Here is a 55,750-nt window from a genome sequence, read left to right as displayed (position 1 = left end):
CCCACCGCCACCGCCGCCCGCGCCAGCACCGGTACCATCTCGCGCTGGCCACCGCTGCTGGTGCCTTGGCCGCCGGGCAATTGCACCGAATGGGTAGCGTCGAACACCACGGGTGCGCCGGTGTCGCGCATGATGGCCAGCGAGCGCATGTCGCTCACCAGATTGTTGTAGCCAAAGCTCACACCACGCTCGCAGGCCATGAAGTTGTCTTCGGACAGGCCTTTTTCACGGGCTGCCGCGCGGGCCTTGTCGATCACATTCTTCATGTCGCCGGGCGCCAGAAACTGCCCTTTTTTGATATTCACCGGCTTGCCGGATTGGGCCACGGCCCGAATGAAGTCGGTCTGGCGGCACAAGAAAGCAGGGGTTTGCAGCACGTCCACTACCGCAGCCACTTGCGCAATCTGGTCTTCCGAGTGGATGTCGGTCAGTACTGGCAAACCCAATTCGCGTTTGACTTTGGCCAGAATCTCCAGCCCTTTGTCGATGCCGGGGCCGCGAAAGGTGCCGCCGCTGGAGCGGTTGGCCTTGTCAAAGCTGCTTTTGAAAATGAAGGGGATGCCCAAGCTGGCTGTGATTTCCTTCAAGGTGCCGGCGGTGTCCATCTGCAATTGCTCGGACTCGATGACGCAGGGCCCGGCGATCAGAAAAAACGGCTGCGTCAGACCCACCTCAAAACCGCACAGCTTCATCAGGCCACCGCTTTCAAGGTGCTTGAGTTGCTTTGGTGCTCCAGCGCCGCCCGAATGAAGGCGTTGAACAGCGGGTGCCCATCCCACGGGGTGGACTTGAATTCTGGGTGAAACTGCACGCCCATGAACCAAGGGTGCACGTCTTGCGGCAATTCAACGATTTCTGTCAGATGCTCGCGCTGCGTCAGGGCCGAGATCACCAAGCCGGCTTGGCGCAGCCTGTCGAGATAATTGACATTGGCCTCGTAGCGATGACGATGGCGCTCAGTCACCACGTCGCCGTAAATCTTGTGCGCCAGCGTGCCTTTGACCACATCGGAGCTTTGCGCGCCCAGGCGCATGGTGCCGCCCAAGTCGGAGTCATGGTTGCGGGTTTTGATGCTGCCGTCCGCGTCTTTCCACTCGGTGATCAGGGCAATCACCGGGTGCGGCGTTGCGGGGTCGAATTCGGTGCTGTTGGCATTGTCCAGGCCGGCCGCATGGCGGGCGAACTCAATGGTGGCCACCTGCATGCCCAGGCAAATGCCCAGGTACGGCACCTTGTGCTCGCGGGCGAAACGGGCCGCGCAAATCTTGCCTTCCACGCCGCGAATGCCAAAGCCGCCCGGCACCAGAATGGCATCGAATTTGGCCAGCCTTGCCACGTTGTCGGGCGTGATGGTTTCCGAGTCGATGTAGTCGATTTTGATGCGCACATGGTTTTTCATGCCGGCATGGCGCAGTGCCTCGTTGAGCGACTTGTAGCTGTCGCTCAAATCCACATACTTGCCCACCATGACGATGTTGACATCACCTTGCGGATGCGCAGTCTCATGGACCAGCTCATCCCAGCGCTTGAGCTTGGCCGGCGGCGTGTTCAGCCGCAACTTGTCGCAGATCAGGCCGTCCAGGCCTTGTTCATGCAACATGCGCGGCACCTTGTAGATGGTATCAACATCCCACATCGAGATGACACCCCAGATGGGCACGTTGGAAAACAGCGAGATTTTCTGCCGTTCTTCCTCGGGGATTGGCCGGTCGGCGCGGCACAGCAGGGCGTCGGCCTGGATGCCGATTTCTCGTAATTGCTTGGCGGTGTGCTGGGTCGGCTTGGTTTTGAGCTCGCCTGCAGCGGCAATCCACGGCACGTAGCTTAAATGCACAAATGCGGTGTTGTTTGGCCCCAGTTGCAGGCTGAGCTGGCGCACGGCTTCCAGAAAGGGCAGAGACTCGATGTCGCCCACCGTGCCGCCAATTTCCACGATGGCCACATCGACCGCCTCGGGGGTACCAAAACCGGCGCCGCGCTTGATGAAATCCTGGATTTCATTGGTCACGTGCGGGATGACCTGTACCGTTTTGCCCAGATAGTCGCCGTGGCGCTCTTTTTCGAGCACGCTTTTGTAAATCTGACCCGTGGTGAAATTGTTGGTCTTCTTCATGCGGGTTTCAATGAAGCGCTCGTAGTGACCCAGATCCAGATCGGTTTCGGCGCCATCGTCAGTCACAAACACTTCGCCGTGCTGGAACGGCGACATGGTGCCGGGATCCACATTCAGGTAGGGGTCGAGCTTGATCAGGGTGACTTTGAGGCCGCGCGATTCCAGGATCGCAGCCAAAGAAGCGGAGGCGATTCCCTTGCCAAGGGAAGACACTACACCGCCGGTGACGAAGACAAATTTGGTCATGTCAGAGTGAGCTTTGCGCTCAGGGAGCTGGTAAAGCGAGATTATAGTGGCCGCGCCATGGCAAACTTCGCGGTCTGTTACATTGCTGCGCATGAAAGATTTAGCTGGAAAACACATTGTTTTGGGCCTCAGTGGCGGCGTTGCCTGTTACAAGTCGGCCGAGTTGTGCCGCTTGCTGATCAAGGCGGGCGCCTCGGTGCAAGTGGTGATGACGCAAGCCGCGGAGCAATTCATGACCCCCGTCACCATGCAGGCCTTGAGCCAGCGCCCGGTGTATGGCTCACAGTGGGACAGGCGTGCGTCCAACAACATGGCGCACATCAACCTCACCCGCGAGGCCGATGCCTGTTTGATTGCCCCTGCCAGCGCGGATCTCATGGCCAAGTTGGCGCAGGGTCAGGCCGATGATTTGCTCAGTCTGATGTGCCTGGCGCGGCCTGCCGACCGGGTTCCCCTGTTGCTTGCGCCGGCCATGAACCGGGAAATGTGGCAACACCCCGCCACCCAGCGCAATGTGGCGCAGGTACAAGCTGATGGCGCTGGGGTGCTGGGAGTGGGCCATGGCGACCAGGCCTGTGGCGAAACAGGTGACGGCCGCATGCTGGAGCCGCTTGAGTTGCTCGACGAACTGATCGCTTTCTTTCAACCCAAAGTGTTAACTGGTCAGCATGTGCTGGTGACTGCAGGCCCTACTTATGAAGCCATCGACCCGGTGCGTGGCATCACCAACCTGTCGAGCGGCAAAATGGGTTTTGCCGTTGCTCGCGCCGCGCGGGAAGCGGGTGCTACGGTGACGCTGGTGGCCGGTCCGGTGAGCCTGCCAACGCCGCGCGGTGTCAACAGGATCAATGTGAAATCTGCCCTGGACATGCTGGCGGCCGTGACAGCGCATGAGCCTCAAACTACCGTTTTCATCGCGACATCGGCAGTGGCCGACTGGCGGCCAGCACAAGCTTCCGCGTCAAAAATCAAGAAGGACGGCAGTGGCCAGCCCCCGGAGTTGCAGTTTGTCGAGAACCCCGACATTCTGGCCATGCTGGCGCAGTCCGAGCGGGGTGAAAGTCGGGCGCTGTACTGCGTCGGTTTTGCCGCCGAAAGCCACGATTTGACGGCCAACGCGCAGGCCAAGCGGCAGCGCAAGGGCGTGCCGCTGCTGGTGGGCAATATCGGCCCGGACACTTTTGGCCAAGACGACAACGCCTTGCTGCTGGTCGATGAAGCTGGCACGAGAGAATTGTCACGCGATTCCAAGCTCTCGCTGGCGCGCAAATTGATTGCTGAAATCGCCAACAGAATAGGTACTGGAGAGTCGTCATGATGAGCATCGATGTGAAGGTGATCGACCCGCGCATGGCGGACCTGCTGCCCGCCTATGCCACGCCCGGGAGCGCGGGTCTGGATTTGCGCGCCTGCCTGGACGCGCCCCTGACGCTGGCCGCCAATGCCTGGCAGTTGGTGCCAACCGGCATAGCGATTTATTTGCAGGATACCGGCTTTGCCGCCATGATCCTGCCGCGCTCCGGCCTGGGGCACAAGCACGGCATTGTGCTGGGAAATCTCGTGGGTCTGATCGACAGCGACTACCAGGGCCAGCTGATGGTGAGCGCCTGGAATCGCAGCGATGTGGCTTTCACCATCGAGCCGATGGAGCGCATTGCGCAGTTGGTTATCGTGCCGGTGGTGCAGGCGCAGTTCAACGTGGTGACCGAGTTTGTTGCCAGCCAACGCGGCGAAAGCGGCTACGGCTCGACCGGCAAAGCCTGAGCCATGACGACACCTGTTACTGCAGCAAATCGCTGCCCGGCGCCATGCTGTGCTTGGGGGTGATCTTGAAGAAGCCGGTGCCTGCGCTGCCGCAGCCAATTTCTTCTTCGGTGGCTTCTCGCACGCCGCGCACCTGCAGCGTCAGGCGCAAAGCGATGCCCGCCAACGGATGGTTGCCGTCCAGCACCACATGCTCGGGGTAAATGTCGGTCACGGTGTAGAGTACGTCATGCGGCATGTCGGGGTTGCAGCCGGCGGGCAGGGCGGTGCCCTCGAAGGTCATGCCTTCTTCGAGTTCAGGTGGAAAGAGCTCGCGCGGCTCCAGAAAGATCAGTTGCTCGTTGAACTCGCCAAAGCCCTGCTCGGGTTCGATGTGCAGGTTCAGGGTGGCGCCGACCTCATGGCCTTGCAGCGCGGCCTCAATCACTTCGAACAAGTCGCTGCCCCCCACCAAAAACTCCACCGGTTCTTCGAGCACGTCCAATTCCTCACCCAAAGAGTCATTGAGTGTCCAAGATAAAGCGACGACGCATTGTTGTGTGATTTCCATACGAGAATTGTCGCAGACAAAAACCTGAACGGAGAACCCCATGGATGTCACCCAAGCGCTGCCTTTATTAGGCGGCATCAGTCCCCAAGTGTTCATGAAACGCTACTGGCAAAAGAAACCATTGATGGTCAGGCAGGCCGTGCCTGGCTTCAAACCCCTGCTGGATCGCACGCAACTGTTCGAGTTGGCCGCCAATGAAGACGCCCAGACCCGCATGGTGATTCAGGAACCTGGCAGCAAGCCGGGATGGCGCTTCAAACACGGGCCGTTCCAGCGGCGCGCCTTGCCGCCCTTGAAGCAGTCAGGCTGGACGATTCTGGTGCAAGGTGTTGATTTGCACCACGACCGCGTGCATGACTTGATGAACCAGTTCCGTTTTGTGCCCGATGCCCGGCTGGATGACCTGATGATCAGTTTTGCCACCGATGGCGGTGGCGTGGGGCCGCACTTCGACAGCTATGACGTGTTCTTGTTGCAGGCACAGGGTCAGCGGCGCTGGCGCATTGGTCGCCAGAAGGACATGAGTCTGCAGCCCGATGTGCCGTTGAAGATTCTGGCCAACTTTGCCCCCGAAGTCGAATACCTGCTGGAACCGGGTGACCTGCTGTATTTGCCGCCGCGTTATGCGCACGACGGCATTGCGGTGGGCGAATGCATGACCTATTCCGTGGGTTTTCGCATACCCAACCGCGCCGAGCTGGCGCGTGAACTATTGCAGCGCCTAGCCGAAGAAGCCGAGGAGGAGGTGGGCGTGAGTTTGTACCGTGACCCGGATCAGCCTGCTGTCGATCAACCTGCAGAGATCCCGGCCAGGATGCTGGAATTTGCCCAGGATGCGCTGCAAGATGCTCTGCAGGACAGCCGGGCCCTGGCGCGGGGTCTTGGCGAATATATGACCGAACCCAAACCCAATGTCTGGTTTGAAGCGCGGGCGGTGTCTTTCAAAGAGGGGCAAGCCCTGCAAACCTGCGGCATCCGCCTGGACCGGCGCACCCGCATGATGTTCGATGCGCATCATATTTTCATCAACGGCGAGAGCTTCAGCGCCTCGGGTCGGGACGCCACCCTGATGCGCGCTTTGGCCAACGACCGCATCTTGTCGGGCCGTGAGGTAACCAAACTCAGCGCGCAAGCCTTCGCGCTGCTGACGTCATGGTGCGACGCCGGATGGCTTCAGGCGCAAGCATGAGGCACTTCATCTAACTGATAGATTGTTGCAAACATAATTCGAGTTATCAGTCAAGCGTAAAAACCAGTAGTTCGAAACTATAATTCGCACCCAAGTCGCGTCAACTCCAGGTTGATCGGCTAGGTTTTGTGGGGTACCACAATTCAATTTCCGGAAATTGTCTTTTTTTATCAGGTAATACACATGAATAAATCTCTCGTTCTGATCGCCGTGATCGCTGCCGCCGCCGCTCTGTCTGCTTGTGGCAAAAAAGAAGAAGCGCCAGCACCTGCACCGGCTCCCGTCGCTGCACCTGCACCCGCACCGGCAGTTGAGGCTGCACCTGCTGCCTCTGCTGCTGCACCTGCTGCCGCCGCTTCTGAAGAAGTCAAGAAATAATTGCATTGCAATTTTTCTTCAAAAGCCACCTTCGGGTGGCTTTTTTATTGGTGAAAAAACTGGGTCAGTTGTTGAATTACAGAACAAGCTGCAAGCCAACCGTCAACAGACACCATCAACAAGCCGTCATAATTAAGCCTGCTTTCAACAACAACATTCGAGGTGACAACCCATGCTGACTGCCCTGGTCATTGTGTTTGTGCTGGCCTATGCGGCCATTGCACTTGAACATCCCATCAAAATCAACAAATCTGCCTCTGCCCTCATCGGAGCTGGTCTGCTCTGGACCATCTACGCCATGTCCATGAGCGACCACCACTTGGTGAGTGAGCAACTGGGCGAATCACTCATGAGCACGGCGCAAATCGTGTTTTTCCTGATGGGTGCCATGACCATTGTGGAAGTGGTCGATGCGCATAACGGCTTTGAGGTGATCACCTCGCGCATCAAGACCAAGAAATTGTCCACGCTGATGTGGATGGTCGGTTTTGTCACGTTTTTTCTGAGCGCCATTCTGGATAACCTGACCACCACCATCGTGATGATTTCCCTGATGAAAAAGCTGCTGGGCAAGCGTGAAGACCGCCTGTTTTTTGCCGGCATCATCGTCATCGCCGCCAACGCCGGCGGCGCCTGGTCTCCCATTGGCGACGTGACGACCACCATGCTCTGGATCGGCGGTCAAATCACTTCCTTGGCCATCATCGAGGGCGTCTTTTTGCCGTCGCTGATCAATCTGGTGGTGCCGCTCGCGGTCACCAGCTACGTCATGGGCGCCAAGCCTGTGGTGGGCGTGGCAGATGGCACGACGAAAAAACACACGGAGACCACCGCCTTTGAGCAGAACTTCATGTTTGCCATGGGCCTGGGCATTCTGGTGGCGGTGCCGGTGTTCAAGACCCTCACCCATTTGCCTCCTTTCATGGGCATTTTGTTTGGCTTGGGCCTGTTGTGGCTGGTGGGTGACCTGATCCACCGTAACAAGGAAGACGACGAGCGCGCACCTTTGACGCTGGTCCACGCGCTCGCCAAGATCGACATGGGCTCGATCGTGTTTTTCATCGGCATTTTGCTGGCTGTGGCCACCCTGGAGCACACCCACATCCTGACCTCGCTGGCGCAATGGCTGGACAGTTCTGTGGGCCGTCTGGATGTGATTGTCATGATCATCGGTTTGGCCAGCGCGGTGGTGGACAACGTGCCGCTGGTGGCGGCTTCGATGGGCATGTACAGCCTCGATGTTCATCCCACGGACAGCTTTCTGTGGGAGTTCATGGCGTATTGTGCCGGTACCGGCGGCTCGATCCTGATCATCGGCTCGGCGGCTGGCGTGGCCGCCATGGGCCTGGAAAAAATTGACTTCTTCTGGTACATGCGTCGTATCAGCGGTTTGGCTCTGATCGGCTATTTTGCGGGCGCCTTCGTTTACATTGCCGAGCGCAATATCTTTGGTTAACGGCATTTTGAGAACCCTATGAAACCTTCCATTTTGGTCGCCCGCGCGGTGTTTCCTGAAGTTCTGAGTCAGTTGGCCCAGCATTTTGAAGTGACATCGAATCAGGACGATGTGTTGTGGACTCCTGCGCAACTGATTCAGCAACTGCAAGGCAAGCAAGGTGCCTTTACCACGGGCAGCGAACGCATCAGTCAGGCGGTGCTGGCTGCTTGTCCGGATCTGAAGATTTGCGCCAACATGGCTGTTGGCTTCAACAACTTTGAGTTGGACGCGATGACCGCCGCGGGTGTGCTGGCCACCAACACGCCCGACGTACTGACCGAAACCACAGCCGATTTTGGCTTTGCGCTGATGATGGCTACCGCCAGGCGCATGGCTGAAAGTGAGCATTTTTTGCGCGCGGGGCTTTGGAATCGCTGGCGTTACGACATGTTTGCCGGCTCTGAAGTGCATGGCAGCACACTGGGCATTCTGGGCATGGGCCGCATCGGCCAGGCCATTGCCAAACGCGGTGCGCATGGTTTCGGCATGAAAGTGATCTATCACAACCGTTCCCGCCTGGACGCTCCGACCGAGGCCGCTTGCGGCGCGGCTTATGTCAGCAAGTCCGAACTGCTGCAACAGGCCGATCACCTGATCCTGGTGTTGCCGTACTCTCCGGAGGCACACCACACCATCGGTGCAGCGGAGCTGGCGCAAATGAAACCCACCGCCACGCTGGTCAACATCGCGCGCGGCGGCATTGTGGACGATGCCGCTTTGGCGGCCGCCTTGAATCATGGCATCATTGCCGCGGCGGGCCTGGATGTGTTCGAGGGCGAGCCCAAGGTGCATCCGGATTTGTTGACCGTGCCCAATGTGGTGCTGACCCCGCATATCGCCAGCGCCACCATGTCCACCCGCCTGGCCATGGCGCAACTGGCGGCCAACAATCTGATCGGCTATTTGGTGCATGGCAAGCCCTTGACTCCCTTGAATCCGCAGGCCGTCAAAGCTTGACGCGCCCGACGCAAGATCAGTTGCAACAAAGAGCATTCACGACGTGAACGATATCCTTGGCTGGATCCTGCTGGCTGTGGGCGTGTTGAACGCGGCCTTGTTGGTCTTTGTGCTGCTGCGTCGCTCCGATGCCGACACATTGGCTGCCCGCCAGCTAATGCAGCAGGTCAAGGACAGTTCGGAGCGACTGGAGCGTGAGCTGCGCCGCGAGATTCTTGACGTATCGCGCGACAGTCGCCAGGAGCTTGCGCTCACGCTGAGCACCTTTCAGCAAACGCTGGTGCAGCAGGGCGCAGAAGCCACGCGCACACAAAACACGCAAATCGACGCCTTCGGCCAGCAGCTCGCCTTGCTGCAAAAAACCTTGCACGACACGCTTGCGAGCCAGCTCTCGGGTTTGAGCGAATCCAACGCCAGGCGCATGAACGAGATCCGTGAGACGCTCGAGAAGCAGCTGGCGCAGCTGCAGACCAGCAACGCCGCCAAGCTCGACGAAATGCGTGCCACGGTCGATGAAAAGTTGCAAAGCACGCTGCAGGCGCGCCTGGGCGAGAGCTTCAAGCAAGTGGCAGACCGTCTGGAGCAGGTCCATAAGGGCCTGGGTGAAATGCAGACGCTGGCGCAGGGCGTGGGCGACCTCAAGCACCTGCTCAGCAACGTCAAGACCCGAGGTATTTTTGGCGAGGCACAGCTTGCGTCGCTGCTGGAGCAGGTGTTTGTGCCGGACCAATATGCGGCGCAAGTCGCCACCCGCCCGGGCAGCAAAAACGTGGTGGACTTCGCCATCAAGCTGCCAGGCCGGTCCGACACGGGCGTGCCTTTGTGGCTGCCGATCGATGCCAAGTTTCCCAATGAAGACTACGAGCGTCTGCTCGACGCGCAGGGCAGGGCGGACGCTCTGGCGGCCGAGACTGCAGCGCGCGCCCTGGAACAGCGCATTCGTCTCGAGGCCAAGTCGATTGCCGACAAATACCTGGAGCCGCCTTACACGACCGACTTCGCCATCCTGTTTTTGCCCACTGAAGGCCTTTACGCCGAGGTGTTGCGCCGCCCGGGTCTGATGGAGTCTCTGCAGCGCGACTGCCGCATTACGTTGACCGGTCCCACCACATTGCTGGCCATGCTGAGCTCGCTGCAAATGGGCTTCAGGACCCTGGCGCTGGAGAAACGCTCCAGCGAAGTCTGGCAGGTGCTGGGCGCCGTCAAGACCGAATTCGGCAAGTTTGGCGACGTGCTGGCCAGGGTCAAGACCCAGACCGAGACTGTGCTCAAAACCATTGACGGCGCGCAAACCCGCAGCCGCGCTATGGGACGCGCGCTGAAAAATGTCGAGGCCTTGTCTGAGTCGCATAGCGCCGCGCTGATCGTGCACGACATTGACTTCGACAGCGCCGACGGACCGGCCAACCTGTGAACGCCGCTGCTGCACCACTGGGCTCGGTGACGCTGGCCCGGCTGATTGCCGGGCACATCAGCCTGCACGCCTGCATGGCGGGCATGCGCATGGCGGCCCCTTTGATGGCCTTGCGCGCGGGGCACAGTGCGCTGGCCGTGGGACTGTTGTTGTCCCTGTTTGCGCTGACCCAGGTGTTTCTGGCCTTGCCCGCAGGGCGGTATGCCGACCGCAACGGGTTCAGGCGACCCATCGGTTTCAGCGTCGTGTTGGCCAGCACGGGCGCGGCGCTGGCGGTGGTGTTCCCGATCTTTCCTGTGCTGTGCCTGAGCGCGCTCATGACAGGCGGCGCCGTGGGTGTGGCAGCCATCAGCTTGCAGCGCCATGTCGGGCGCTCGGCGCAAAATAACACCGAGCTCAAGCGCATGTTCAGCTGGCTTTCGATCGGCCCGGCGCTGTCCAACTTTATCGGTCCGCTGTCGGCTGGCTTGCTGATTGACCTGGGCGGCTTCAGGCTGGCATTTTTTGTGCTCGCCTGCCTGCCGCTGATGACCTGGCTGTGGGTGCGCCACACCGTGAAGCTGCCACCAGTGCTGCTCCCGCCCGGTGAAGAAAAGGGCAGGGCCTGGGATCTGTTGCGCGAGCCGATGATGCGCCGGCTGATGCTGGTGAACTGGCTACTGTCGTCGTGCTGGGACGTGCACACCTTCGTGGTGCCGGTGCTGGGGCACGAGCGCGGCTTGAGCGCTTCGGCCATTGGTGCCATTCTGGGCGGATTTGCCTTGGCCGCCACGGCCGTCAGGGTTGCCTTGCCGCTGCTGGCGACCCATTTGCATGAATGGGTGGTGGTGACCACGGCCATGCTGTCCACCGCCGTGTTGTTTGCCATTTATCCGTTCATGCATGACGCGCTGACGATGGCGCTGTGCTCGGCGCTGTTGGGTATCTCGCTGGGCTCGGTGCAGCCGATGATCATGAGCACGCTGCACCAGATCACGCCTGAGTCGCGTCATGGCGAGGCGCTGGGCTTTCGGATGATGGCCATCAACGGCTCCAGCGTGGTGATGCCCCTGCTGTTCGGCAGCGCGGGCGCGGTGCTGGGCGTGTCACTGGTGTTCTGGACGGTGGGTGCCGGCGTGGCGCTGGGGGCACGCTCAGCCTGGCGCTTGCGCCCACCCGCTCACAAGGCGTAGAAGCGCTGGATCACAGCCCAGGCGGCCTCGGGCTCGTCCACGTACTCGAACAGTTTGAGGTCTTCAGCGGCGATCACACCTTCTTCCACCATCGCGTCGATGTTGATCAGGCGCTTCCAGTAGGCGCTTCCATACAACACGATGGGCACGGGCTTGGCCTTGCGGGTCTGCACCAGGGTGATGACTTCAAACAACTCATCCAGCGTGCCAAACCCGCCCGGAAAGGCCACCAGCGCCTTGGCCCGCATCATAAAGTGCATCTTGCGCAGCGCAAAGTAGTGAAACTTGAAATTCAGCAGCGGTGTGACATAGGGGTTGGCGCTTTGCTCATGAGGCAGGGCAATGTTCAGGCCGACGCTCAAAGCGCCCATTTCATGCGCACCACGGTTGGCAGCCTCCATGATGCCGGGGCCGCCGCCGGTGGCAATGAACAGGCGCTCCTCGGGACGACGGTGCATGCTGTCACTTGCCACGAGCCGGGCAAACAAGCGCGCCTGGTCGTAATAACGGGCGTTGCGCACCTGGCGCTGCGCCAGTGCCAGCGCGTTCGCATCGCCGCTGAGTTGCGCTTCGTAGAGGCTGTTTTTGGCGTCTTCAGGCGCCTGGAAACGGGCACTGCCAAACACCACCACCGTGCTCTCTATGCCCTGTTCGACCTGATCCAGGTCAGGCTTGAGCATTTCCAGCTGGAAGCGGATGCCGCGGGTTTCGCGCCGCAGCAGGAACTCGGGGTCGGCAAAAGCCAGACGGTAGGCATCGGCTTCCAGCGGGTTGCCTTGTTCGGAGTGATTTTGCAACTCGGCCCAGGCGTCTGCCAGGCGGCGCTCGGTCAGGCGCTGGGGAATCTTGTCGGTGTTGTTCATGAAGGCGATTGTGGGGGGAAAAAAGAGCCTGTCAGGATCGGGGCAAGCATGACATTTCTCAACGAGGGGAGCCAGGGCTAACCTACGATGCCTGCCAGGAGGGAAATTGCATGACGACGATTTTCGATCCGTTGCATTTCAGTGCCGTGTCGATGGACGTGTTGACCTGCGCACAGGGTACAGCGCAGGCCATTGCCGCCCGGCAACAATCCCGCCTGGTCAGCTTGCTGGGCTCGGCGATGCGGGACTCGCGCTTTTATCGCGAGCACCTGCATGGCACAAAACCGGACACCGCCGCGCTGGGTGTCCTGCCGCCAGTGTCCCGGCAGGCATTGATGGATCGTTTTGACGACTGGGTGACTGACCCGCAGCTCAAACTGAGTGAGCTTCGCGCCTTCACGGCAGATTCACAGCGCATCGGGCAAGCTTACCTGGGCCAGTACTTGGTGTGGGAAAGTTCTGGCACCAGCCATCAGCCGGGCATCTTTGTCCAGAACGCGCAGACGATGGCGGTTTATGACGCACTGGAGGCGTTGCGGCGCAACGCGCCACGACCGTTGCAGCGCTGGTTCGATCCGTTGGCGCTGGCCGAGCGCATCGCCTATGTGGGCGCCACCAGCGGCCACTTCGCCAGTGCCGTGAGCATGCAAAGATTACGCGAGTTGCACCCCTGGCTGGCACCATCCATGCGGAGCTTTTCGATCCTTCAATCGACCCGCTTGCTGGTGAATGAGCTTAATGCGTTTGCACCGACGGTGATCGCCACCTATCCAACGGTTGCCGCGGTGCTGGCGGATGAGGCAGATCGTGGCGCGCTGCACTTTGCGCCGAGCGAGCTCTGGACGGGCGGCGAAACCCTGAGTCCAGCGGTACGCCGACGACTGGAATTGGGATTTGGCTGCGCGGTGCGCAACAGCTACGGTGCCTCGGAGTTCATGTCGATCGCCTGGGAATGCGCGCAGCAGCGCATGCATGTGAATGCGGACTGGGTGATCCTGGAGCCCGTCGATGCGCAGGGGCGGCCCATGCCTGTGTCCGAGTGGTCTTACACGACCTTGTTGACCAACCTGGCCAATCACGTGCAGCCCTTGATTCGCTACGATCTCGGTGACCAGGTGCGCCTGTGCCACAAGCCTTGTGACTGCGGTTCAGCCTTGCCCGTCATCGAGGTGCTCGGTCGCAGGGACGATGCGATGGTGATGGCGGGGCGGCGCGGCCAGCCGGTCACACTGCTTCCGCTGGCGCTGACCACGGTACTGGAGGACGAGGCCGGCGTTTTTGACTTTCACCTATGCCAGCGTAACGAGCGCACCTTGCTGCTGCGGCTTGCCCTGGAGGGGCCCGAAGGAGAAGCGGCGATGGCGCGCTGTCGCGCTGTGCTGAAAAATTTTGCCGATGCCCAGGAGCTCATGCCGATCAGGGTGCTCGGCGAACTGGGACAAGCCATGCCCCGAGGACGCAGCGGCAAGGGCAAACGCATCGTGGCGTGCCGCGCTGCCAGAACGCGCTAAGCCCGGGCCAGCGATGCCTGGAGTTCGGCCAAGGCCGCAGCGATGGTGCCGGCCATGCCGACGACATTGCTCGGGTGGGCAACGCAGTCGGTGCTCCAGATCTCATTGACGCCTGCGTCCTGCATCAGCTTCAGCGCATCCCCGGAAAACAGGGCATGAGTGACGGCCACATCGACCGAGGCGGCTCCAGCCGCCAGCAGTTGTTGCGCCGCGCGGGCGACGGTATGGCCGGTGCTGGCCACATCGTCGAGCAGCACCACCTGGCGCCCCATCACGGCGATGGCAGGAAGTTCCACCTCCACCGAGCGGTCGCCGTGGCGAAGCTTGCGACATACCGCATGGTCGAAACCATGGCGAGCCGCGGCCACGGCGATCCACTGCGCCGACTCCTCGTCGGGACCGATGAGCAAAGCCCGGGGTCGGTGCGCAGCAATCCAGTCGGACAACAATGGCGCTGCGCTCAGCGCGATGGCGTGGGCGGCAGGCACGGCTTGCTGCAGGGTGGCCACCCGGTGCAGGTGCGGATCGACGGTGATCACCGCATCGAACAGGCCTGCCAGAAAGCTGCCGACGATGCGCTGGCTGATGGCCTCGCCGGGAAGAAAGGCGACGTCCTGGCGCATGTAGGCCAGATACGGCGCCACCAGCGTCAAGTGGCTGGCGCCCAGGCTGCGCGCGGTTTGCGCCAGCAGCAGCAACTCCAGCAACTTTTCATTCGGATCGTTCAGGCTGCGCAGCATGACCACCTGCGCCGGCAGCGCAGCGGGCAGACGCAGCTTGATTTCGCCATCGGGAAAACGGTGCCGCTCAATCGGGACAGCGGTCATCTGCGCCGCCTGCGCCAAGCGCCTGGCGCTGGGCAACTCGTCCTCAAAGCACAACAGCACGCGCAAGGGGCTTGAAGACATCAAAATTCCACGAAGACATGCGGCACGTTGCTGGCGTTGCCCAAGGTGTAACCGGTTGATTTGGCGCACGCCTGGCGCGCGAAGCCGAGGTCGCTTTGAAAGCTGGCATGAACCCGGTACAACAGGTCACCCGCAGCCACCGTTTCCCCGAGTTTGCGAAACAGATCAATGCCCGCGCCGCTAACCTTGGGCGCGCCGGCCAGGCGCGCGATGCGCGCCAGCCGCAAATTGTCGATGTCGGTGACCACGCCCGCCTTGGCGGCGCGGACCTCGAAGATCAAAAGACCCAGCGACGGGTGGTTGTGGTCGAACGACTTGCTGCCCTGGGCGGCAATGATGGCGTTCATTTTGGCGAGCGCCCGGCCCGAGTCCAGAATATCGCGGGCAATGGCAAAGCCGTCGCCACCGCGCACGTCGGGATGGCATTCAAGCAGGCGGCCGGCCAGCCGCAAGGCTTTCTGGCGCAAGTCGTTGGGCGCCTGCGGGTCGTTCTCGAGCACCTGCATCACGTCGCGGGCTTCCAGCACGGGGCCGATGCCGCGGCCAATTGGCTGGCGCCCGTCGGTGATGACCACGTCGAGCGACAGCTGCATCCGGCTGGCGACATATTCGAACAGTCTGCGCAGACGCTGCGCGTCGGGCATGGAACGCACTTTGGCGGTCGGGCCGATCGGGATGTCAAGCACCAGATGGGTCGATCCGGCGGCGATCTTTTTGGAAAGGATCGAGGCCACCATTTGCCCTGGCGAGTCGATGGCCAGCGGCCGCTCCACGGAAATCAGCACATCGTCGGCGGGCGACAGGTTGGCCGTGCCGCCCCATGCCAGGCAGGCGCGGTGCTCGCGCACGATGTCTGCCAGCTGTTTGAGTGGCAGGGCCACATTGGCCAGCACTTCCATGGTGTCGGCCGTACCTGCCGGCGAGGTGATGGCGCGCGACGATGTTTTGGGGCATAGCAGGCCGTGCGCGGCAACGATCGGCACCACCAACATTGAGGTGCGGTTGCCCGGAATGCCGCCAATGCAGTGCTTGTCAACCACCAGGGGTTCTTGCCAGTCGAGTTTACGGCCGCTGGCGACCATCGCCTCGGTCAAAAAATACACCTCTTCGCGGTCCAGTTCGTCCCGGTTGGTGGCGACCACAAAGGCGGTCAGCTCAATTTTGGAGTAATGAAGCTCGGCAATGTCGGCCACGATGCTGCGAAAATCTTCACGGCCGAGGCGCTCACCCGCAAGCTTGCGGAACAGCGCGCCCACTGAGGCAGGAGGTTCGGCCTGTGACACTGAAACGACGTGGCCTTCAGCGACTGAGAGCTGCAAAAAGGCGTCTTCGGACAGGCCCAGTTCGTTGCAGTCCACGATGGCCGCGTCGTCGACCACGTTCAGGGTCGCCAGAATGTGCTGCCCATTGGCCCGAATTTCTACCTTGGACAGGGCCTGAAATCCTTCGGCACGGTAAAGCGCGCAGTCGCGGTGCAGGTAGGCCACATTTTCACGGTAGGTGTCGATGGCGACCCGGCGCAGCGCGAGTTTGGAGGCCACCAAATCCTGGGTTGCCTGGGAATCAAGAATGAGTTGTTCTTCAGGGGCTGGGTTCATGGCCGAAGCCTACACCGATTTCCCAGCAGGGACCAGCGCTTACACGCGCTTGCGGTATTCGCCGGTGCGGGTGTCGATTTCGACATTGTCGCCTTGTGCCACAAAAATCGGCACGCCGATCTCAAACCCGGTGGCCAGTTTGGCAGGCTTGAGCACCTTGCCCGAGGTATCGCCCTTGACGGCTGGCTCGGTCCAGGTGATCTCACGAACCACGCTGGTGGGCAGTTCGACCGAAATCGCCTTGCCGTCGTAAAACACCACTTCGAGCGGCATGCCGTCCTGGAGGTAGTTGAGCGAGTCGCCCATGTTTTCAGCTTCAACTTCGTACTGGTTGAATTCCTCGTCCATGCAGATGTACATGGGATCGGCAAAGTAGGAGTAGGTGCAGTCTTTTTTGTCGAGAATGACCTGATCTAGCTTGTCGTCGGCCTTGTAGACCAATTCGGTGTTGAAGTTGGCGATCAGGCTTTTGAGCTTCATGCGCACGGTGGCAGAGTTGCGGCCGCCGCGGCTGTATTCGGTTTTCAGGACGACCATCGGGTCTTTGCCGTTCATGATGACATTGCCGGCGCGTATTTCTTGAGCGATTTTCATAAAAGCGTAACGAAAGATTGAAAGTAGGCCGCGCATCTGGCGGCGAGGGCGACCAAGACTTGTAAGAACTCAAGTCGATGCCGCAAAGTTCGTTATTTTAGTGGATTTTTGCGCTAAAGCCGAGCAGCTGGGTGGTCAAATCCCCTTGCTGCAGCAGGCGTGCTTTGGCCCGGGTGGCGCAACCCTGCCAGTCGGCCGGTGCAAATGGCGCGTCACTTGGCGTGGCTGCGGACAGGCTCAAGCCATTCCACTGCTGGTGAAACGCGCGCAGCGAGTCGGGCGCCTGCAGCCAGTCCAGAAAAGCCGCCAGCTTGTGCGCGTGGATGGCGTCGTGTTGCGGGTAAATCTGCCAGATAAAAGGTCTTCCAGCCCACAGGGCGCGCACCAGAGAATCTTCGCCGCGGACAAAATTCACATCGCTGGCCCACAGCAGATGGTCATAGTCCACCTGGCTGAGTTGGGGCAGGTAGAAAAATGACAGCAAACCCTGACTGTTCCACCTGGGTTGTTGTGTGGTTTTACTCAAAACCTCTGCGCGAACTGCCGTGTTGGCACGGCCATGGGTGACCAGAATACGGGTCGGCTGGGCGCCATTCGCCAAAGTGTCAAGCAGATCGCCCAGACCGGCGGGTTCATAACAAAACAGCGACACCAGGCGCTCGCCCTGCCAGGGCACGCCTTGCCGGGCCAGCCAGGCTTGGCGGTCAAATTCGGCTTGTCGTGCCATCAGGTCAGGCTCGCGCAACAGGCCACCGGTGTCTGCCGTAAAGCCCGGGTAGTAAAAATGCTTGGTCAGGCCGCGACCGGGTCCGCTCATGACCGGCGAGGGCAGGCCATGGCAACGCGCCGCATAGGCTTCGGCGCTCAGGTATTCCTGGTTGATCCAGGCGCATGACTGGCCGCTATTGCTGATTTTTTTTGCGTAGGCAACAATGAATTCAGAATCGATGTCGCAGCCAAAGGTTTCGATCAGCACGTCGCCAGGGGTGATGTCGGTCATGTCGATGGGCGCCGTCCAGACGCGGACCTCGACCCCCGGCGCACCCTGCGGCGCCATCCAGGCGAGCGCGGAGATATCGTCCGCCCAGAGTCTTACCGCCTGGCCACGCTCAGTCAAATTGCAGGCCAGGCGCCAGGCCACACCCAGGTCGCCAAAGTTGTCGATGACCCGGCAAAAAATGTCCCAGTGCAGTTGGGGGGCGGGAGAATCTTGATTCATGGCCGAATTGTCCACAATACGCACCTATGCCCGAAAACGTCCCGAACTCCCCCTTGGCAGTCGTCACTGATGCCGCACCCCTGCCGGCCCACCCAGAGCAGTTGCTCAGCGACGTGGCCAGCCTGCCGGCCCTGCCCGGCGTGTATCGCTATTTCGACGCGCAAGGCAATGTGCTCTATGTGGGCAAGGCCATCAACCTGAAAAAACGGGTATCAAGCTATTTCCAGAAGAACCATGGCGGCACCCGCATCGGCCACATGGTCAGCAAGATTGTGCGGCTGGAAACAACCGTGGTGCGCTCCGAGGCCGAGGCGCTGCTGCTGGAAAACAACCTGATCAAGACGCTCAACCCCAGGTACAACATCCTGTTCCGGGACGACAAGAGTTACCCGTATCTCAAAATCACGGCGATTGGCAAGTGCGGCAGCGAGCAGTTTCCGCGGGTGGCGTATTACCGTGGTGCGGTCGAGAAAAAGCACCATTATTTTGGCCCTTACCCGAGTGCCTGGGCGGTCAAGGAAGCCATCCTGCTGATGCAGAAGGTGTTCCGACTGCGCACTTGCGAGGACTCGGTGTTCAGCAACCGCACCCGGCCCTGCCTGTTGTACCAGATCAAGCGTTGCTCGGGACCGTGCGTGGGGCATATTTCGCCCGAGGCTTACGCGCAGGACCTTGCTGATGCTGAGCGTTTTTTGAACGGCGATGCTCGGGAGGTGATGGCTGAACTTGAATCCCGCATGATGGCGCACGCCGACAAACTGGAGTTCGAACAGGCCGCCGAGCTGCGCAACCAGGTGGCGGCGCTTTCCAATGTGCTGCATCAGCAGTCGGTGGACAACGTGTCAGACCGCGACGTGGACATTTTGGCAGTCAAAGTGCAGGGCGGTCGCGCCTGCGTCAACCTGGCGATGGTGCGGGGCGGGCGGCATCTTGGCGATCGGCCCTCTTTTCCGGTGCATGTCGAAGACGCGGCCGAACTCGATGACCCGGACGCAAGCGACGCCGTGGCTGCCGCGCGGAGTGTGGAAATGCAGGTGCTCGACGCCTTCATTGCCCAGCATTACCTCAATGTGCCCGCCCCGCCATCGCTGGTGGTGAGCGTGCCGGTGGACAAGGGCTTGTTGCAGGCGCTGTCGGAGCAAACTGGCGTCAAGATCAGCGCGGTGCACAACCCGCGAGAACAGCGCCGGGTCTGGCTGGAAATGGCGCAAACCAATGCCGCCCTGCAGCTGGCCAGGCTGTTGGCCGAAGAAGGCTCGCAGCAGGCCCGCACCCGGTCGCTGGTGGAGGCGCTCGACCTTGCCGTTGACAAACTGGAAGAACTGCGCATCGAGTGTTTTGACATCTCGCACACGGCCGGTGAATCGACCCAGGCCTCATGCGTGGTGTTTCATCACCACAAGATGCAAAGCGCCGAATACCGCCGTTTCAAGATCAACGACATCACCCCGGGCGACGACTACGCGGCCATGCGCCAAGTGCTGCTGAGGCGCTACGGCAAGCTGGCCGAAACGCTTCAAGAGGCCAAACGTACAGGCGAGTTACCTGCAGGTACCGGCCACCTGCCCGACCTGGTGCTGGTCGATGGCGGCAAGGGCCAGGTGTCGATGGCGCGTGAGGTGTTTGAGCAGCTGGGCCTGGACCTGTCGCTGATCGTGGGCGTGGAAAAGGGCGAGGGCCGGCGCATTGGCCTGGAAGAACTGGTGTTTGCCGATGGCCGCGACAAGGTCTATCTGGGCAAGGACTCTGCGGCGCTGATGCTGGTGGCGCAGATCAGGGACGAGGCGCACCGCTTTGCCATCACCGGCATGCGCGCGGCGCGCGCCAAGGTGCGCATGGACGGCGGCCAGCTTGAAGAAATCCCCGGCATCGGCCCGAAACGGCGCGCGCGCTTGTTGCAGCGCTTTGGTGGCGTGCGCGGCGTGGCGCTGGCGTCCGAGGCCGACATTGCGCAGGTGGAAGGCATCTCTCACGAACTGGCAGCAGATATTTACCGCGCCCTGCATTGACGCGTCAGCTATTTGTGTTGTAACGCATGCCACAATTGATGCATGTTCTGGACCATCCCCACCCTCATGACCTGGGCGCGCATTGTGGCGATCCCGCTGATCTTGGGCGTGTTTTATCTGCCACTGGAACCTGGCACGCGCAACCTGATCGCCACCATCATGTTCGTGGTGTTTGCTGCCACCGACTGGCTCGACGGTTATCTGGCGCGCAAACTCAATCAGGTGTCGGCCTTTGGCGCCTTTCTGGACCCGGTGGCCGACAAATTTCTGGTCTGTGCCTGTGTGCTGGTGCTGGTGCATCTGCGCCGCGCCGATGTCTTTGTGGCGCTGATCATCATCGGCCGTGAAATCGCCATTTCTGCGCTGCGCGAATGGATGGCCCAAATTGGCGCCGCCAAGAGCGTGGCCGTGCACTTGATCGGCAAGCTCAAGACCACGGCGCAAATGGTGGCCATTCCATTCCTGCTGTTCGACGGCCTGTTGTTCGGCTTGATCGATACCCATGTCTGGGGCGTCTGGCTGATCTGGATCGCCGCGATCATGACGGTCTGGTCGATGGTCTATTACCTGCAAAAAGCACTGCCTGAGATCAGGTCGCGCGTGAAGTGACGGTGCCCATCGAGCGGCCCCTGATCCGGGCCATGCCGGCGGTGTTCGTGCTGATCTGGAGCACCGGTTTCATCGTGGCGCGCTATGGCATGCCCCATGCGCCTCCGTTCAAATTCCTGATCATTCGCTATGCTTTTTCCATCTTGTGCTTTCTGCTCTGGATCGCAATGGCGCGGGTCAAGTGGCCAACACGGCGCATGCAGTGGCTGCATCTGGCTGTCACAGGCGTTTTCATGCATGCGTTTTATCTGGGCGGTGTGTGGGCGGCGGTCAAGCTCGGCATGGGTTCGGGCTTGTCATCCCTGATTGTGGGCCTGCAACCCGTGCTTACCGCGCTCTGGCTGGCAGCCACCGGCTATCGCGTCGTGCCGCGTCAATGGCTTGGCCTGGTGCTGGGTTTCATCGGCTTGGTGCTGGTGGTGTCGCGCAAGTTTGGCGTCGGAGGTGAAGCCAATTGGGTCAATCTGTCGCTGGCCGTGGGCGCTTTGCTCAGCATCACCATTGGCACGCTGTACCAGAAACGCTTTGTCACGTCGTGCGATGTGCGCAGCGCCAACACGGTCCAACTGGGCGCCGCCTTGTTGGTGACCTTGCCGCTGGCGGCGCTGGAGTTGGAAGTCATCCGCTGGAACGCTGAGCTGGTCGGCGCCATCGCCTGGTCGGTGCTGGCCCTGACGCTGGGCGGCAGTTCCTTGCTGTACTTGCTGATCCAGAAAGGCGCGGCCGCCTCGGTGACCAGCCTGATGTACCTGGTGCCGCCGGTAACAGCTTTCATCGCCTGGATCCTGTTTGCCGAACCGATCACGCTGACCACGGTGTTGGGCACGCTGCTGACTGCCCTGGGGGTGGCGCTGGTGGTGCGTCAGCCCCGATCGGCCTGATTTTTACCTTTAAGAGGAGACTGATGTGGACAAGAAAAGAATTGCCGTGATCGCCGGGGACGGTATTGGCAAGGAAGTGATGCCCGAGGGCATTCGCGTGCTCGAAGCCGTAGCCGACAAGTTCAACATCGCTTTGCAGTTTGACCACTTCGATTTTTCCAGCTGGGACTATTTCGAGGCGCATGGCCAGATGCTGCCCGACAACTGGAAAGAGCAGATTGGCAGCCACGATGCCATTTACTTTGGCGCGGTGGGCTGGCCCGAGAAGATTCCGGATCACGTGTCGCTGTGGGGTTCACTGCTGCAGTTTCGCCGTGAGTTTGACCAGTACGTCAACCTGCGCCCGGCGCGGCTGATGCCCGGCATTATCGCTCCGGTGGTGCGGCGCGACGGTAGCGCACGCCAGCCCGGCGAAATCGACATGATGATCGTGCGTGAGAATACCGAAGGCGAATACTCCAGCATCGGTGGGCGCATGTTCGCCGGCACCGGGCGCGAGATCGTGGTGCAGGAAACCGTGATGTCGCGCGTCGGTGTCGATCGAGTGCTGAAATTTGCGTTCGAGTTGGCGCAATCGCGGCCCAAGAAACACCTTACCAGCGCCACCAAGTCGAACGGCATTGCGATCACCATGCCGTATTGGGATGAGCGCGTGATTGAAATGTCGAAGCACTACCCGGACGTGAAAGTGGACAAGTTCCACATCGACATCCTCAGCGCACACTTTGTCCAGCGGCCGGATTTTTTTGACGTGGTGGTGGGCAGCAACCTGTTTGGCGACATCCTGAGTGACCTGGGTCCAGCCTGCACCGGCACCATCGCCATCGCACCCAGTGCCAACCTCAACCCCAAGCGCCAATTTCCGTCGCTGTTCGAACCGGTGCACGGCTCGGCGCCCGACATTGCCGGCAAAGGCATTGCCAACCCGATAGGCCAGATCTGGAGCGGTGCCCTGATGCTCGACTTTTTGGGTTTCAAGGATGCGCATGACGCGGTGCTGAAGTCCATCGAGTCGGTGCTGGCTCCTGGTAGCGATGCGCCACTGACGCCTGATCTGGGCGGCAGCGCCAGCACATACGATTTGGGCAGGGCGATTGCGCGTCAAATCGGGCTTTGAAAAATTTGCCCGGCGTGATCCGGCTTGTTGGGCAATCCCGTCTAGAATCACTTTTCGGCCGGGTGAAAAGTGCCAGCGCACAAGGCATTGCTCCCGCCAAAACGATCAACGAGGCATTTGATTTAAATACAACTCCCGCGAGAGGTAAATTGTGAACAAGACCGAATTAATTGATTTCATTTCCCAGGATGCAGACATTCCAAAAGCAGTTGCTGCACGTGCCCTGGAATCCACCATCGAAGCCGTCAAAATCACGCTGAGCAGAGGTGATTCGGTCTCCCTGGTGGGTTTTGGTACTTTTGCCGTGGGCAAGCGCGCGGCACGCACCGGTCGTAATCCGCGCACTGGCGCGTCGATTAAAATCAAGGCAGCCAAGGTTCCCAAGTTCCGTCCGGGCAAGGCATTGAAGGATGCTTTGAACTGAAACCGTTATCGGTGGGGTGATTAGCTCAGTTGGTAGAGCGGCGCCTTTACACGGCGTAGGTCGGCGGTTCGAGCCCGTCATCACCCACCACACGCAGCAAGGCGAACACCGTGTTCGCCTTTTTTGTTGCCACACAGGAGAGTTAGCGCATGTTCGATATTTTCCGGAAGCACACCAAGATCATGATGATGGTGATGTTCCTGCTGATCATCCCGTCTTTTGTACTGTTTGGGATCGATGGTTACAACCGTATGAGCGAGCCTGACGAGGCTGTGGCGCGCGTCGGCGGCAACGACATCACCAAAACCCAGTGGGATTCGGCCCACAGGATAGAAGCAGACCGCGTTCGCGCCTCCATGCCCAATGTCGATGCCAAATTGCTTGACTCCCCTGAGGCGCGTTATGCCACGCTGGAGCGGATGGTGCATGACCGCGTGGTGGCGTTGGCAGCAGACCAGGCCCGACTCTCCACCAGCGATGGCCGGCTGGCCCGGTATCTGCAGGAAGACCCCACCATTGCCTCATTGCGCCAGCCGGACGGCAAGATCAACATGGACCGCTATCGGCAACTCGCAGCCAACCAGGGTTTCACGCCCGAGGGGTTCGAGAAGAATGTCCGTCTTGATCTGGCCCGACAACAGGTCGAATTGGCGGTGCGCGGCTCCGGCTTTGTCTTGCCCGTGGTTGCTGATGTGGCCTTGAACGCCTTTTATGAAAAGCGCGAAGTTCAGGTGGTCAATTTTTCAGCCAAAGACTATGCCGCCAAGGTCACTCCGACCGAAGCTGAACTGGATGCGTTCTATCAAAAGAACCAGGCGCTTTTCCAGGCGCCTGAGCAAGCCCAGGTTGAATACGTCGTGCTCGACCTGGACGCCGTCAAGACGAGCATCCAGATTCCGGAAGCTGATTTGAAGTCTTACTATGAGCAGAATGCCTCACGATTGAGTGGTGTGGAGGAGCGCCGTGCCAGCCACATCCTGATCAATGCGCCCAAGGATGCCGCCGCTGAAGACCGCCAAAAAGCCAGGCTGAAGGCCGAAGAACTGCTGAAAGCCGCGCGCGCCAACCCCGCCGCGTTTGCCGATCTGGCCAGGAAAAATTCGCAGGATCAAGGCTCCGCCGCCAAAGGGGGCGATCTGGACTTTTTTGCACGCGGTGCCATGGTCAAACCGTTTGAAGAAGCTGTCTTTGCCATGCAAAAAGGGGCGATCAGCGACCTGGTCGAGTCTGACTTCGGTTTTCACATCATTTTGCTTACCGACATCAAGCTGCCCAAACAGCGTTCTTTTGACGAAGTGCGACCCAGTCTTGAAGCCGACCTGAAAAATCAACAGGCACAGCGCAAGTATGCCGAAGTGGCGGAGCTCTTTACCAACACGGTCTATGAACAGTCCGACAGCCTGAAACCGGTTGCTGAAAAACTCAAGCTGGAAATCAAGACGGCCGACAAACTCACGCGTCAGCCCATCCCGGTCGCCACGGGCGTGCTTGCCAGCGAGAAGTTTTTGTCCGCTCTTTTTACGCCCGAAGCGATTGCCAACAAGCGCAATACCGAGGCGATTGAAACGGCTGCCAATCAATTGGTGGCGGGCCGTGTCGTGATGCATCAACCGGCACGGACACTGCCGTTGGCTGAAGTTCAGGAACAGGTTCGCGCGCAGGTGATCGCCGCCCGTGCCGCCGAACTTGCGAAAAAGGAGGGGGCTGAAACGATGGCGCTCTGGAAGAAGGATGGTGCGCCCGCCAGCCTGCCCGAAGCGCAGGTGGTCTCACGTGATCAAGCGCTCAATTTGCCGGCCCCGGTACTGACCGCTGCGTTGCGTGCGGATTCAGCCAAGTTGCCTGCCTGGGTGGGTGTCGATCTGGGCGCCCAGGGTTATGCCGTGGTTCGCATCAACCGCATGGTTGTGCGCGATGAAGCGGCGCAGGCAGCAGTGCGCCAAAGCCGGAACCAATATGCACAATGGTGGATTGGCGCTGAATCGCAAGCCTATTACGCGGTGTTGAAAGAGAAACTGAAAGCCGAAATTCTGGTGCCCAGTCCGGATTCCAAGAAGTAACGGATCAGGCCGGACTTGGCCGCCAACTCGGCCGATTTTTGAAGCCGGCTTGACGTTTCATCGGTTATAATTTTTGCCACGGTGGCTGTAGCTCAGTTGGTAGAGTCCAGGATTGTGATTCCTGTTGTCGTGGGTTCGAGCCCCATCAGCCACCCCATTAATATAAGAAAACCGCACTATCGAAATGGTAGTGCGTTTTTTTTGTCCATTTCAATGAAAGTCCCGACTGGGTGCGGCAAGCCGTCCCAGTAAAGGCGTCAAATCCACCAAGCGCTGTGCGATCAGGTTGCCCACCTCGCCTTTGCGTTGCCATGTGCCGTACACGCCCAGCAATTTGGCGTTCATCAATGCCTGGCGTTGCCGCTCGCGCACACTTTTCCAGACGATGACCTGCACACTGCCGTGTTCGTCCTCCAGGGACACAAAAACCACGCCCTTGGCGGTTCCCGGTTGCTGCCGCAGCGTCACGATGCCGCAGGCCCGCACCAGGCGACCATTGGGCAGATCACGCAAGGCTTTCGATGACTGGAAGCGCATGGCGCTCAGGCGCTCCCGCAGCAGCGCCATGGGGTGCCGCCTGAGCGTGAGTCCGAGGGCGGCGTAGTCAAACACAATTTCTTCGCCCTCGGGTGCCTCGGGCAACTCAAGCAGGTCTTCTTCTATGGGCGCATCGCGCAGCAGCAGGGGCGGTGCATGTAAGGCCGCAGCGTCCCAGACCTGTTGCCGGCGGTGCCCGGACAGGCTGGTCAGGGCATCGGCTGCGGCCAGCAGTTTCATTTCAAACTGTGCCAGGTTGGCACGGCGGGACAGGTCTTCTGCGCTGTCAAAAGCTTGTTGCGCACGCGCGGTAACAATGCGCTCGACGGATGTGCGCTTGAGCCCGGAAATCAGACCCAGCCCCAGGCGCACGGCTGGTGCATGGGACAAGTCTTCCAGCGTGGCGTCCAGGTCGCTGAACATCACATCCACCGCCCGCACTTCCACACCATGGCGTTTTGCGTCCTGCACCAGCTGGCTGGGCGAGTAAAAACCCAGCGGCTGGGAATTGAGCATGGCGGCCAGAAAAGCGGCGGGCTCCGTGTGCTTCAGCCAGCAACTGGCATACACCAGCAAGGCAAACGAGGCAGCATGGGACTCCGGGAAGCCGTATTCGCTGAAGCCCTTGATCTGCTCAAAAATCTGCACCGCAAATTCCTTTTGGTAGCCGCGCGCTGTCATGCCGTCGACGATGCGGTCGTAGTATTTCTCCAGCCCGCCCTTGCGTTTCCAGGCCGCCATGGCGCGGCGCAAACCGTCTGCCTCGCCCGGGGTGAAGCCGGCCGCCAGAATGCTGACCTGCATCACCTGTTCCTGAAAAACCGGAACGCCCAGCGTCCTGCCCAAAGCCTGTTCCAGTGCCGCGCTGGGGTAAGCCACCGCCTCCTTGCCCTGGCGGCGGTTCAGGTACGGGTGCACCATGCCACCCTGGATCGGGCCGGGCCGCACCAGCGCCACCTCGATCACCAGGTCGTAAAAGCACCTTGGCTGCAAGCGCGGCAGCATGCTCATTTGCGCGCGCGACTCGATCTGGAAAACGCCCACCGTGTCGGCCCGGCACATCATGGCGTAGGTGTCCGGGTCTTCGGCCGGAATGTCCTGCATCTGGAACTCAAAGCCGCGCCGCAGGCTGACGAGTTCCAGCGCTTTGCGAATCGCCGTCAGCATGCCTAAGCCCAGCACATCGACCTTGAGCAAACCCATGGCGTCCAGGTCGTCCTTGTCCCACTCGATCACCGTGCGGTCTTCCATGGCGGCGGCTTCGATGGGCACCAGGCGCGACAAAGGCCCCCGGGTCAGCACAAAGCCGCCCGGGTGCTGTGATAGATGCCTTGGGAAACCCATCAGTTGGCGTGTCAGGTCCATCAACTGGCGCACCGCCAGGTCGTCCAGTGACAGGCCCAGCTCTTGCAGCCGGTCGGTATGCAACTCCCGGCCATCCCAATGGCGGTGCGATTTGGCCAGCTTTTCCAGCACCTCCAGCGCAAAGCCCAGGGCTTTGCCAACATCCCGGATGGCCGACTTGGGCCGGTACGAAATCACCACTGCCGTCAGGGCGGCGCGCTCGCGACCGTACTTCTGGTACAGGTACTGGATCACTTCTTCACGGCGCTCGTGCTCGAAGTCGATGTCGATGTCGGGCGGCTCATTACGCTCCTTGCTGATGAAGCGCTCAAACAAAACGCTCATGCGCGCAGGGTCCACTTCGGTCACGCCCAGGCAATAACACACGGCACTGTTGGCGGCCGAGCCGCGTCCCTGGCAGAGGATGTGGCGCGAGCGCGCGAAAGAAACAATTTCATACACCGTCAGAAAATAAGGTTCGTAGTGCAGCTCGCAAATCAGCGCCAGTTCATGCTCGATCTGATGCTGTACTTTGGCTGTCATGCCGCCGGGCCAGCGCCGGCCAGCGCCCTGGTAGGTGACCTTGCGCAAATACGACTCTGGTGTTTCGCCGGCCGGCACCACCTCTTGGGGGTACTGGTATTTCAGCTCGTCCAGTGAAAAGTCGCAGCGGGCGACCAGATTGAGCGTCTCGACTATGAGTGTTTCCGGGAAAATATGGGCCAACCGCAACCGGCTGCGCAGGTGCTGTTCCGCGTTGGCTTGCAGGTCCAGCCCGCACGCGGTCAGGGGCTTGCCGACCCGGATGGCCGTCACGACGTCCTGCAGGGGCTTGCGCGAACGCACATGCATGTGCACATCGCCCACGGCCACCAGGGCAATGGCCGTGGTGGCGCTCAGTTGCCTGAGTTTGTAGAGCCAGATTTCGTCGTCCAGGCTGAGCAATTGCGTGACACCCAGCCAGCACCGGCCGGTGAAATGTGTCAACAGCCATTGGCCAAGTGTCAGTAACTGCGCCGGGGTGTTGCAGCGCTCGGGGCAGACGAGCACCAGACAATCGGCCAGCGCAGGCCCGTTGATGTCTTCCAGCCTAAGGCGGTAGCTGCCCTTTTTTTCAGCGCTGCGCCGCAGGCGTGTGATGAACTCGCACAAGTTGCCATAACCGTTGAGGTTGCAGGCCAGCACGACCAGATTGAAAGGTGTTTCACCGCTGACCTGAAATTGTGAACCCACCAGCAGCTTGAGGCCGCAGGCCTTGGCCGCCACATGGGCGCGCACCACACCGGCCATGCTGCATTCGTCGGTGATGGCCAGGGCGGCGTAACCAAGCGCGTGGGCGCGAGTCACCAGTTCCTCGGGCTGACTGGCCCCCTTCAGGAATGAAAAATTGGACAGGCAGCGCAGCTCGGCGTAATCCAGTAACTGGGGTGAAGGGGGCAGGGCGGCCATGGCGCGGTTTCAGGCAAAGATGCCATGCAGATACCAGGACGCCGCTTCGTTGCGGGGCAGGCGTTGCTGAAAAATCCACAGCGCGCCTGCATGCTGGCTCAGGGCCACCCAGTAGTCACGCGCCACCTGGAGGCTCAACTGGCCGCCGTCGGCATCCATGACGCGGTGCCACCAGCCGCCCTCAATCCGCTCCGGTCCCAGCAGCAGTTGCAACGGCCCCTGGTACAGCGGGCAATCGTCCCGCACATCGAGCTTGAGCGGGTCTTTGAGAATCCAGGTCGGTTGTGGCCCCGGCAGCTGGCGCACTTGGGTGGTGGGTTTGTTGGCGTTCAGCGGCTGCCACTGGGCCATCCAGGCCATGCGGGTGTCCTCGACCAGCACGGGCTGCAGCACACGTTTTTTCCCCAGCCGGGCTTCGATGCGCTCCAGTACCAGACCCAGCGCTTCGCCGCTGGCGTGGTTATCAGGCAACAGGGAACGGCTGGTTTCAATGAAAGGGCTGACCTCGGTGGCACTCAGGATCAAGTCACCTGCCGGAGCCAACAGTTGCACCTTGGCCAGGTTCTCACTCAGCAGCCGGCACAGATGGTCGACGTTTTGGGTCGGCTGCGCCGTGCGCACCGTGATGCTGCCACCTTCATCAGAGTCCCGGGCGCGCATGGCGTCGTGACGCCAGTGCAGCGTGAAAGCGGTCACGCCGCACTGACGGGCCGACAACCAGCCGCCCATTTGCAGCAGCAAACGCCGCGCGCCGAACATCAGGGCTGGGGCCGTGTCCACGCGTCCAGGGAATTCCAGTTTGGCCGCAAAAGTCTCTGGCAGCTTCACCCAGGGGTAACCCTCGGGGCGCAGTCCATAGGCCTGGTCAAGCGCCAGCAGCAACTGGCTGTCAAAACGTCGGCTGATGCCGCCGCGGGGCAGTTGGCGCACATCGGCCAGCGTTTGGCAGCCCAGGCGCGCCAGGGTTGCTTGATGGGCGTTGACTGCATCCATGGATTCAATGGGCAAGGGGTTGAGCACCTGGCTTAACGGCGCTGCAAAACCGTCACGGATACCCATTCGCGCGCAAGCCAGGGCCGCCAGGCTGGTCGGTGCCCAGGCCAGTGCCCTGACACCCAGCTCGGCGGCACCGGCTTCCACCAGCTGGTGCAGCGGGTTTTCGCCACCAAACAAGCGCATGCTCTGCCCCACCTCCAGCCAGACCGTATGCTCTTTCTGTGCCACCCGCGGGGTGAACTGAAGCGCCCAAACGGCCACGCCTTGGGGGTCAATGCGCGGCGAGCTGTCGCAGGCGGCGTCGGTCAACAGCGCAGCCCAGTGCATGGACATTGGAGGCCTCCGTTTTGGCAAGCAACTGGCTGGGGCGCATCAGGCGGGGTGTCAACATGCTGGCCAGCGTACCAAGCACAGCGGGCAGCACGATGGGGCCGTCCAGCAAGGCACCCTTGCGCTTCAGAATGTGAACGTGCAGCGTCCAGTCGGGCCAGAGGGTGGTCAAAACCCGCAGCGGGGCGGGTGACGCGTCTAGCTGGGCCGCTTCTGGCCGGAACAGAAAAACCGGACAGTCACAGGCTTGGGCGTGCACCTGCAAGCGGCGCAATTGCTCGGCACGGGCCCGGGGCAGCCAGGCCAGGATGGCACCACCCCGTGGATTGGCCTTGACCAGTTGTTCGGTGCACCAGAGCCGCTCGGCTGACGTGTCGGCAGCAATCCAGACAATGCTTTTCTCGGTGATGCCGAGTTTGACCAGACCCGGCATATGCGGGCGTTTGGGCGGCCCCACCAGCAAAATGTGGCCACCGCCTGCGGCCAGTCCCGCCAGTGCAGGAGCCAGCAAGCGCCATTCACACAGCGAGGGCTGGGGCTGCAGGAGCTCGGTCAGGGCATTGCAGGGCCAGCCTCCGCAGGGCAACTGGGCATCCAGTGCCGCGAAGCCGCTTGACACCACAGACTGGCCGGCCTGCACCGCCTCAGAACCACGCCAGACGGCTTGGGCGAGGCTGACCGGGAGTTGCCCGATGTTAAACGGATGCCCAAACGGGCGTGGCAGCGCATCTCCCGGCGCGGGTGTGGCGTTGACGATCCATTGCAGGGCGGCGGACATGGCGTTTGGGCTGTGTTTGAATACTGTGCAAAAACACAGTATAGCCAAATCACCGATTTGTAGGAACTGCGCCCTCGCCGCGATTGCCCCCGGAGTTCAATAACGCACCCGGCAACCAAATGCCATCGCGACGGGGCACAGTTCCCACAGGGCCAAATGACCGCGCATTAAGCCTGCCTCAGCGGCAATGTCCAGCCATTGCAGGTGCAGCGGGGTTTCTACTCGGTGGCTGGCGCTGCGGGAAACTCCAGCAGCTTGAGATGACCTTTGCCCCGCACCAGCAGGTGCTTGAGGGCCAGACGGTAGGTGTCCAGGTTGAAGGCCAGCGGCTCGGTGCGGCTGTGCAATGCCTCGTGCAGGTCCGCATCCGAGTGCACCGTGGCCAGATGACACCATTGGTCAAACAGGTGGATGTCGGTGCGCCCGGTGTACGCATTATGTTCACGCAAGCCCACTTTGCCGGCAAAAGGCCAGACCTGCAGCTTGTTGCCAGCCAGCGCCATTTGCAGGCGAAGGTGGTGGCGCTCGGGCGCTTCCTCGCCGCAACACACACCCTTGCACTGACCGATCTGATGGGCAAAACAGCGGCCCTTGCCCGACTCCAGCCCAAGCGCCTGCAGGCACAGCCCCTGCGCTTGGGCGAGTTCGCGCAGCTGGCTTTGGGCCTGGCTTTTGGATCGGTAGGGGCCGTACAGCGCGCCAAATTGTTCTGGCGCCAGTTCACTGCCTCGCACCAGCGTCAGCAGCGGCCGGCTGTTGGGGTTGGGATCAAGCCGCCAGGCGCACAGGTCGCCTTCTCGGCGCAACTGGCGGTTGTGCACGGGCTGGCGTGCCTTGACCAGCCGTGCTTCGAGCAGCAGGGCGCCGAGTTCGCCCGCGGTCTCGACCCATTCAATGCGCCTGATTTCCTGCGCCATGCGCATCTCGCGTGCGTTGCGGCTGGCCGCCTGAAAGTGCGACATCACCCGGCTGCGCAGCTTGACGCTTTTGCCGATGTACAGCGGCAGCGCGCTGTCGCCAAAAAAAAGGTAAACCCCGGGCGTGTCGGGAATGTCCGCGACCTTGGTATCGAGCTGCGGTGGCAGCGCCGCGCTGCCCTGCAACAAACTTTGCGCCTGGCCTGCCACATGCTCGACACCCAACTCGGCCTGCGCCAGGCCAAGCCAGCTTTGCATCACCTCGACATCACCCATGGCGCGGTGCCGTGCGCTGCTGGTCAGGCCGTGGCGCTGCATGATGGCATCCAGGCCGTGGCCCTTGAACTGCGGGTACAACAGGCGTGACAGGCGCACCGTGCACAGGGTTTTGACGCGCAGCGCCACGTCCAAACGACTCAATTCGTTGAGCAAAAAGCCGTGATCGAACCGCACGTTGTGGGCCACCAGCACGGCACCGTCCAACATGGCCAGCAATTCAGGGGCGACCTCGGAAAAACGCGGGGCATTGGCTACCATGGTGTTGCTGATGCCGGTGAGTCGCTCAATGAAGCCCGACACAAACACGCCCGGATTCACCAGGCTGCTCCAGCGCGCCACCTCCACCCCGTGCTCCACCCGCACGGCGGCAATTTCAGTGATGCGGTCATGCACCGGGTTGCCACCGGTGGTTTCCAGGTCAAGCAGCACGTAGCAGGGCAGCATCGCGCGAGGCCTCAGCGGCGCTTAAATAATGTCAAACACATGAATGGAATAGCGGCCCTGGCGGCGGTCGGCAAAAAAACGCTTCAGGGTTTCACCCACCGTCCTGAAGGCGATCTCGTCCCAGGGGATTTCATGCTCGGCAAACAGACGTGCCTCAAGGGTTTCAAAACCCGGATCGAACTGGTCGCTGAGCAGCTGGGCGCGGTAAAACAGGTGCACCTGGCCAACCCGCGGGATGTTCACCATCGAGAAAAACTCGCCCATCTCAAACCGCGCGCCAGACTCTTCCAGGGTCTCGCGTGCCGCACCTTCGCTTACGGTCTCATTGAGCTCCATGAAGCCCGCCGGCAGCGTCCACTTGCCCCAGCGCGGCTCGATGTTGCGCTTGCACAGCAGCACCTTGTCGCCCAGGATCGGAATGGTGCCGACCACGTTAAGCGGATTTTCGTAGTGGACGGTCTGGCAGGTCGGGCACACCGCGCGCTGTTTGGTGTCGCCATCGTCCGGCAGCCGATACACCACGGCCGTGCCGCAGCTTTTGCAATGCTTGATCGGGGGGCGGTGCATGAACTTAAATCACCTTCAATTCAATGCTTGTGAGACCGCTGATGCTGCCCTTGAGCGTATCGCCCGGCAGCACAGCGCCCACGCCCGCGGGAGTGCCGGTGTAAATCAGGTCACCGGGCTGCAACTCCCAGGCGGTGGAGAGCTGGGCGATGGTCTCTGCAATGTTCCAGATCAGGTGCCTCAGCGTGCTGCTTTGGCGCTGCGCGTCGTTCACCTGCAGGCTGATGGCGGCGTGCGTGATGTCGCCCGCCGCACTTTTGGTGGTGATGGGGCCAATCGGGGCCGAGTGGTCAAAGCCCTTGCCGATGCACCACGGGCGGCCCAGAGCCTTCATCTCGTTTTGCAGGTCGCGCCGGGTCATGTCCAGGCCCACGGCGTAACCAAAAATATGGCTCTCAGCCTGTTCCAACGCTATGTTTTTGCCGCCGGTGCCAATCGCCACCACCAGTTCAATTTCGTAGTGCAGGTTTTTGGTCAAGCCGGGGTAGGGCAGCGGGGTGACGCTGCCAGGCGCCGCCACCAGCACAGCGTCGGCCGGCTTCATGAAGAAAAATGGCGGCTCACGCCCGCTGTGGCCCATTTCCTGGGCGTGTTCAATGTAATTGCGGCCAACGCAGTAGATGCGGTGCACCGGAAACTGCGCGCTGGTGCCGACCACGGGCACGGTCACGCTGGGTGCGGGGGAAAAGACAGTGTTCATGGCGGCCCTTAAAGATGCATCAAGCCGACTTGGCGACCAATTCGAAGTGTTCCACCACCGGTGGGCTGGCAAAAAATGGCCCCACAATGGCGCGCCACTCGGCAAACGCCGGGGAGCCCCTGAAACCCACCGTGTGGTCTTCCAGCGTGGTCCAGAAAATTTGCAGAACGTAGCGCTGCGGGTTTTCAATGCCGCGGTTCACCTTGAAACCCTCGAATCCTTGTGCATGGGCAATGACGGTTTTCAGGCCGCGTTGCACGGCCTCTTCAAAGGCGGCGTTCTGGCCGGGCTGGATCGAAAAGTCGGCGAGCTCAAGAATCATAAAAATCTCCGGTGGGGGTCGGTTAATTCAGTAACTTGCGAGTCTAGCGTTTTCAATCCCGCCGCCAGGCCGGACCCAATGAAGCATGAGGTATGCTGGGGATATGAACCACACTACTTTTATTCCTGGCAAAGATGCTGCCCTTGAATCCACCATCAGCACCCTGCAAGGCAAGCTGCAAGCCCTGGGTTTTCACATTGAAGAACGCAGCTGGCTCAACCCGGTTGACGGCATCTGGTCGGTCCACATCCGCGACCGCGACTGCACGCTGCTGTTCGCCAACGGCAAGGGCGCCAGCCGCCTGGCCTGCCTGGCCAGCGCCCTGGGCGAGTTTGTTGAGCGCCTGTCAACCCATTATTTCTGGACCCATTTTTACCTCGGCCCCGATGTCACCGGGCGTGACCATGTGCATTTCCCGCAGGAGCGCTGGTTTGATGTGCCTGAAGATGAGTCCTGGCCTGCCGAATTGCTCACGCCCGAATTACACGCGCTGTACAACCCGCAAAGCAACATCGACGCCAGCAGCCTGGTCGATTTCAACTCGGGCGCATCCGAGCGCGGCGTCTGCGCCCTGCCTTACGTGCGCCAGAGCGACGGCAAAACCGTTTATTTCCCGGTCAACCTGATCGGCAACCTGTACGTCAGCAACGGCATGTCGGCCGGCAACACCCAGATGGAAGCGCGCACCCAGGCGCTGTCCGAGATTTTTGAGCGCGCCATCAAGGCCCGCATCATCAGCCAGGGCCTGTGCCTGCCCGACGTGCCCGAGGCCGTGATTGCCCGCTACCCGCGCATTGCGCGTGGCATTGATGCGATGCGCGAAGCCGGTTTTGGTATTTTGGTCAAGGACGCTTCGCTGGGCGGCCAGTACCCGGTAATGAACGTCACGCTGCTGAACCCGCTCGACCAGGGCTGCTTTGCCAGTTTTGGCGCGCACCCGCGTTTTGAAGTGGCGCTGGAGCGCGCGCTCACCGAGCTGCTGCAGGGCCGGGCGCTCGATGCGCTCTCAAACTTTCCGGCCCCCGGCTTTGACCTGGAAGAAGCCGCCAGTTCCACCAACATCGAGATCCATTTTGTCGATTCCAGCGGCGTTATCCACTGGAAATTTCTGGGCGATGTGCCTGACTATGAATTTGTCGACTGGAATTTCAGCAGCACCACGGCCGAGGACTACGCCTGGAGCCTGGCGCGCCTGCACCACGACGGCCACGAGGTTTACCTGGCCGACTTCGAGCAACTCGGCGTTTACGCCTGCCGCATTATGGTGCCGGGCCTGTCCGAGATCTATCCCATCGACGACCTGGAATTCGAGAACAACAGCATCGCCAACCAGTTCCGCGAAGCTGTGCTGAACCTGCCCGACCTTGACGACGAGGAATGCGCCGACCTGCTGGAAACATTGAACGAATCCAACCTGGCCGACCACCGCCCGGTGGCGGGCCTGATTGGCCTGGCCGCCGATGCCGGCTCGTTTTGGAGCGACCTGCGCCTGGGCGAACTCAAAACCCTGCTGGCGCTGGCCGTGGGCGACGAGGCCGCCACGCTGGAAGGCTGCGAATGGATTTTGAACTTCGACCAGGTCAACCCGCAGCGCAAACGGGTGTACGCCTGCATCCAGAACCTGATCAACCTGGCCGACATCGGGGACAGTGGCCCTTACCTGGACACCCTGGCGCTGCTCTATGGCGCCGGGCCGCTGGCGCAAGCCCACGCGCTCATCATGCAGGAAGACCGTTTCATGGGCCTGGGCGCCCCCGGCTTGGCCCTGGATGGCTGCGAGATGCACCACAAGCTGCTGGCCGCCTACGACAAGATCCACGCAGCGGTTTGATGATGTCGTTGTCGGAACTGCGCTCAGTGGGAGCGGCGCCCTGTGGGAGCGGCGCCCGCGCCGCGATTGCCCCCAACAACCTTCGGCCTGAGGGCGGGCCTCCTACAGATGAGCACCTGGCTCACACCTGACTGGCCGGCGCCAGCTGGCGTCCACGCTATTTGTACCACTCGCATGGGCGGGGTGTCCCTTGCCCCCTATGACAGCCTGAATCTGGGTGACCATGTGGGCGATGACCCTGCCCACGTGGCCGCCAACCGGGCAATTTTTGAGCATGCCATCGGCGCGCACCCGGTTTTTTTGAACCAGGTTCACGGCACCCAGGTCGTGACACTGGATGCCTCTACCCCGGACCGTACCATGGCTGACGCCTGCCTGACCGACCAGCCGGGCCTGGCCTGCACGGTGATGGTGGCCGACTGCCTGCCGGTGCTGTTCACCAACACGCGAGGCCAGGCTGTGGCCGCCGCTCATGCCGGCTGGCGTGGCCTGGCGGGGCAGGGCGGCGTGGGGATTCTCGAAGCCACCCATCAGCGCTTTTTTGACTTGGCGCAGGGCGATCAAGCCCGGCAAGCTGCTGAAACCATGGTTTGGCTAGGGCCGTGCATTGGCCCGCAGGCATTTGAGGTGGGTGATGAGGTGCGCGCGGCTTTCACCGCAAGCGATCCACGAGCGGGTGATTTTTTCAAACCCTTGCTCCAGGGGAAATGGCTGGCTGACCTGGCCGGTCTGGCGCGTCTGCGGCTGCGCGCCATGGGTATCAGCCAGATTTACGGCAATGACAGCAGCCCAGCCTGGTGCACCATGGGCAATGCCTCACGCTTCTTTTCTTACCGGCGTGACCGCGTCACCGGCCGCATTGCTGTCTGCATCTGGCGTGAGGGCTGAGGCCTTCTGTGCATACTGTAGTTCGGCGCTTTCCTTTGCCTTGATGGCACGCCTGCGGGCCGATGTTCCCATCACATACAACACCACCCCCAGCGGCAGCAGACCGTACAGGACAAAAGTGATGATGCCGCCCAGCAGCGTGCCAGTGCTGTGGGTGACTTCGGCCACAGCCATGAGAATGGCCACATAAAGCCAGGCTATTGCAACGATGTACATGAAGGCGAAGTAATTTTTGAAGACAATTGGAAGATGTCAGGTTTTCGAAGGGCTTGGCCAACGATACTAGCGGATTCGACAATTGACCAACTCAGATAGGGATACGCATGAAGGAAGACGTTCAGGAACTTTGGCTCCAATCAGCCAAAAACTTTCAACAAACCATGGCCGAGAGCATGACCAAGGCTTTTGAGTCGTTTCAGAACATGGATTTGGGCGAAGCCAGTGCCAAGATGATGACCCCCGTTGTCAAGCACCCCAAAATCAAGTTTTCGCCGGAAAAACTTCAGGCGCTGCAACACCAGTACATGAGAGAAGCCGGCGATTTATGGGCCGACAGCGTTCAGGGCAAACTGACCGTCACTGACCGACGCTTTGCCGACGCCGCCTGGGCAGAAAATCCGATGGCCATTTTCACCGCCGCCTCCTACCTGCTCAATGCCAAAACCCTGACTCAATTGGCCGATGCGGTAGAGACCGATGCTAAAACCCGCGCCCGCATTCACTTTGCCGTGGAGCAGATCAACGCGGCCACCGCCCCCAGCAACTTCATGGCCCTGAACGCCGAGGCGCAACAAAAAGCCATTGAAAGCCAGGGCCAAAGCATCGCCAAAGGCATTCAAAACCTGCTGCACGACATCCAGCAGGGCCATGTGTCGATGACCGACGAGAGCATTTTTGAAGTCGGCAAGAACGTTGCCACCACCGAAGGTGCTGTGGTGTTCGAGAACGAGTTGATTCAACTCATCGAATACAAGCCCCTGACCGACAAAGTCTATGAAAAGCCATTTTTGCTGGTGCCTCCCAGCATCAACAAGTTTTATATCCTTGATTTGCAACCCGAGAACTCGCTGATCCGCTATGCCGTGGCGCAGGGCCACCGCACGTTTGTGGTGAGCTGGCGCAACCCCGATGCCTCTTTGGCCAAGGCCACGTGGGACGACTACATCGAAAATGCGGTCATCAAGGCCATTAAGGTCACACAGGACATCACGGGTGCCAAAAGCATCAATGCACTGGGCTTCTGCGTGGGTGGCACCATGCTCGGCTGTGGCCTGGCGGTGCTGGCAGCACGTGGCGAAAAGCCGGTGGCCAGTGCCACCTTCCTGACCTCCATGCTCGACTTTGCCGACACCGGTGTGCTCGACGTGTTCATCGACGAAGGATTTGTCAAATACCGCGAGCAGGAAATGGGTAAGGGCGGCCTGATGAAGGGAAAGGATTTGGCCAGCACCTTCAGCTTTTTGCGTCCCAACGAACTGGTCTGGAACTACGTGGTGGGCAACTACCTCAAGGGTGAAAGCCCGCCTCCCTTCGACCTGCTTTACTGGAACAGCGATTCCACCAATCTGCCGGGCCCGTTTTACGCCTGGTACCTGCGCAACACCTACCTTGAAAACAATCTCACCAAGCCGGGCGTGGCCACGGTCTGCGGTGAAAAGATCGACCTGAACCTGGTTGACCTGCCGGTTTACATCTACGGCTCGCGCGAAGACCACATCGTGCCGATCGGAGGTGCCTATGCCTCTACCCAATACCTGCCAGGAAAAAAACGCTTTGTCATGGGGGCCTCCGGCCACATTGCCGGTGTCATCAACCCGCCAGCCAAAGGCAAGCGCAGTCACTGGATCCGTGAAGACGGCAAGCTGCCCAAGACGGCTGACGAATGGCTGACGGGCGCCACCGAACACAAGGGCAGTTGGTGGACCGACTGGTCCAACTGGCTGGCTGCCCAGGCCGGCAAAGAGATTACCGCGCCCAAGACTTATGGCAAGGGCAAGTACAAGGCCATCGAGCCCGCGCCCGGCCGCTACGTGCAAGCCAAGGCCTGATTCTTTTCTTTTTTAACCTATTCATAGAGGAAAACCCATGGAAGATATCGTCATCGTCGCAGCAGCCCGTACCGCCGTTGGTAAATTTGGTGGTTCGCTGGCCAAAGTTGCGGCCCCCGATCTGGGCGCCATCGTCATCAAGGCCCTGCTTGAGCAAACCGGTGTCAAAGCCGACCAGATTGGTGAAGTCATCATGGGCCAGGTGCTGGCCGCAGGTGCAGGCCAGAACCCGGCTCGCCAGACCTTGATCAAGGCCGGTATTGCCCAGGAAACCCCGGCCCTTACCATCAACGCCGTCTGCGGCTCCGGCCTGAAGGCCGTCATGCTGGCCGCCCAATCCATCGCCTTTGGCGACAGCGAGATCGTCATCGCCGGTGGCCAGGAAAACATGAGCGCTTCGCCCCACGTTTTGATGGGCAGCCGTGACGGCCAGCGCATGGGCGACTGGAAAATGGTTGACACCATGATCAACGACGGCCTGTGGGACGTCTACAACAAATACCACATGGGCATCACCGCCGAAAACGTCGCCAAAGCGCAAGGCGTGACCCGCGAAATGCAGGACACCCTGGCCTTGGCCAGCCAGCAAAAAGCCGCAGCTGCCCAGGCCGCCGGCAAATTCAAGGACGAGATCGTCCCCGTCGTCATCCCTCAGAAAAAGGGCGACCCGCTGGTGTTTGACGCCGACGAATTCATCAACAAGAAAACCAATGCCGAAAGCCTGGCAGGTCTGCGCCCGGCCTTTGACAAAGCCGGCAGCGTGACCGCTGGCAATGCCTCCGGCATCAACGACGGCGCTGCCGCCGTCATGGTCATGAAAGCCAGCAAAGCGGCTGCCCTGGGCCTCAAGCCCATGGCCACCATCAAGAGCTTCGGCACCACCGGCCTGGACCCCGCCATCATGGGCATGGGCCCGGTCTCGGCATCGCGCAAGGCGCTGGCCCGTGCCGGCTGGAGCGTGGCCGACATCGACCTGTTCGAACTGAACGAGGCTTTTGCCGCCCAGGCCTGCGCTGTCAACCAGGAACTTGCTGTGGACACCGCGAAGGTCAACGTCAATGGCGGCGCCATTGCCCTGGGTCACCCGATTGGCGCGTCCGGCTGCCGGATCTTGGTCACTCTGCTGCACGAAATGCAGCGCCGTGATGCCAAGAAGGGGTTGGCTGCGCTGTGTATTGGCGGCGGCATGGGGGTTTCCCTCTGCCTGGAACGCTAATTGTTTGATCTAATTCAGCCAGGTTGTCAATTTCACAAAGAGGAGTAGTTTCATGAATCAAAAAGTAGCCTACGTCACCGGCGGCATGGGTGGTATCGGTACCGCCATCTGCCAGCGACTGAGCAAAGAAGGTTTCACGGTCATTGCCGGTTGCGGCCCTACCCGCGACTACGGCAAGTGGCTGGCCGAGCAGGCTGCGCTGGGTTTCACTTTCTATGCGTCCGCCGGCAATGTGGGTGACTGGGATTCCACCGTGGAAGCATTTTCCAAAGCCAAGGCCGAGCATGGCAACATCGACGTGCTGATCAACAACGCCGGCATTACCCGTGACCGCATGTTCGTCAAAATGTCGCGTGAAGACTGGGACGCAGTGATCGAAACCAACCTTAACTCCATGTTCAACGTGACCAAACAAGTGGTCGGCGACATGGTTGAAAAAGGCTGGGGCCGCATCATCAACATCTCCAGTGTGAACGGCGTCAAGGGCCAGGCGGGTCAAACCAACTATTCGGCTGCCAAGGCAGGCATGCACGGTTTCAGCATGGCCCTGGCGCAAGAACTGGCGACCAAAGGCGTGACGGTCAACACCGTGAGCCCGGGCTACATCGGCACCGACATGGTCAAGGCGATCCGCCAGGAAGTGCTCGACAAGATCATTGCCACAGTGCCGGTCAAGCGCCTGGGCGAGCCCTCTGAGATCGCTTCCATCATCGCCTGGCTGGCGTCTGACGAAGGCGGCTACGCTACCGGCGCCGAGTTCTCGGTCAATGGCGGCTTGCACATGGGCTGAGGCAGGTGGGTTGTAACACCGGGCTGCGGTATTTTTCGGCTGGTTTCAGGCCCACGCAGGCTTGCGAGGGCTGAATATTGTCCCGTACACTAAAGCCTATGACGCGCTACAACACCCCTTTTGAAATCCACGTGCATGGCCAGGTGAGCCTGCGTGGTGATGTGACGTTTGAGCATCTGCAAGATGCGCTCAAGCCGCTCTGGAAATACGCCGGTGGCCGTTCCCTGGCCGATGTGGCGGGCAGTTTTTACGAGGACGAGCCCGGCATTCAATTCGATGCCAAGGATCATTTGCTGCAAATGTGCTGGACCGTCGAGGGTGATGACGACTTTCGCCAGGTGCTGGACGAAATGTGCATGAACCTCAATGAAGTGGCCCTGACCGGTGCCGCCATCGAGGTGACCTTTTACGACACCGATTTTGAAGACGAGGACGAAGACGCCGATCCTGAGGCCGAGTCGCGTGACGACTTCATCATGCTGTTTGTCGGTCCCGATCCGGCCGCCATCATGCAGGTGCAGCGCGATTTGCTGGTGCAGGACGTGATCAGCCTGATGGAGCGCCATTTTGATGGCGCGGAACTCGGTGGCGTGGTGGCGGCGGTCGATCAGCTGTTCAGCCAGCGCTTTAACGACCTGGTCAATTCACTGCAACTGGGCAAGCCCCCGCGCGGCACCGGTGGCGGCACCAGCGGCATGGGCCATGGAGGACGCAAGCCGCGGCATTTGCATTAGTTTTTGAAGTCATTCTCGGCGAGGGCGCTGCTCCCACAAAATTCAGGAGGCTAGGCCTTTGCGGGAGGTCCGCCCTCGGCCCGATGGTGTTTGAATCAGGTCACGCTGTATTTTCGCAATTCCTGCTTGGCAATCGCATTGCGGTGCACCTCATCGGGCCCATCGGCAAAGCGCAGCGTGCGTGCGCAGGTGTAGGCGTAGGCCAGTGGAAAGTCGTCGCACATGCCGGCACCGCCAAAGGCCTGCATGGCCCAGTCGATCACCTCGCAGGCCATCCTGGGGGCCACCACCTTGATCATGGCGATCTCGTTCTTGGCCAGCTTGTTGCCGCCCACATCCATCATCCAGGCCGCTTTGAGGGTCAGCAGACGCGCCATGTCGATCTTGCAGCGGGCATCGGCAATACGCTCCTGCGTCACCGTTTGCGCAGCCAGCGGCTTGCCGAAGGCAATGCGCTGGCTGCTGCGCCGACACATCAGTTCCAGCGCCCGTTCTGCCAGCCCGATGAGCCGCATGCAGTGGTGAATGCGCCCCGGCCCGAGCCGCCCCTGGGCGATCTCGAAGCCGCGGCCTTCACCCAGCAGGATGTGGTTCGCCGGAACCCGCACGTTCTTGAAGGAAATCTCCATGTGGCCATGGGGCGCGTCGTCGTAGCCCATGACGTTGAGTGGGCGCAGCACCTGCACGCCGGGCGTGTTCGCCGGCACCAGGATCATGCTTTGCTGGGCGTGGCGCTCGGCCAGGGGATCGGTCTTGCCCATCACGATGTAGATTGCGCAGCGCGGGTCGCCGGCGCCGCTGATCCACCACTTGCGGCCATTGATCACATAGTCATCGCCGTCGCGCACCATGCTGGTCTCAATGTTGGTGGCATCGCTGGAGGCGACATCGGGCTCGGTCATGGCAAAAGCCGAGCGGATGGTGCCGTCCAGCAGGGGCTTGAGCCAACGCATTTTGTGTTCTGTTGAACCATAGCGGGCGATGGTCTCCATGTTGCCGGTATCGGGTGCCGAGCAGTTGAAGACTTCACTCGCCCAGGGCACGCGGCCCATGATTTCGGCTAGCGGCGCGTATTCCTGGTTGGTCAGGCCCGCGCCGTCAAAGCCGGCCGCCTGGGCGCTGTCCACCGGCAAAAACAGGTTCCACAGACCCTGTTCACGGGCCTTGAGCTTGAGATTTTCAATGGTTTGCAAGGGCGTCCAGCGCTTGCCCAAAGCGGTGTTGGCTTCAACTTCGGCATGGTGCGCGCCCTCCGCGGGGTAAATGTGGTTGGCCATGAACTGCAGCAGCTTGGCCTGCAGCGCTTTGGTTTTGGGCGAATAGTCAAAGTCCATAGGGTGCTTTCAGGGGAGTCTTCACGGCGAGGGCGCCGCTCCTACAGGGGGCGGCGCAGCATTTGCAGGAGGTCCGCCCTCGGGCCAATTGTTTTGGCTGGGCGGTGTTTTTCATCACAATTGGTCCGTCGATCGTTGGGCGAACTGCCAGGCCAGCTCAGCCAAGGGGCGGGCACCCGCGGCGGCACTGACGGCCTGCGCGCTGGCTGCCGTGCCATCCTCTACCCGTTTGCCGATGCCCTGCAAAATGGCCGCCATGCGAAACAGGTTGTAGGCCAGGTAAAAGTTCCAGTCCTGCGCCAGTCGATCGGGCGTCGTCAGTTGCGTCTGCTCGCAATACTGGCGGATGTAATCGCGCTCGAACGGAATGCCGAGGCGCGCCAGGTCCAGCCCGCCAATGCCGCGGAACGCCCCGGGCGTGATGTGCCAGGCCATGCAGTGGTAGCTGAAGTCCGCCAGCGGATGCCCGAGCGTGGAGAGCTCCCAGTCCAGCACGGCGATGATGCGCGGCTCGGTGGGATGAAACATCAGGTTGTCGAGCCGGTAGTCGCCATGCACGATGCTAACCATGGCAGGGTCACGTGCCATCGCCGGAATGTGATCGGGCAGCCACGCCATGAGGCGGTCCATCTGCGCAATGGGCTGCGTGATGGAGGCCACATACTGCCGGCTCCAGCGGCCAATCTGGCGCTCGAAGTAATTGCCGGGTTTGCCGAAGCTTGCCAAGCCGCGTTGCGCGTAGTCCACGCGGTGCAGCGCCGCCAGCACGCGGTTCATTTCGCAGTATATTGCCGCACGTTCTACTGGTGCCATGCCGGGCAGGGATTGGTCCCAAAAGATGCGCCCTTCCATGAACGCCATGATGTAGAAAGCGCGGCCGATGACCGATTCGTCTTCACACAGGCACAACATCCGCGGCACCGGGACTTCAGTGCCTGCCAAACCCGACATCACGGCAAACTCGCGCTCGATGGCGTGCGCCGAAGGCAGCAGCCTGGCCGCAGGCCCTGGCTTGCTGCGCATGACATAGCTTTGTGACGGCGTGATGAGCTTGAAGGTGGGGTTGGACTGACCGCCCTCGAAGGCTTCGAGCGTCAACGGACCCGCGAAGCCGGGTAAATGGGCTAGCAGCCAGGCCGTCAGCGCGGCGGTATCGAAGGGCGGGGTGTAAATCACGTCGGACATTGTCATTGTGAACAAGGTGAAACCATCCAGAGAAAGCTTGTCAGGGGCTGGATGCTGCGATGCGCATCAAGGCTTCGCGGTCGCGCACCACCAAGCCACCGGGTTCGATGCGAATGGCTTCCTCGCGCTCCATGGTTTTGAGTTCCTGGTTCACGCGCTGGCGCGAAGCGCCCAGCAGTTGGGCCAGCTCCTCCTGCGCCAGCTGCAAGCCGATGCGCATTTCTGCGCCATTGCTCAGCGAGGGCACACCGTAGCTGCGCACCAGGTGCAGCAACTGTTTGGCCAGACGTGCCCGCAAGGGCAGGGTGTTGAGGTCTTCCACCAGACCATACAGTTGGCGGATGCGTCGGGCATGCAGACGCAACAAGGCTTCGTAAAGTTCGGCATGTTGCGACAGGATTTTGTTGAAATCGGCGCGTGCCACGCACAGCAGGGTGCTGTCGCCGTGGGCATAGACATCGTGGGTGCGGCGGTCGCCGTCGAACATCGCCACATCGCCAAACCAGATGCCAGGCTCGACATAGGTCAGCGTGATTTGTCTGCCTGAAATAGTGGTTGAACTGACGCGCACCGCCCCTTTGGCGCAAGCGATCCACTCTTGGGCCAGCTCGCCGCGGGCAGTGATCAGCTCGCCATCCTGGTAGCGTCGAACGTAGGCACATCGGAAAATATCGTGTCGAAGAGAGGGTGAAAGGCCAGAAAACCAGCGCCCGGTGTTGATGGCTGAGCGCTCTTCGATGGTAAGGATGGGTTCGTTCATGGGCTGTCGTATGGGTGACTTGAAGCGGCTCAGGAGTCACCTCGGCGACTCATCAGGCGTTTGAAACTAGCGCCGAACCTGCAAGGCCCCGGGGTTGACGATGTTGGTGGGGCGGCCCTTGATGAAGTTGATGACGTTGTCAAAGGCCGCGCTGAAATACATCTCGTAGCTGTCCAGTTCCACATAACCGATGTGCGGCGTGCAAATGCAGTTCTCCAGACGTAGCAGGGCGTGGCCTTGCAGAATCGGCTCGCTTTCATACACGTCAACCGCACCCAGGCCCGGGCGACCCCGGTTGAGCGCGCTGATGAGCGCATCGTGCTCGATCAGCTCGGCCCGGGAAGTGTTGACCAGCAAGGCGCTTGGCCTCATGCGCGACAGGTCTTCCAGGCGCACGATGCCTTGTGTTTCTTCGTTCAGGCGAAGATGCAGCGACAGCACGTCTGATTGCTCAAAAAATTCTTCGCAGCTCAATGCCGCCTCATAACCCTGCTGCACCGCCAGTTCCCGGCTGGCCTCGCGGCCCCACACCAACACGCGCATGCCAAAAGCCTTGCCGTAGCCGGCCACCAGTTGGCCGACGCGGCCATAGCCCCAAATGCCCAGGGTTCGGCCTTTCAGGATGGTGCCAAGGCAGAAGTTGGCCGGCATGGCGCTGGACTTCAGTCCGGACTGTTGCCAGGCGCCGTGCTTGAGGTTGCCGATGTACTGGGGCAGCCGTCGCGTTGCGGCCATGATCAGCGCCCAGGTCAACTCTGCCGGTGCCACTGGCGAGCCGGTGCCCTCGGCCACTGCAATGCCGCGCTCGGTGCAGGCGGTGACATCAAGGTGGCTGCCAACACGCCCGGTTTGGGCAATCAGCTTGAGTTTGGGCAGTTTCTCGATCAATGCGCGGGGCATATGGGTGCGCTCGCGGTTGAGCACGATCACATCGGCGTCTTTGAGTCGCACTGACAGTTGTCCCAGGCCCTTGACGGTGTTGGTATAGACCTTGGCTTGGTAAGACTCCAGCTTGGCCGAACAGGCCAGCTTGCGCACCGCGTCTTGGTAATCATCCAATATCACAATATTCATGCCATGGATTGTGCCTTGGCGTGTGGCACTGGCGCGAAAAGTCGTCCAAAAATAGGGACGAGGCGAACGATTCAGTGGGTGTGTTCGAACGCCGCCAAGCGATCCAGTTCAGCGCAGACATCGGCCATGCGCCCGGAAATCACCAGTCTTCCTGCATGGGCGGAGGTTTGGCCGGCCTCCACCACACGCAGCACGCGCAAGGGACGCAATGCGCCTGCACTGCCTCGGGTGCAGGCTCTGAGGTTGGGCGACTTGAAGTGAACCACGTTCGGGAAATGGAGGGGTGGGGAGTGCGCAATGATCATGGTGTGTGGCTCTGGCTGGGTGGATGGGCAAGAAAAATCAGGAACCGGGTCGGTTTACATCAGCATGGTGTTGCGGATCAGGCCGACCGCCAGGCCCTCGATTTCAAAGGCTTCGCCGGGCTCCACCACAATGGTCTGGTAGTCCGGGTTCTCGGGGTGAAGCTCGATCAGGTTGTCGTGGCGCATGAAGCGCTTGACGGTGACCTCGTCGCCGAGCCGGGCCACCACGATCTGGCCATTTTTCGCTTCACGGGTGCTTTGCACCGCCAGCAGGTCGCCGTCCATGATGCCGGCATCGCGCATCGACATACCGCGCACCTTGAGCAGGTAGTCGGGCTTGCGCTGAAACAGGCTGTCTTCCACGTAATAGGTTTTGTCGATGTGTTCTTGCGCCAAAATGGGGGAGCCTGCGGCGACGCGCCCGATCAGCGGCAATGCCAACTGGGCAAAATCTGCCACCGACTGCGCCAGTGTTTTGCTGCGAGAGGCGTTGATGGCTTGCAAGGTGTCGCTTTTCAGGCGAATGCCGCGCGAGGTGCCGCTGACCAGTTCAATCGCGCCTTTGCGTGCCAGCGCCTGCAAATGCTCTTCGGCGGCGTTGGCCGATTTGAAGCCGAGTTCGGTGGCAATTTCTGCGCGCGTGGGCGGTGCCCCGGTGCGGGCCACGGCGCGCTGGATAAGATCGAGGATCTGTTGCTGGCGATCAGTCAGTTTGGGTCTGATGAGCATGACGACTCCTGGGGTGATGTTGAAACAAAATACTGGTTTCTTATCCAGTAACTGTATTTTTAACCAGTTTACGAAAGACTGCAAGTGGTGAATCAAAAAAAACCAAAAAATATTGTGGTGCTCGGCACCGGCGGCACCATTGCCGGCACGGCGGCCAGGGCGTCTGACAACCTTGGTTACAGCGCTGCCCAGGTGGGGGTAGCCGACTTGCTGGCTGGCGTGCCGGGCATGTCGGAGGTGCTTGAAGGCCATGCCCTGGTCTGCGAGCAGGTGGCGCAAATCGACAGCAAGGACATGAGTTTTGCCATCTGGTCGGCGCTGGCGCTGCGCGTGCAGCAGCACCTGGCGCAAGACGATGTTGCCGGTGTGGTGATCACGCACGGCACCGACACGCTCGAGGAAACCGCTTTTTTGCTGCATGCCGTGCTGCCTGCCGCACTACAGTTGCACAAGCCCGTGGTGCTGACCTGCGCCATGCGGCCAGCTTCAGCCCTCAGCCCCGACGGCCCGCAGAATTTGCTCGATGCGGTCGCGCTGGCGCGCGCCGACGGTGCCTGCGGTGTGATGGCGGTGTGCGCCGGCGTGGTGCATGCCGCGCTGGCGGTGCAGAAAGTGCATGTTTACCGCCCCGATGCCTTCAGTTCTGGCGACGCCGGGCCGCTGGGTTATATCGAAGAAGGGCGTTTGCGCCTGGTCAATAACTGGCCACTCGCGCTGACGCATCAGGCGCCTGGGGCGCTTGAAAGAATTACGCAAGTCAAAACATGGCCCCGGGTCGAGATTGTCATGAACTACGCTGGTGGCAGCGCCGCCGTGGTGGAGGCCCTGCTGCAGCCCGTGCCATCGGCACCACCGCTGCAAGGGTTGATCGTGGCGGGCACTGGCAATGGCACGCTGCACTTCGAGCTGGCCGCCGCATTGCAGCGGGCCGGGCAGGCCGGGGTGCGGGTGCTGCGCGCTTCGCGTTGTGGTGAGGGGCGTGTGTTGCCGGTGGCCGGCCACGCTTTTGCCGACAGCAACGGGCTGTCCCCCGTCAAGGCACGCGTGGCCTTGATGCTGGCACTGATGATTGAGGGTCAGACCACTCGCGCAGCGATGTGTTCTGACCCCAACTGATTAGGGCTAGCTTTCCAGCGCCGCAAAGGCGCGCTCGGTGATGTCTTCGACACTGCCGGTGCCGTTGATGGCGCGGTACTTGGGCGCAGCGGCGGGTTCTGCCCTGGCCCATTCCGAGTAGTATTCCACCAGAGGGCGGGTCTGGGCGTTGTAAACAGTCAACCGTTTCTTGACGGTTTCTTCCTGGTCGTCAGCGCGCTGCACCAGTGGCTCGCCCGTCACGTCATCGACCCCGGTAACTTTGGGCGGGTTGAATTTGACGTGGTAGGTGCGCCCGGAGGCCGGGTGCGAGCGGCGGCCGCCCATGCGTTCGATGATGGCCTCAAAAGGCACGTCAATTTCAAGGATGTAGTCCAGCTTGACGCCCGCAGCCTTCATGGCATCAGCTTGCGGGATGGTGCGCGGAAAGCCGTCGAACAAAAAACCGTTGCTGCAATCAGGCTGAGTAATGCGCTCCTTGACCAGGTCGATGATCAGGTCGTCGCTAACCAAGCCGCCCGCATCCATCACCCTTTTGGCTTGTTTGCCCAGCGCTGTGCCGGCCTTAACTGCGGCGCGCAGCATGTCGCCGGTGGAAATTTGCGGAATGCCATATTTTTGGCAAATAAACGTGGCCTGTGTGCCTTTACCAGCGCCGGGTGCGCCCAACAAAATGAGTTTCATGCTTGTTCTCGGGTACTTATTGTGTGAAATCGGAGCAGTCAGGTATGAGAATAGCACGCGATAGCCGGGTAATGGCTTACACGATGTTCCTGCCAAAACGCATCAGATTGCCAGCAAGCGCCGCACCCGTTCCAGGTCTTCGGCGGTGTCCACGCCAGGGCCGGGCGCATGCTGGGTGATGTGCACGGCTATACGATGCCCGTGCCACAAGGCGCGTAATTGCTCAAGCGATTCAACGCGCTCCAGCGGCGCTTGTGCCAGCTTGGGAAACAGGCGCAAAAAGCTGACCCGATAGGCGTAAATGCCGATATGTCGCAAGGGCGCCGGGCTGGGCAACTGGTCGGGCGTATCGCGCGGGAAGGCAATGGGCGCGCGGCTGAAATACAGCGCCATGTGCTGCGCGTCGAGCACCACCTTGACCACATTGGGGTTGTGAAAATCCGCCACATCATCGATCGCATGGGCTGCCGTGCTCATGGCAGCTTGCGGCCGCCGCGCCAGCAAGTGGGCGACGTCGGTGATGAGTTGCGGGTCGATCAGCGGCTCGTCGCCCTGCACATTGACCACGATGGCGTCATCGGGCAGGGCCAGCAGATCACAGGCCTCGGCCAGCCGGTCGCTACCCGAGGGGTGGTCGGCACGGGTCAGCACGGCAGTGATGCCGTAGGCCTGGCAAGCGGTCACGATCCCGGGGCTGTCGCCGGCCACCGCCACGCTTTGCGCGCCCGATCGCAGCGCCTGTTGCGCCACCCGCACCACCATCGGCACACCGGCAAGGTCCGCGAGCGGCTTGTTGGGCAGACGGGTGGAAGCCAGCCGCGCCGGAATCAGGACGGTGAAAGTCAAGGCTTGCGCCCTTCCTCAACCTCGGCGTCGGTCAAGACTCTGGCCTCGTTTTCGAGCAACACCGCAATGCCGTCGCGCACCGGGTAGGCCAGGCGGGCGCTGAGCGAAACCAGTTCCTGGGTGTCGTGCCTGTAAGTGAGCGGCCCCTTGGTGACGGGGCAAACCAGTAATTCAAGTAGTCGTGTGTCCATGCGTCAATGATAGCGTTCTGGCGGCAGCGTTCCACCGGCTCATGGTTTTAAAAGTGGCTCGAGCCGCATCGCCAGAGCCTGCCAGAAAGCGGGGTCGGGGGTGAAGTCGAGTGGCACGGCCAGCGCATCAGGTTCCCTGCCCCACAATTTGACCGCATCTTTTTCAGTGCACAGCACGGTGCAGGCGCCGTCGGCGTTGCCGGCCCAGCGACTGAAATCAGCGTGATCAGGCATCGCTATCGTTTTGGCCAGTGGCAGGCCCTGGGCGCGCAACATGGCAAAAAAGGCCTCTGGTCTGGCAATGGCCGCCACCGCCAGCAGTGGTTTTCCGGTCACCAGATCGGCCAGCGCCACCCGGCTGCCGTCAGCGCGCAGCGCATGGTTTGCCAAACTGCGACTGGCGCGATAACCGCCGGCAAAAGCGGGTTGCTGGCCAGTGTGCAGCATCATGTCGAGCGCGCGCGGCCAGGGTTCCCGTAACGGGCCGGCGGGCAGCAAAAAGCCGTTGCCCACGCCCCGGTCGTCAAAGACCCCAATCTCCAGATCGCGCTGCAGGTGCAGATGTTGCAGGCCATCGTCACACACGATCAGTTGTATGTGCGGGTGTTGGTCCAGCAGGGCACGCCCGGCCTGCGCCCGCCTGGCGGCGACAAACACCGGGGCCGAGGTGCGGCGCTGGATCAGGGCCGGTTCGTCACCCACGTCTTCGATGGCACTGTCAGGAAAAACCTCCAGGCATTCCTGGCTGCGGCGTCCATAGCCGCGTGAGACCACACCCACCTGGATGCCGCGCGCTTGCAGATGCTGCACCAGCGCCATCACCACCGGGGTTTTGCCAGCGCCGCCCGCCACCACATTGCCAACCACGATCACTGGCACCGGCAGGCGCTCGGACGTCAGCCAGCCCGCGCGGTACAGCGCTTTGCGCAGGCGCACCAGCAGCCCGAACAGCAAGGACAGCGGCCACAGCAGCCAGGCCAGCCAACCGCGCCGTTGCCAGGCATCGGTCAGGCTGCGGCCAGGCACGGGTGATGCCTCAGCCATGGCTCAAGGCGTGCGACCGGGGGTGGAGGACACCGAGGCAAAGGTGATTTGCGTCAGGCCGGCGCGGCGCGCGGCTTCCATCACGCTGATGACCGCCTGGTGCCTGGCATTGGCATCGGCATGGATGATGACCACCGACTCGGGGCCGGCTTTGGCGCCGGCCTGCAAAGCGCTGGCCAGGTCGTCCACGCCGCGGCCGTTCACCACCTGCTTGTTGACGCTGTACTGGCCCTCCGCGCTGACCGAGACCAGCACTTCCCTGGCGTAATCGCGCTGCGCATCGACATCGGCCACCGGCAGTTTGAGCTGCATTTCGGTGAACTTGCTGTAGGTGGTGGAAAGCATCAGAAAAATCAGGATGACCAGCAGCACGTCAATGAACGGGATCAGGTTGATCTCGGGCTCTTCCTTGGGGCGCACCCGGAAATTCATCATGTGCCGGCTTACTTGCGCAAGGTGTAAAGATGGCGCGCCAGGCGCTCGGAGGCCAGTTCCAGCGTCAGCAGATATTCATCGACGCGGGCGCGAAAGTAGCGCCAGAAAATCAGCGACGGAATCGCCACGATCAAGCCGAAAGCGGTGTTGTACAGCGCCACCGAAATGCCGTGCGCCAGTTGTGCCGGGTTGCCGCCCATGTTGACGCCAGTCGGTTGCGAGCCAAAGATCTCGATCATGCCGACCACCGTGCCAAACAGGCCCATCAGCGGCGCCACCGACGCAATGGTCGCCAGCGCGCTCAGGTAGCGCTCCAGCCGGTGCGCCACCTGGCGGCCGGTGGCCTCCATGCTGGCGCGCAGCTCTTCTTCGGAGCATTTTGGGCTGGTGTTGAGCGCGCGCAGTCCGGCGGCCAGCACCTCGCCCAGGGCCGAGTTTTGTTCGAGCTTGGCCACCACATCAGCACCGGGCACGCTCAGGCGCGTGACGGTCAGCACTTCGTCGAGCAGCCGGGGTGGCGCCACCTTGAGGGTTTGCAGGTTGATGAAACGCTCGATGATCAGCGCCATGGCCAGCACCGAGCAGGCCACCAAAGGCCAGATCGGCCAGCCTGCGGCTTGTAGGATGGAAAACAAATTGAAACTCCGCTGAAAAATGAAGCTGCTGAATTATGGCGCAGACATCCTTCGGACTGTAGCAGTGGCGCACTTTGTGGGAGCGGCGTTCCTGTGGGAGCGGCGTTCCTGTGGGAGCGGCGTTCTTGTGGGAGCGGCGCCCTCGCCGCGAATGTATTCAAACAGCCTTCGTCGCGGGGGCGCGACTCCCACAAATTTCATCTGCCTCTATGGAAGCGGCGCCCTCGCCGCGAAGGCATTCGGGCAGGCCCAACACTCGCGCACTCTCGAACTGCCTGGGTTCACCACAGACTGGATCGATGAACTCAAGCCGTTTGGCCAGCAGTTGCAACGGTCTGGCGTAGTCCGGCTGGCCTTCGGGCGTGAGGGCTGGGTAGAGACCGTCGTTCAGAATCGGCAGGCCCAGCGCCAGCATATGCACGCGCAACTGGTGGCGCTGGCCGGTGACCGGTTTGAGCTGGTAGCGCGCCAGGTCGCCGCGCACCTCGAGCACATCGATGTGCGTGACGGCGTTGGGTGTGCCCGGCACTTCATGCTGCAGCATGAAGTGGCCCGCTTCGCGGATGCGACTGGTGCGCGTGTGCGGCCAGCTCAGGTCAGACCGCCATGGTGCAATCGCTTCGTAGGTTTTATGCACCTGGTGCCGGCTGAACAGCGCGCAGTAGGCGGCGCGGCTGGCGGGTTGTTTGGAGAACAGCACCAGCCCGGCGGTGTCGCGGTCGATGCGGTGAATCGGCACCAGATCATCCAGGCCGAGCTTGTTCTTGAGCCGCACCAGCAGCGTTTCGCGCAGGTAGCCGCCGGAGGGCACCACCGGCAAAAAATGCGGTTTATCGACGACCAGCAGTTGCGCGTCTTGAAACAGCACCACTTCGTCAAACGGGATGGGGGGTTCGTCGGGCACCTCGCGGTAGTAGTACAGGCGCTGGTGCGCGGCATAGGGCGCACAGGCTGCGCGCTGCGGCAGGACGGGCTCACCCCGTTCGCCGATGACGTCGCCGCGCGCCATGCGATCGAGCCAGGTCTGTGGCGAGACGTTGGGGAAACGCTCTCTCAGAAAGTCCAGCAGCGTCGGCCACGGTCCGGCGGGCAAGCCCACGCAACTCGGGCCGATGCCCTGACGCGTGGGTGGCCTATACGCGCTCAAACACCAGGTCCCACACGCCATGGCCCAGTTTGAGGCCGCGGTTTTCAAACTTGGTCAGCGGCCGGTAAAACGGCTTGGGGGCGTAACCCAGGAGCTCGGGGTGCTGGGTCAGTGCGGTGTTTTTCAGCAAGGGCTCGGCGCTCAGCACTTCGAGCATCTGTTCGGCATAAGGCTGCCAGTCGGTGGCGCAGTGCAGGTAGCCGCCCACTTTCAGGCGCGTCGCCAGTTTGACGATGAGCGGCGGCTGAATCAGGCGGCGCTTGTTGTGCTTCTTTTTGTGCCAGGGATCGGGGAAAAAAATGTGCGCGCCGTCAAGGCTTTGCAGCGGCAGCATGTGGTCGATGACGTCGACCGCGTCATGCGCGCAGATGCGGATGTTGCGCAGGTTCTGCTCGCCAATGCGCTTGAGCAGCGCGCCCACGCCGGGCTCGTGCACCTCGCAGCACAAGAAGTTGGTCTGCGGCAGAGCCGCGGCAATGTGCGCCGTGGCCTCGCCCATGCCAAAACCGATCTCCAGCACGGTGGGTCTGGCGGTGCTGTCATCGGGGTCTGCCGCGTCTGCGAAAGCCGCTGCAAAATCAAGCGCGCCGGCCTGGTAAGGCAGCAAAAAGCGTGGTCCGAGTTCGTCGAACGCCTTGGTCTGGCCGCTGGTGACGCGGCCGGCGCGGCGCACGAAACTCTTGATGGTTTTGGGATAGGCCACATCGGCCAGGGTGTGCGCTCGGGTGCGTGCGGCGCGGGCCTGCCCAGGTGCTTGCGGGGGAGTATTTTGGGTGTCGTTCACGGGGCGCGATTGTAGAGACACTTCCATTGCGCCAGCCAATGGGCCAGGGCGTCAGCGGCAACCTGCTGCGGTGTCAATCCCAGCACCGCAGCGGCCTGGTTCAGCGCGGCCAGCGGCTGGCGCGTGTCCATGGCCCGGGCGCCATTTTGTTTGCTGAGTTTTTCGCCGTTGGCGCCCAGCACCAGCGGCGTGTGCAGGTAGCGCGGCGTGGTCACGCCCAGGGCGCGTTGCAGCAGCATCTGGCGCGCGGTGTTGTCGGCCAGGTCCTCGCCGCGCACCACGTCGGTGATGCCCTGGTCGGCGTCGTCCACCACCACGGCCAATTGGTAGGCAAAGCAGCCGTCGGCACGCTTGAGGATGAAGTCGCCCACCTCGACCGCCACGTCTTGCACCTGCGCCCCCAGACGGCGGTCTTGCCAATGGACGAGGGACTGGTCAGCGGTTCTGAAACGCCAGGCGCGCGCTAATCTGCCCTGCAAGCCAGCGCGACAGGTGCCGGGGTAAATCAGCTCGCCGTGACGCGCCTTGATCTGGCCGCTGCGCTGCAGGGCCAGCTCGATGTCGCGGCGTGAGCAGCCGCAGGGGTAGGCATGGCCGCTGGTGATCAGCCGGCCGAGCGCCTGCTGGTAGTGCGCCGAGCGCCGGGACTGGTACCGCGGCGGCTGGTCGCTGTGCAGGCCGCAGGCAGCCAATTGCTGAAGGATGATCTGGTCCATGCCGGGCAGGCAGCGCGTGCGGTCGACATCCTCGATGCGCACCAGCCACCGGCCATCGTGGGCACGCGCGTCGAGCCAGCTGGCCAGCGCCGCCACCAGCGAGCCCGCATGCAGCGGCCCGGTGGGCGAGGGCGCAAAACGGCCGATGTAATCTGACGTGCTATTCAACGTCATTGCGAGCGAAGCGTGGCAATCCATGCAGTCCTGGATCGCCACGTCGCTGCGCACCTCGCGATGACGAGTCGTAAATTAAACCACCGCCAGCGCCAGTTCCAGCCCTGACACAAACGCGTCTTCCACGCGGTGGCCCAGGCACCAGTCGCCGCAAACGCCCAGCCCCTTTTTGGCATCCCACAGATGGCTTTTGCCCAGTGGTTTGACGGTTTTGGCGTACAGCCAGCGCTGGCTGTCCACGTGGGCGGGCTCGGCGCGGATGCCCGTCACCTCGCTAAAGGCCTTGAGCAGCTTGGCCTCGGCGCGGGGCGCGTCGTCGTGAATGTGTTCCTGCGACCAGGCGGCGCTGGCCTGCACGGTCCAGCGCTCGATCGGTTCGCGCCCGGGCTTGCTCGATTCGCGCGCCAGCCAGGCAATGCGGTGGTGCGTGCTGCGCGCCGCATTCCATTGCGGCCCCAGCGCCGACAGGCCGGGCTGCATGGCCTGCGGGAACGCCAGCATCAGCGTCCAGCAGGGCGCCACCTTGACCTGCTCAAGCTGCTTGATCCAGGGTTTGGATTGTTCTGACGTTTGCAGCAGCTTGTGCGCCTGGGCACAGGGTGTGGCGAGCAAAACGCCATCGAAACCCGAGAACACATGCTGCGTGCCGTCAAGGCTTTCGGTGCGCAACTGCCATTGCCTGGGTTTGACGGCATCCGGCTCGATGCGCACCACGCGGGTTTGCAGCTCGATGCACCCGCCCGCCTCCAGCGGTTCGGCCCAGCCACTCACCAGCGACTTCATGCCCGGCACCGCCACCCAGTGCGCATCATGGCTGGGCAAGCCCGGCGCGGTCACATGGCCGAGTTCATCGAGCACCTGCACGCTGTTGGCGCTCCAGCGTTTGCACAACTTGGGCGTGGTTTCAAGTGCCTGCAAAAAGCGCGGGTCGCGGGCGGTGAAGTACTGAACGCCATGGTCGAACGAGCCAAACGCGCTGCCGCGGGTGGCCATGCGCCCGCCGGCACTGCGGCTTTTTTCAAAAATGGTCACCTGGTGGCCGGCCTGCACCAGGGTGCGGGCACAGGTGATGCCGGCTATGCCGGCACCGATGATGGCAAAGTGTTGGGGAGCGCGCTGCGCTGAACTCATGGTTAACTCCAGTTGGTGACAATTTAAATGTGTGCGTATGTGACCGACTTTACACGCCCCGGCCGTGGCTGACAGTGTGGGGTGCTGGTGGCGGGGCATTCGCCAAGACATTCGCGGCGAGGGCGCCGCTCCCGATATGGATTGACCTGTCAATAAGTTGATTAGGTTTTTTCTCTGTTTCTTGGTTTTTCTGAGTCAGTGACTGTGGTTCAGGGGCTACAAGGCTGTGGGGCGACG

At 61.3% G+C, this 55,750-nt stretch carries 54 protein-coding genes and 2 tRNA genes (1 of these 56 cut by a window edge); 24 read left to right on the top strand and 32 right to left on the bottom strand.

Features of this window, described 5'->3' with window-relative positions; translation table 11 throughout:
- Together kdsA and PHF15_RS08880 are read right to left on the bottom strand one after the other, a co-directional pair.
- Positions 1-692: the 5' portion of a 3-deoxy-8-phosphooctulonate synthase gene (gene kdsA / locus PHF15_RS08885; protein WP_300120411.1), read on the bottom strand. 166 nt of this gene lie to the left of the window's left edge; the window shows 692 of its 858 coding nt (coding positions 1-692); its start codon is at positions 690-692; the stop codon falls past the left edge of the window.
- A complete protein-coding gene (locus PHF15_RS08880) occupies positions 692-2,359 on the bottom strand; it encodes a CTP synthase (protein ID WP_300120409.1) in 1,668 nt (555 codons plus the stop codon). The genes kdsA and PHF15_RS08880 overlap by 1 nt, the downstream gene beginning before the upstream one ends.
- A 91-nt stretch (positions 2,360-2,450) precedes the next feature.
- Between PHF15_RS08880 and coaBC the strand changes: the two genes are divergently transcribed.
- Together coaBC and dut are read left to right on the top strand one after the other, a co-directional pair.
- A complete protein-coding gene (gene coaBC, locus PHF15_RS08875) occupies positions 2,451-3,677 on the top strand; it encodes a bifunctional phosphopantothenoylcysteine decarboxylase/phosphopantothenate--cysteine ligase CoaBC (protein WP_300120408.1) in 1,227 nt (408 codons plus the stop codon).
- On the top strand, positions 3,677-4,123 hold the full coding sequence (gene dut, locus PHF15_RS08870) for a dUTP diphosphatase (RefSeq protein ID WP_300120563.1): 447 nt from the start codon (positions 3,677-3,679) through the stop codon (positions 4,121-4,123). Before coaBC ends, dut begins: the two co-directional genes overlap by 1 nt.
- Positions 4,124-4,139: 16 nt before the next feature.
- On the opposite strand, the gene PHF15_RS08865 is transcribed toward dut, so the two are convergent.
- Positions 4,140-4,673 (bottom strand): FKBP-type peptidyl-prolyl cis-trans isomerase, encoded by a 534-nt coding sequence (locus PHF15_RS08865; RefSeq protein ID WP_300120407.1) that lies wholly within the window; start codon positions 4,671-4,673, stop codon positions 4,140-4,142.
- 40 nt (positions 4,674-4,713) lie between these two features.
- Here PHF15_RS08865 and PHF15_RS08860 point away from each other — a divergent pair, with 40 nt between their 5' ends.
- The 6 genes from PHF15_RS08860 to PHF15_RS08835 all read left to right on the top strand — a co-directional run bounded on the left by PHF15_RS08860 (position 4,714) and on the right by PHF15_RS08835 (position 11,281).
- Positions 4,714-5,862 (top strand): cupin domain-containing protein, encoded by a 1,149-nt coding sequence (locus PHF15_RS08860; protein WP_300120405.1) that lies wholly within the window; start codon positions 4,714-4,716, stop codon positions 5,860-5,862.
- A 183-nt stretch (positions 5,863-6,045) separates the two neighbouring features.
- Positions 6,046-6,240 carry a hypothetical protein gene (locus PHF15_RS08855; protein ID WP_300120403.1) on the top strand — a complete coding sequence of 65 codons (195 nt, stop codon included), beginning with the start codon at positions 6,046-6,048 and terminating at the stop codon, positions 6,238-6,240.
- A 172-nt stretch (positions 6,241-6,412) separates the two neighbouring features.
- Positions 6,413-7,696, top strand: a complete 1,284-nt coding sequence (gene nhaD, locus PHF15_RS08850) for a sodium:proton antiporter NhaD (RefSeq protein ID WP_300120400.1) — start codon at positions 6,413-6,415, stop codon at positions 7,694-7,696.
- A gap of 18 nt (positions 7,697-7,714) precedes the next feature.
- Positions 7,715-8,695, top strand: a complete 981-nt coding sequence (locus PHF15_RS08845; RefSeq protein ID WP_300120398.1) for a D-glycerate dehydrogenase — start codon at positions 7,715-7,717, stop codon at positions 8,693-8,695.
- A gap of 52 nt (positions 8,696-8,747) precedes the next feature.
- Complete coding sequence (gene rmuC, locus PHF15_RS08840; RefSeq protein WP_300120561.1) at positions 8,748-10,109, top strand: DNA recombination protein RmuC; 1,362 nt, start codon at positions 8,748-8,750, stop codon at positions 10,107-10,109.
- A gap of 83 nt (positions 10,110-10,192) precedes the next feature.
- Positions 10,193-11,281, top strand: coding sequence for an MFS transporter (locus PHF15_RS08835; RefSeq protein WP_366520596.1), 1,089 nt, complete (start codon positions 10,193-10,195; stop codon positions 11,279-11,281).
- Here PHF15_RS08835 and PHF15_RS08830 read toward each other — a convergent pair.
- Complete coding sequence (locus PHF15_RS08830) at positions 11,269-12,144, bottom strand: TIGR00730 family Rossman fold protein (protein ID WP_300120394.1); 876 nt, start codon at positions 12,142-12,144, stop codon at positions 11,269-11,271. The two genes, PHF15_RS08835 and PHF15_RS08830, sit on opposite strands and share 13 nt — an antisense overlap.
- 110 nt (positions 12,145-12,254) lie before the next feature.
- Here PHF15_RS08830 and PHF15_RS08825 point away from each other — a divergent pair, with 110 nt between their 5' ends.
- Complete coding sequence (locus tag PHF15_RS08825; RefSeq protein WP_300120392.1) at positions 12,255-13,655, top strand: phenylacetate--CoA ligase family protein; 1,401 nt, start codon at positions 12,255-12,257, stop codon at positions 13,653-13,655.
- On the opposite strand, the gene PHF15_RS08820 is transcribed toward PHF15_RS08825, so the two are convergent.
- From PHF15_RS08820 to earP, 4 genes are all read right to left on the bottom strand, one after another.
- Positions 13,652-14,563, bottom strand: coding sequence for a ribose-phosphate diphosphokinase (locus tag PHF15_RS08820; protein ID WP_300120390.1), 912 nt, complete (start codon positions 14,561-14,563; stop codon positions 13,652-13,654). The genes PHF15_RS08825 and PHF15_RS08820 overlap by 4 nt on opposite strands.
- Complete coding sequence (locus PHF15_RS08815) at positions 14,563-16,161, bottom strand: thymidine phosphorylase family protein (protein WP_300120388.1); 1,599 nt, start codon at positions 16,159-16,161, stop codon at positions 14,563-14,565. The genes PHF15_RS08820 and PHF15_RS08815 overlap by 1 nt, the downstream gene beginning before the upstream one ends.
- Before the next feature lie 39 nt (positions 16,162-16,200).
- Positions 16,201-16,755 carry an elongation factor P gene (gene efp, locus PHF15_RS08810; RefSeq protein WP_300120386.1) on the bottom strand — a complete coding sequence of 185 codons (555 nt, stop codon included), beginning with the start codon at positions 16,753-16,755 and terminating at the stop codon, positions 16,201-16,203.
- Between the two features lie 97 nt (positions 16,756-16,852).
- Positions 16,853-17,974 (bottom strand): elongation factor P maturation arginine rhamnosyltransferase EarP, encoded by a 1,122-nt coding sequence (gene earP / locus PHF15_RS08805; RefSeq protein WP_300120384.1) that lies wholly within the window; start codon positions 17,972-17,974, stop codon positions 16,853-16,855.
- Between the two features lie 26 nt (positions 17,975-18,000).
- Here earP and uvrC point away from each other — a divergent pair, with 26 nt between their 5' ends.
- The 8 genes from uvrC to PHF15_RS08765 all read left to right on the top strand — a co-directional run bounded on the left by uvrC (position 18,001) and on the right by PHF15_RS08765 (position 25,231).
- Positions 18,001-19,983: an excinuclease ABC subunit UvrC gene (gene uvrC / locus PHF15_RS08800; RefSeq protein ID WP_300120382.1), complete on the top strand. Its 1,983-nt coding sequence runs from the start codon at positions 18,001-18,003 to the stop codon at positions 19,981-19,983.
- A 42-nt stretch (positions 19,984-20,025) separates the two neighbouring features.
- Positions 20,026-20,592 carry a CDP-diacylglycerol--glycerol-3-phosphate 3-phosphatidyltransferase gene (gene pgsA, locus PHF15_RS08795; protein ID WP_300120380.1) on the top strand — a complete coding sequence of 189 codons (567 nt, stop codon included), beginning with the start codon at positions 20,026-20,028 and terminating at the stop codon, positions 20,590-20,592.
- Between the two features lie 32 nt (positions 20,593-20,624).
- A complete protein-coding gene (locus PHF15_RS08790; protein WP_300120559.1) occupies positions 20,625-21,473 on the top strand; it encodes a DMT family transporter in 849 nt (282 codons plus the stop codon).
- 25 nt (positions 21,474-21,498) lie between these two features.
- Entirely contained in the window at positions 21,499-22,590 is a 1,092-nt protein-coding gene (locus tag PHF15_RS08785; RefSeq protein WP_300120378.1) for a tartrate dehydrogenase, read from the top strand.
- 151 nt (positions 22,591-22,741) lie between these two features.
- Positions 22,742-23,014 carry an HU family DNA-binding protein gene (locus tag PHF15_RS08780; RefSeq protein WP_300120376.1) on the top strand — a complete coding sequence of 91 codons (273 nt, stop codon included), beginning with the start codon at positions 22,742-22,744 and terminating at the stop codon, positions 23,012-23,014.
- A 14-nt stretch (positions 23,015-23,028) separates the two neighbouring features.
- Positions 23,029-23,104: transfer RNA gene (locus tag PHF15_RS08775), tRNA-Val, on the top strand.
- 59 nt (positions 23,105-23,163) lie between these two features.
- Complete coding sequence (locus tag PHF15_RS08770) at positions 23,164-25,074, top strand: SurA N-terminal domain-containing protein (protein WP_300120374.1); 1,911 nt, start codon at positions 23,164-23,166, stop codon at positions 25,072-25,074.
- An 81-nt stretch (positions 25,075-25,155) separates the two neighbouring features.
- Positions 25,156-25,231, top strand: a tRNA-His gene (locus PHF15_RS08765).
- A gap of 53 nt (positions 25,232-25,284) precedes the next feature.
- Here PHF15_RS08765 and PHF15_RS08760 read toward each other — a convergent pair.
- The 7 genes from PHF15_RS08760 to PHF15_RS08730 form a co-directional block, all read right to left on the bottom strand.
- Positions 25,285-28,404, bottom strand: a complete 3,120-nt coding sequence (locus PHF15_RS08760; protein ID WP_300120372.1) for an error-prone DNA polymerase — start codon at positions 28,402-28,404, stop codon at positions 25,285-25,287.
- Positions 28,405-28,413: 9 nt separating this feature from the next.
- Positions 28,414-29,733: a DNA polymerase Y family protein gene (locus PHF15_RS08755; protein WP_300120370.1), complete on the bottom strand. Its 1,320-nt coding sequence runs from the start codon at positions 29,731-29,733 to the stop codon at positions 28,414-28,416.
- Positions 29,672-30,508 carry a translesion DNA synthesis-associated protein ImuA gene (imuA, locus tag PHF15_RS08750; RefSeq protein WP_300120368.1) on the bottom strand — a complete coding sequence of 279 codons (837 nt, stop codon included), beginning with the start codon at positions 30,506-30,508 and terminating at the stop codon, positions 29,672-29,674. Before imuA ends, PHF15_RS08755 begins: the two co-directional genes overlap by 62 nt.
- A 218-nt stretch (positions 30,509-30,726) precedes the next feature.
- Positions 30,727-32,148, bottom strand: a complete 1,422-nt coding sequence (locus PHF15_RS08745) for an exonuclease domain-containing protein (RefSeq protein ID WP_300120366.1) — start codon at positions 32,146-32,148, stop codon at positions 30,727-30,729.
- Positions 32,149-32,169: 21 nt separating this feature from the next.
- Positions 32,170-32,715 carry an NUDIX hydrolase gene (locus PHF15_RS08740; RefSeq protein ID WP_300120364.1) on the bottom strand — a complete coding sequence of 182 codons (546 nt, stop codon included), beginning with the start codon at positions 32,713-32,715 and terminating at the stop codon, positions 32,170-32,172.
- A gap of 4 nt (positions 32,716-32,719) precedes the next feature.
- Entirely contained in the window at positions 32,720-33,415 is a 696-nt protein-coding gene (locus PHF15_RS08735) for a fumarylacetoacetate hydrolase family protein (protein WP_300120363.1), read from the bottom strand.
- Between the two features lie 19 nt (positions 33,416-33,434).
- The gene (locus PHF15_RS08730) at positions 33,435-33,737 is read right to left on the bottom strand and encodes an antibiotic biosynthesis monooxygenase (RefSeq protein WP_300120362.1); all 303 of its coding nucleotides are present in this window, start codon (positions 33,735-33,737) and stop codon (positions 33,435-33,437) included.
- A gap of 103 nt (positions 33,738-33,840) precedes the next feature.
- Between PHF15_RS08730 and ycaO the strand changes: the two genes are divergently transcribed.
- Positions 33,841-35,568 carry a 30S ribosomal protein S12 methylthiotransferase accessory factor YcaO gene (gene ycaO, locus PHF15_RS08725; protein ID WP_300120361.1) on the top strand — a complete coding sequence of 576 codons (1,728 nt, stop codon included), beginning with the start codon at positions 33,841-33,843 and terminating at the stop codon, positions 35,566-35,568.
- Between the two features lie 108 nt (positions 35,569-35,676).
- Positions 35,677-36,456, top strand: coding sequence for a peptidoglycan editing factor PgeF (pgeF, locus tag PHF15_RS08720; RefSeq protein ID WP_300120360.1), 780 nt, complete (start codon positions 35,677-35,679; stop codon positions 36,454-36,456).
- Here pgeF and PHF15_RS08715 read toward each other — a convergent pair.
- Complete coding sequence (locus PHF15_RS08715; protein ID WP_300120359.1) at positions 36,385-36,672, bottom strand: hypothetical protein; 288 nt, start codon at positions 36,670-36,672, stop codon at positions 36,385-36,387. The two genes, pgeF and PHF15_RS08715, sit on opposite strands and share 72 nt — an antisense overlap.
- Before the next feature lie 107 nt (positions 36,673-36,779).
- Between PHF15_RS08715 and phaC the strand changes: the two genes are divergently transcribed.
- The 4 genes from phaC to PHF15_RS08695 all read left to right on the top strand — a co-directional run bounded on the left by phaC (position 36,780) and on the right by PHF15_RS08695 (position 41,244).
- On the top strand, positions 36,780-38,504 hold the full coding sequence (phaC, locus tag PHF15_RS08710) for a class I poly(R)-hydroxyalkanoic acid synthase (protein ID WP_300120358.1): 1,725 nt from the start codon (positions 36,780-36,782) through the stop codon (positions 38,502-38,504).
- 37 nt (positions 38,505-38,541) lie between these two features.
- Complete coding sequence (locus tag PHF15_RS08705; RefSeq protein ID WP_300120357.1) at positions 38,542-39,720, top strand: acetyl-CoA C-acetyltransferase; 1,179 nt, start codon at positions 38,542-38,544, stop codon at positions 39,718-39,720.
- 52 nt (positions 39,721-39,772) lie between these two features.
- Positions 39,773-40,510, top strand: a complete 738-nt coding sequence (gene phbB / locus PHF15_RS08700; RefSeq protein WP_300120356.1) for an acetoacetyl-CoA reductase — start codon at positions 39,773-39,775, stop codon at positions 40,508-40,510.
- A gap of 98 nt (positions 40,511-40,608) precedes the next feature.
- Positions 40,609-41,244 carry a DUF6806 family protein gene (locus tag PHF15_RS08695; protein WP_300120355.1) on the top strand — a complete coding sequence of 212 codons (636 nt, stop codon included), beginning with the start codon at positions 40,609-40,611 and terminating at the stop codon, positions 41,242-41,244.
- 95 nt (positions 41,245-41,339) lie between these two features.
- On the opposite strand, the gene PHF15_RS08690 is transcribed toward PHF15_RS08695, so the two are convergent.
- The 6 genes from PHF15_RS08690 to lexA form a co-directional block, all read right to left on the bottom strand.
- Complete coding sequence (locus tag PHF15_RS08690) at positions 41,340-42,578, bottom strand: acyl-CoA dehydrogenase family protein (RefSeq protein ID WP_300120354.1); 1,239 nt, start codon at positions 42,576-42,578, stop codon at positions 41,340-41,342.
- Between the two features lie 114 nt (positions 42,579-42,692).
- Entirely contained in the window at positions 42,693-43,769 is a 1,077-nt protein-coding gene (locus tag PHF15_RS08685) for a phosphotransferase (protein WP_300120557.1), read from the bottom strand.
- A 34-nt stretch (positions 43,770-43,803) separates the two neighbouring features.
- On the bottom strand, positions 43,804-44,523 hold the full coding sequence (locus PHF15_RS08680; RefSeq protein ID WP_300120352.1) for a Crp/Fnr family transcriptional regulator: 720 nt from the start codon (positions 44,521-44,523) through the stop codon (positions 43,804-43,806).
- Between the two features lie 66 nt (positions 44,524-44,589).
- Positions 44,590-45,597, bottom strand: a complete 1,008-nt coding sequence (locus PHF15_RS08675) for a D-2-hydroxyacid dehydrogenase family protein (protein ID WP_300120350.1) — start codon at positions 45,595-45,597, stop codon at positions 44,590-44,592.
- Positions 45,598-45,668: 71 nt separating this feature from the next.
- Entirely contained in the window at positions 45,669-45,902 is a 234-nt protein-coding gene (locus PHF15_RS08670) for a hypothetical protein (RefSeq protein ID WP_300120348.1), read from the bottom strand.
- Between the two features lie 54 nt (positions 45,903-45,956).
- Complete coding sequence (gene lexA, locus PHF15_RS08665; RefSeq protein ID WP_300120347.1) at positions 45,957-46,631, bottom strand: transcriptional repressor LexA; 675 nt, start codon at positions 46,629-46,631, stop codon at positions 45,957-45,959.
- Between the two features lie 87 nt (positions 46,632-46,718).
- Here lexA and PHF15_RS08660 point away from each other — a divergent pair, with 87 nt between their 5' ends.
- Complete coding sequence (locus tag PHF15_RS08660; RefSeq protein ID WP_300120345.1) at positions 46,719-47,747, top strand: asparaginase; 1,029 nt, start codon at positions 46,719-46,721, stop codon at positions 47,745-47,747.
- 6 nt (positions 47,748-47,753) lie between these two features.
- Here PHF15_RS08660 and adk read toward each other — a convergent pair whose 3' ends face one another.
- From adk to PHF15_RS08610, 10 genes are all read right to left on the bottom strand, one after another.
- The gene (gene adk, locus PHF15_RS08655; RefSeq protein ID WP_300120344.1) at positions 47,754-48,410 is read right to left on the bottom strand and encodes an adenylate kinase; all 657 of its coding nucleotides are present in this window, start codon (positions 48,408-48,410) and stop codon (positions 47,754-47,756) included.
- A 102-nt stretch (positions 48,411-48,512) separates the two neighbouring features.
- Positions 48,513-49,256, bottom strand: coding sequence for a 3-deoxy-manno-octulosonate cytidylyltransferase (gene kdsB / locus PHF15_RS08650; RefSeq protein ID WP_300120343.1), 744 nt, complete (start codon positions 49,254-49,256; stop codon positions 48,513-48,515).
- Positions 49,253-49,447 (bottom strand): Trm112 family protein, encoded by a 195-nt coding sequence (locus PHF15_RS08645; protein ID WP_300120342.1) that lies wholly within the window; start codon positions 49,445-49,447, stop codon positions 49,253-49,255. Before PHF15_RS08645 ends, kdsB begins: the two co-directional genes overlap by 4 nt.
- Positions 49,448-49,486: 39 nt before the next feature.
- Positions 49,487-50,491 (bottom strand): tetraacyldisaccharide 4'-kinase, encoded by a 1,005-nt coding sequence (lpxK, locus tag PHF15_RS08640; protein ID WP_300120341.1) that lies wholly within the window; start codon positions 50,489-50,491, stop codon positions 49,487-49,489.
- Positions 50,492-50,494: 3 nt separating this feature from the next.
- Positions 50,495-50,923, bottom strand: a complete 429-nt coding sequence (locus PHF15_RS08635; RefSeq protein ID WP_300120556.1) for a biopolymer transporter ExbD — start codon at positions 50,921-50,923, stop codon at positions 50,495-50,497.
- An 11-nt stretch (positions 50,924-50,934) separates the two neighbouring features.
- On the bottom strand, positions 50,935-51,561 hold the full coding sequence (locus tag PHF15_RS08630; RefSeq protein ID WP_300120340.1) for a MotA/TolQ/ExbB proton channel family protein: 627 nt from the start codon (positions 51,559-51,561) through the stop codon (positions 50,935-50,937).
- A 157-nt stretch (positions 51,562-51,718) separates the two neighbouring features.
- Positions 51,719-52,708 (bottom strand): pseudouridine synthase, encoded by a 990-nt coding sequence (locus PHF15_RS08625; RefSeq protein ID WP_300120339.1) that lies wholly within the window; start codon positions 52,706-52,708, stop codon positions 51,719-51,721.
- Positions 52,695-53,420 (bottom strand): tRNA (guanosine(46)-N7)-methyltransferase TrmB, encoded by a 726-nt coding sequence (gene trmB / locus PHF15_RS08620; protein ID WP_300120554.1) that lies wholly within the window; start codon positions 53,418-53,420, stop codon positions 52,695-52,697. The genes PHF15_RS08625 and trmB overlap by 14 nt, the downstream gene beginning before the upstream one ends.
- Positions 53,421-53,488: 68 nt before the next feature.
- Positions 53,489-54,382: a tRNA glutamyl-Q(34) synthetase GluQRS gene (gene gluQRS, locus PHF15_RS08615; RefSeq protein WP_300120338.1), complete on the bottom strand. Its 894-nt coding sequence runs from the start codon at positions 54,380-54,382 to the stop codon at positions 53,489-53,491.
- A gap of 75 nt (positions 54,383-54,457) precedes the next feature.
- Positions 54,458-55,513 carry an FAD-dependent oxidoreductase gene (locus PHF15_RS08610; RefSeq protein WP_300120337.1) on the bottom strand — a complete coding sequence of 352 codons (1,056 nt, stop codon included), beginning with the start codon at positions 55,511-55,513 and terminating at the stop codon, positions 54,458-54,460.
- Positions 55,514-55,750: the final 237 nt, after the last annotated feature.

It is taken from the genome of Rhodoferax sp. (assembly GCF_028689295.1).
GTDB lineage: Bacteria > Pseudomonadota > Gammaproteobacteria > Burkholderiales > Burkholderiaceae_C > Rhodoferax.
Note: the sequence above shows the minus strand (reverse complement) of the source record. Positions and strands in the feature narration are given on the sequence as shown.

What these genes read in the sequence shown, in the direction of transcription:
- PHF15_RS08680 (WP_300120352.1), bottom strand. Translation starts at nt 44,523, where the DNA reads ATGAACGAACCCATCCTTACCATCGAAGAGCGCTCAGCCATCAACACC.
- PHF15_RS08705 (WP_300120357.1), top strand. Translation starts at nt 38,542, where the DNA reads ATGGAAGATATCGTCATCGTCGCAGCAGCCCGTACCGCCGTTGGTAAA.
- PHF15_RS08675 (WP_300120350.1), bottom strand. Translation starts at nt 45,597, where the DNA reads ATGAATATTGTGATATTGGATGATTACCAAGACGCGGTGCGCAAGCTG.
- PHF15_RS08855 (WP_300120403.1), top strand. Translation starts at nt 6,046, where the DNA reads ATGAATAAATCTCTCGTTCTGATCGCCGTGATCGCTGCCGCCGCCGCT.
- gluQRS (WP_300120338.1), bottom strand. Translation starts at nt 54,382, where the DNA reads ATGACGTTGAATAGCACGTCAGATTACATCGGCCGTTTTGCGCCCTCG.
- ycaO (WP_300120361.1), top strand. Translation starts at nt 33,841, where the DNA reads ATGAACCACACTACTTTTATTCCTGGCAAAGATGCTGCCCTTGAATCC.
- PHF15_RS08830 (WP_300120394.1), bottom strand. Translation starts at nt 12,144, where the DNA reads ATGAACAACACCGACAAGATTCCCCAGCGCCTGACCGAGCGCCGCCTG.
- PHF15_RS08815 (WP_300120388.1), bottom strand. Translation starts at nt 16,161, where the DNA reads ATGAACCCAGCCCCTGAAGAACAACTCATTCTTGATTCCCAGGCAACC.
- PHF15_RS08635 (WP_300120556.1), bottom strand. Translation starts at nt 50,923, where the DNA reads ATGAATTTCCGGGTGCGCCCCAAGGAAGAGCCCGAGATCAACCTGATC.
- PHF15_RS08845 (WP_300120398.1), top strand. Translation starts at nt 7,715, where the DNA reads ATGAAACCTTCCATTTTGGTCGCCCGCGCGGTGTTTCCTGAAGTTCTG.
- PHF15_RS08645 (WP_300120342.1), bottom strand. Translation starts at nt 49,447, where the DNA reads ATGGACACACGACTACTTGAATTACTGGTTTGCCCCGTCACCAAGGGG.
- efp (WP_300120386.1), bottom strand. Translation starts at nt 16,755, where the DNA reads ATGAAAATCGCTCAAGAAATACGCGCCGGCAATGTCATCATGAACGGC.
- uvrC (WP_300120382.1), top strand. Translation starts at nt 18,001, where the DNA reads ATGCCCGAAAACGTCCCGAACTCCCCCTTGGCAGTCGTCACTGATGCC.
- phaC (WP_300120358.1), top strand. Translation starts at nt 36,780, where the DNA reads ATGAAGGAAGACGTTCAGGAACTTTGGCTCCAATCAGCCAAAAACTTT.
- PHF15_RS08685 (WP_300120557.1), bottom strand. Translation starts at nt 43,769, where the DNA reads ATGACAATGTCCGACGTGATTTACACCCCGCCCTTCGATACCGCCGCG.
- pgsA (WP_300120380.1), top strand. Translation starts at nt 20,026, where the DNA reads ATGTTCTGGACCATCCCCACCCTCATGACCTGGGCGCGCATTGTGGCG.
- PHF15_RS08790 (WP_300120559.1), top strand. Translation starts at nt 20,625, where the DNA reads ATGCCGGCGGTGTTCGTGCTGATCTGGAGCACCGGTTTCATCGTGGCG.
- adk (WP_300120344.1), bottom strand. Translation starts at nt 48,410, where the DNA reads ATGAAACTCATTTTGTTGGGCGCACCCGGCGCTGGTAAAGGCACACAG.
- PHF15_RS08670 (WP_300120348.1), bottom strand. Translation starts at nt 45,902, where the DNA reads ATGATCATTGCGCACTCCCCACCCCTCCATTTCCCGAACGTGGTTCAC.
- PHF15_RS08865 (WP_300120407.1), bottom strand. Translation starts at nt 4,673, where the DNA reads ATGGAAATCACACAACAATGCGTCGTCGCTTTATCTTGGACACTCAAT.
- pgeF (WP_300120360.1), top strand. Translation starts at nt 35,677, where the DNA reads ATGAGCACCTGGCTCACACCTGACTGGCCGGCGCCAGCTGGCGTCCAC.
- PHF15_RS08735 (WP_300120363.1), bottom strand. Translation starts at nt 33,415, where the DNA reads ATGAACACTGTCTTTTCCCCCGCACCCAGCGTGACCGTGCCCGTGGTC.
- PHF15_RS08715 (WP_300120359.1), bottom strand. Translation starts at nt 36,672, where the DNA reads ATGTACATCGTTGCAATAGCCTGGCTTTATGTGGCCATTCTCATGGCT.
- PHF15_RS08610 (WP_300120337.1), bottom strand. Translation starts at nt 55,513, where the DNA reads ATGAGTTCAGCGCAGCGCGCTCCCCAACACTTTGCCATCATCGGTGCC.
- PHF15_RS08690 (WP_300120354.1), bottom strand. Translation starts at nt 42,578, where the DNA reads ATGGACTTTGACTATTCGCCCAAAACCAAAGCGCTGCAGGCCAAGCTG.
- coaBC (WP_300120408.1), top strand. Translation starts at nt 2,451, where the DNA reads ATGAAAGATTTAGCTGGAAAACACATTGTTTTGGGCCTCAGTGGCGGC.
- PHF15_RS08755 (WP_300120370.1), bottom strand. Translation starts at nt 29,733, where the DNA reads ATGTCCATGCACTGGGCTGCGCTGTTGACCGACGCCGCCTGCGACAGC.
- PHF15_RS08835 (WP_366520596.1), top strand. Translation starts at nt 10,193, where the DNA reads ATGCGCATGGCGGCCCCTTTGATGGCCTTGCGCGCGGGGCACAGTGCG.
- nhaD (WP_300120400.1), top strand. Translation starts at nt 6,413, where the DNA reads ATGCTGACTGCCCTGGTCATTGTGTTTGTGCTGGCCTATGCGGCCATT.
- PHF15_RS08730 (WP_300120362.1), bottom strand. Translation starts at nt 33,737, where the DNA reads ATGATTCTTGAGCTCGCCGACTTTTCGATCCAGCCCGGCCAGAACGCC.
- PHF15_RS08740 (WP_300120364.1), bottom strand. Translation starts at nt 32,715, where the DNA reads ATGCACCGCCCCCCGATCAAGCATTGCAAAAGCTGCGGCACGGCCGTG.
- PHF15_RS08820 (WP_300120390.1), bottom strand. Translation starts at nt 14,563, where the DNA reads ATGTCTTCAAGCCCCTTGCGCGTGCTGTTGTGCTTTGAGGACGAGTTG.
- lexA (WP_300120347.1), bottom strand. Translation starts at nt 46,631, where the DNA reads ATGCTCATCAGACCCAAACTGACTGATCGCCAGCAACAGATCCTCGAT.
- PHF15_RS08745 (WP_300120366.1), bottom strand. Translation starts at nt 32,148, where the DNA reads ATGCTGCCCTGCTACGTGCTGCTTGACCTGGAAACCACCGGTGGCAAC.
- earP (WP_300120384.1), bottom strand. Translation starts at nt 17,974, where the DNA reads ATGAATCAAGATTCTCCCGCCCCCCAACTGCACTGGGACATTTTTTGC.
- PHF15_RS08695 (WP_300120355.1), top strand. Translation starts at nt 40,609, where the DNA reads ATGACGCGCTACAACACCCCTTTTGAAATCCACGTGCATGGCCAGGTG.
- PHF15_RS08880 (WP_300120409.1), bottom strand. Translation starts at nt 2,359, where the DNA reads ATGACCAAATTTGTCTTCGTCACCGGCGGTGTAGTGTCTTCCCTTGGC.
- lpxK (WP_300120341.1), bottom strand. Translation starts at nt 50,491, where the DNA reads ATGGCTGAGGCATCACCCGTGCCTGGCCGCAGCCTGACCGATGCCTGG.
- PHF15_RS08825 (WP_300120392.1), top strand. Translation starts at nt 12,255, where the DNA reads ATGACGACGATTTTCGATCCGTTGCATTTCAGTGCCGTGTCGATGGAC.
- PHF15_RS08860 (WP_300120405.1), top strand. Translation starts at nt 4,714, where the DNA reads ATGGATGTCACCCAAGCGCTGCCTTTATTAGGCGGCATCAGTCCCCAA.
- dut (WP_300120563.1), top strand. Translation starts at nt 3,677, where the DNA reads ATGAGCATCGATGTGAAGGTGATCGACCCGCGCATGGCGGACCTGCTG.
- PHF15_RS08770 (WP_300120374.1), top strand. Translation starts at nt 23,164, where the DNA reads ATGTTCGATATTTTCCGGAAGCACACCAAGATCATGATGATGGTGATG.
- imuA (WP_300120368.1), bottom strand. Translation starts at nt 30,508, where the DNA reads ATGTCCGCCGCCCTGCAATGGATCGTCAACGCCACACCCGCGCCGGGA.
- phbB (WP_300120356.1), top strand. Translation starts at nt 39,773, where the DNA reads ATGAATCAAAAAGTAGCCTACGTCACCGGCGGCATGGGTGGTATCGGT.
- PHF15_RS08760 (WP_300120372.1), bottom strand. Translation starts at nt 28,404, where the DNA reads ATGGCCGCCCTGCCCCCTTCACCCCAGTTACTGGATTACGCCGAGCTG.